The organism is Rhodococcus sp. FH8, from assembly GCF_019266085.1.
Taxonomy (GTDB): Bacteria; Actinomycetota; Actinomycetes; order Mycobacteriales; family Mycobacteriaceae; genus Rhodococcus_F; species Rhodococcus_F qingshengii.
This window is the reverse complement of sequence record NZ_LPNQ01000057.1, coordinates 573,022-629,860: the sequence shown is the minus strand read 5'-3', so window position 1 is coordinate 629,860 and position 56,839 is coordinate 573,022. Positions and strand designations below refer to the sequence as shown.

Below are 56,839 nucleotides of genomic sequence, written 5' to 3'. Positions count from 1 at the left end.
AGTTGGCTTCCGCGGGTTCACCGATCACCTCGGTCATCGGGTACTACGGCTCGGACAAGGAGAGCTTCAACGGGTACTACGTACTCGACGACAGTCCGATCAAATCGGCGAAGGACCTGATCGGCAAGAAGGTCGGGATGAACACCCTCGGTGCGCACCACGAGTTCGTCGTCCGTGAATGGCTTGCGCGGCAGGGACTTACGCCGGACGAGATCAAGCAGGTTGAATTGATCGTCGTTCCGCCGGTCAACACGGAACAAGCGTTGCGGCAGGGACAGATCGACGTCGCCACCCTCGGCTCGGTCTTCCGTGACTCCGCGCTAGAACGTGGTGGCCTTCGTGAGCTGTTCACGGACGAATCGTTGTTCGGCTCGTTCACCTACGGCACGTTGGTGTTCCGTGACGACTACATCGCGCAGAACAAGGAGGCGGTCGCCGATTTCGTGCAGGGAACAGCGAGGGCCATCCGCTGGACGCAGACACACCCACGAGAAGAAGTGGTCGCGAAGCTGACGTCGATCATCAACAGCCGCGGACGCAACGAGGACACCAAGCTCATCAGCTACTGGAAGAGCCCGGGGGTCGCCGGTCCAGGCGGAACGATCACCGATGCCGAGATCAGCACGTGGATCGACTGGCTCACCCGTAACGGCGAACTCGAAGAAGGAAAGTTGAAGCCGTCGGACATCTACACGAACGAATTCAACCCGTACGCCAACGGAACGTATTCACCCGACAGCGGCGCTGACGGACAGGCACTGGAGGCAGCAAAATGAGCACAGAACCGAAACTACGGCTCGAGCACGTCACCAAACAGTTCGACATTCGTGGGACCGACGAAGTTTTCACCGCGGTCGAGGACATCAACATCGACGTGGCGCCGGGGGAGTTCCTGGTCCTCGTCGGGCCGAGTGGTTGCGGCAAGTCGACTCTGCTGGACCTCCTCGGAGGACTCAGTTCGCCCACTTCCGGTCGAATCCTTCTGGACGGCAAGCAGATCACGGGCCCAGGCTTGGATCGGGGAATCGTCTTCCAGCAATACGCGCTACTTCCATGGCGAACTGCACGTCACAACATCGAGTTCGGACTCGAAGCGAAGGGCGTGAAGAAGAGCGAGCGACGCGAGCTCGCCGAGCATTACCTCGAACTGGTCGGTCTGCAAGGTTTCGCGGATCGCTATCCGCACGAGTTGTCCGGTGGAATGAAGCAGCGAGTCGCGATCGCCCGCAGCCTGGCATTCGACCCCGAAGTGTTGCTGATGGACGAACCATTTGCTGCGCTGGACGCACAGACGCGAGAGTCGCTGCAGGACGAGCTTCTGCGCATCTGGAAGGCCACCGGCAAGACCATCTTGTTCATCACCCACGGAATCGACGAGGCCATCTACCTCGGGCAACGTGTTGCAGTACTGACTTCGCGGCCGGGGCGCGTCAAGACGATCGTCGACATCGACATCGACCGGTCCGGCGACGACGTGCGATCAGGTGAGGAGTTCCGAGTGTTCCGGCACCGGATCTGGACGCTGCTGCACGGTGAAGTCGAGCGCGCTCGGGCCGGCGAACTCGATCCTGCCAAGGAGGTTGCACATGTCTAGCGCATTGGCGACGCCGGAGGTGGTCGCCACCCCGAAACCGTTGGCCGACAAAACACCTGACATTGCACAGCGGAGCCAGGCCGGCGGCAAGGCGGCGCGCTACATTCGTTCCACCGCCTGGCGGATTGCCAAGCCGTCGATTGCGATCGCGATCTTCCTCGGGATCTGGGAAGCGGCACCTCGGCTCGGGCTGGTGGACAAGGTCTTCCTCCCGCCCTTCACCGAAGTTGTGTCCGCATTCTTCACTCTCGCCGAGAACGGACAATTGCAAGAGCATGTTTCGGCCAGTCTGACGCGTGCGCTGACCGGATTCTTCGTGGCCATCGCGATCGCGATTCCGTTGGGAATCGCGATCGCCTGGTACCGCCCGGTCTCCGACTTCCTCAACCCGATTCTCGAATTGTTCCGCAACACAGCAGCCTTGGCTCTGCTTCCCGTCTTCGTGCTGATTCTCGGAATCGGTGAGGAATCGAAGATCGCCCTGGTGATCTACGCCTGCACCTTCCCGATTCTGCTCAACACGATCTCCGGTGTGCGAACAGTGGACCCCCTGCTGATCAAGTCCGCTGCCTCGCTGGGGTTCTCCTCGATTCGGCTGTTCCAGAAGGTGGTTCTGCCCGCCGCTGTTCCCACGATCTTCACGGGTATCCGCATGGCAGCCGCGTCGTCGATTCTCGTGCTGATCGCCGCCGAAATGGTCGGGGCCAAAGCCGGTCTCGGGTATCTGATCACCGCTTCACAACTCAACTTCCAGATCCCGAACATGTACGCGGGCATCGTCGCGATCTCGTTGTTGGGTCTGACAATCAACGCGATTCTGGTCCTGATCGAACGTCGGCTCTCGCGCTGGCGCGTCACCACCTGACCACACATTCACGGAAAGATTCTGCGAACTCATGTCCGAACGACAATTTCATCTGAACGCCTTCCTGATGGGCGTCGGCCATCATGAGGCGGCGTGGCGCCACCCACGCACAAATGCGGCCAACCTCCTGGACGTCAAGCACTTCCAGGAATTGGGGAGAATCGCCGAGCGTGGAAAGCTGGACTCGGTGTTCTTCGCCGACGGTCTAGCAGTCGGCCCGCGGGTCAAGTACAACACCCAGGCGATCTTCGAACCCGTCACCTTGCTGTCGGCGATCGCGGCGGCCACCGACAAGGTGGGGCTGATTGCAACCGCGTCGACCAGTTACAGCGATCCGTACACTCTGGCAAGGAAGTTCGCTTCCCTCGATCACATCAGTGGCGGACGAGGCGGGTGGAACATCGTGACGTCGGCCGGCGCCGACGAGGCCGCGAACTTCGGCCTCGATGCGGTACCGACGCACAGCGGTCGTTACGAGCGCGCCGAGGAGTTTCTCGACGTGACGCTCGGTCTCTGGGACAGCTGGGAAGAGGGGGCAGTTGTCCTGGACGAAGAGACCGGAATCTTCGCCGATCCTGATCGTGTCCATCGCATCGACCATGACGGTCAACGATTCACGGTGGCTGGCCCGCTCAATTCGCCGAGGTCTCCACAGGGACGTCCGATGCTTGTACAGGCCGGTTCCTCCGAGAGCGGTAAGGATTTCGCGGCGAGGTATGCCGAGGCCGTGTTCACCGCTCAACGAACACTCGAGCAGGGGCAGGATTTCTACACCGACCTCAAAGCGCGGCTGATCAAGTACGGGCGTAGTCCCGACGAGATCAAGGTGCTGCCAGGCATCGTTCCCTTCATCGCGGATACGGAAGAAGAAGCCAAGGCACTGGAGCAGTCGTTCACGGATCTCATCTCACCTGAGTACTCGCTGCGCCAACTCTCGAACATGGTGGGCGTCGACCTCACCGAGCATTCGCTGGATGCCCCGCTGCCACCGTTGCCGGACATCGATCGCATCCAAGGAAACAAGAGTCGATACCAGCTCGTCAAAGACCTTGCAGAGAGCGAAAACCTCACCGTCCGTGAACTGATCGGCAAACTCGGCGGTGGCCGTGGGCATCGGACATTTGCCGGGACACCGGAGCAGGTCGCGGACGAGTTGACCGAATGGTTCGACAAGGGCGCCGCGGACGGCTTCAACATCATGCCGCCCTATCTGCCTGGAGGGCTCGAGGTGTTCGTCGACCGGGTCGTGCCGATTCTGCAGGCGCGTGGGATCTTCCGGACCGAATACACGGAATCCACCCTGCGGGGTCACTACGGCCTCGATCGTCCGGCGAATCGGTTTTCGCGGGCCGCTGACGCGGCAGAAGTGAGCGCGTGACGGAAACACTGCCCAAGGAACAGCCGGCGATTGCCGGTCTCAAGCCACTCGTCACAACGGTTTTCGTACCGGCGGCCATCTTCGGGATCGGTCAGGGAGCGGCTGCCCCCATCATGGCCGTCACCGCGCGCGACCTGGGTGCATCGGTTGCCGTCGCCGGCCTGATCGTTGCACTCGGTGGTTTGGGCGCCGTACTCGGTGACCTCCCCGCCGGCAGGATCGTGTCGCGTTTCGGTGAGCGCAGGTCGATCATCGGCGGAAGTTCCTTGGGTGCAACAGGAGTGGTGATTTGTCTCCTTGCGCAGACTCCGTGGATGCTCGGTATCGGCGCACTGTTGACCGGATTGGCGAATGCGGTGTGGGGCCTTGCGCGGCAGAGCTACCTCGCCGAGACCGTGCCACTCGGTCTTCGGGCCCGAGCAATGTCGTCGTTCGCCGCGATGTGGCGGTTGGGTTTCTTCCTGGGACCGCTCATCGGGGCCGGCGTGATTCTCCTGGTGGGAGCGCGCGGAGGATTCCTCGTCCAGTTGGTGGGCGTCGTGCTCGCCGGGGCGCTGATGGCCCGCGTTCCCGACCCGCCACGAAAGGTGCAGGCAGGCAACAGCGATCACGGACACGTCACGCTCCCGGAGATCCTTCGCCGTCATCGTGCCGCTCTGTCGACGCTCGGGACAGGCTCCCTTCTGATGGGCGCCGCCCGCGCTTCGCGTGAGGCCGTTCTTCCATTGTGGGCATTGCACCTCGGATTGGATGCAGCCCAGGTGAGTGTGATCTTCGGTATCGGTGCGGCCGTGGACCTGCTGTGCTCGTACCCGGCCGGACACATCATGGACCGATACGGCCGCAGGCTGGTCGCGGTGCCCTCGCTGACGGTGATCGGTGTGTCGTACCTACTGTTGCCGTTCTCGACGGGTGCAGTGGGATTGACCGTGGTCGCTGTCGTGATGGGGATCGGCAACGGGCTGGGCAACGGCGTGATCATGACCCTCGGTGCCGATATCGCCCCGCCCGAAGAACGCGCCGAGTTCCTCGCTGCATGGCGATTGACTCACGACACCGGCATGTTCGGTGGGCCGCTCGCGATCGGTCTACTCGCCGCGGTGCTCCCACTCGGGTGGGCATTCGCCGCTCTGGGCGCGACGTCGTTCGCCGGCGCGGCGATGATGTTCCGCTTCATTCCGGTCTACTCTCCGCGGGTGTCACCCCGGTCGCGCGTCGGGAAACTGTAGGTAGGCTCGCTACATGCGATTCGGACTGTTCGTACCTCAAGGCTGGCGTCTGGACCTGGTCGGCATCGACCCCGCGAAGCAGTGGGAGGTGATGCGAGACTTCACGCTGCGCGCGGAGGCAGGGCCGTGGGAGTCGGTGTGGGTCTACGACCACTTCCACACCGTTCCCCAGCCGACGGAAGAAGCGACTCACGAGGCGTGGACGTTGATGGCCGCACTCGGTGCGTCGACCTCGCGTATCCGACTGGGCCAGATGTGTACCGCCATGAGTTACCGAAACCCGGCGTACCTCGCCAAGGTCGCCGCGACCACCGATCTCATCACGGGTGGACGCGTCGAGATGGGCATCGGCGGCGGTTGGTACGAGCAGGAGTGGCGTGCGTACGGCTACGGTTTCCCCTCTGCCGGTGAGCGTCTGGGCCGCCTCGACGAAGGAATCCAGATCATGCAGCAGGCGTGGTCGACCGGCAGCTCGACGCTCGACGGCAAGTACTACCAGGTCGACGGAGCGCTGTGCCGTCCACTTCCGTTGCAAGAGGGCGGAATTCCCATCTGGGTTGCCGGTGGCGGCGAGAAGGTCACACTCAAGATCGCGGCCAAGTACGCGCAGTACACGAACTTCGACGGCACCCCGGCCGGCTTCGCGCACAAGTCCGAAATCCTGAAGAAGCACTGCGACACCGTCGGCACCGATTTCGACGCCATCGTCCGTTCGGCCAACTACAACGTGGCCATCGGCGCGACGGAATCCGAGGTGGCTCAGCGGTTGGAGACACTGAAGGACAGACTGACGCCGTTGGTCGGCGAAGCTGCCGCCGATGCGTCGCTCGACGCGTTCCGCGGAATGCCTGCCGTGGGTACGCCCGAGCAGATCATCGAGAATCTGTCGGCGCTCGAGGCACAGGGGCTCGAGTACGGAATCTTCTACTTCCCCGAGGCCGCGTACGACACGTCGGGAATCGAGATGTTCGAGAAGGAAGTGCTGCCCGCGCTCGCGTAACCGTTTGGACTAGCGCAGCGAGTCAGGAAGATCGGCCGGGTTGATCAGAACCCGGCGATCGGGGTGGGTGCGAACTTCTTCGGAATCGGGAATCCGGCTCTGCAGGAAGTTCCACTCGCTCGCACTGACAGCAGCGATCGCGCGTGCCAGCACTGCCGAGTCCTTGGTCCCCCACTCGATCGGCATGGGACTGACCATCTGCCACGTGTCAGCCTTGCTGCGGGTGGAACGATCCGAACGCAGTGCGACCGACGGAATGCGGTCGCCGACTCGCCACTTCGGATTGAGTCGAACATTGCGGCTGACGAGCGCGTACTGCGGTGCTCCGGCCGCCGGCTTCGCGATGTCGATCAATGCCGTCAAGGTCGCCGCTCGAGGGTGAACCTCGGTGACGATCGCGGGAACCAGTGGGTTGTCCGCATACAGAGATTCGACGCTTCCCACCTTGCGAGGTGCCCACACGGCAACCCACAGGGAACTGGCCGCACCGATGGCGAGGACCGCGCCGATGATGATGGACCACACCTCGCCCATGCTGATCAACCAGGCCCCGACCGCGGCGAGGACGATCGCGAAGATCACCGCAGAAATCTGCAGGCGGCGTACATCGGCCAGTGTGTCGTTGACCGACTTGGCGTGAGCCTTGTCGACGGTGAACTGGAAGTCAGCCACGAAAAAATCCTTCGGGTGGTGCCGGACGATCTAGGACCGGCCCCCGATCTCCCGGGGACCGTCCACCAGCGTAGCTAGTTTCGCGCGCGCTCCCACATCTGCAGGTAAGCCTCGGCGCCACGGCTCATGTCCTCGATGATCGTGTCGCCGTCGGCGCCCGCAGCAATACGCATGTCCGCGATCCAGTCGGGAATCATCCCGTACTGGGCAACGCCGTCGGTGTTCACGTCGAAAACCCGGGTGCCGGCGCGCTGCTGGTCCATGACGGTGCCGTCGAAGGCGGTGTACGGATATTGCAGCGGATTTTCTGCGGCGTCGCCGCGCGGTGCGGCCTGCGGCCCGAAGCCGTTGGTGTCGGCGCCGTAGCCGAAACCGAAGTAGTAGTTCTCGCTTCGCATCGCCCGTGCGTCCCGCCACTGGTCGATGAACCCACGCTCCTCGGGCTTTTCGTCCGATGCGTCAAGTTGCCCGGCGTACAGGGCGACAAATCCGCCGAGTGCGTAGATCCGCTTGTACAGGCTCGGGTCGCTCCAGCTGTGACTGGAAACGACGCCGGAGTAGTTCGCAGCTTCGAGAATATCGAGAGCCGCTTCGGCGGTCTTGACGCTCATGTGATCGATGTCCACGATCATCCCTCGGTCCATCAAACCTCGGATCGTGTATGCGCCGAGGTCGGTCAGGCCGTGCGAATTGCATTGCGGACCAGAGGGGTACACCGGAAGCGTCACTCCGGGTGGGAGTACCGCGAGAAGATTCTGTGCGCCGTCGACCTTGGTGGGCAGCACATTGTCCTCGGCAACGCCGGTGCATGGTTCCGACTGCCAGAACTCCCCGGTGCCCAGGTAGTTGCCGATATTGACGGCCACTCCGGTGACGCCGCCGTCGAAACGGGCACCGCCGAGGGCGTTGTCGAACTTGTGCGTGACGATCATCTGCCGGACACCGAGGTCGTACAACTCGTCCAGGCCGCGGTCGATGTCGTCCTCGGTGCACTGCGGAATACCGTTGCGCACAGAGCAACCGAAGGGTTCGGACACCTCCACCCCGAGGGAGACGGCCAGCTTTCCGTCGGCGGCCACCTGCCTGGCCTGTTCCGGCGAGCTCACGATGCGGAACCAACCCCGGCCGGGACCGCCGTACTGGGCGTCGATGTAGTCCTGGAGTTCGCGTGTCTGCTGCGCCTGGATCCGGACGGTCTCCATCTCGTCACAGGGATTTCGCTTGCTCGGATACAGCTCGCACAGGACACGATTGGCGACAAAGAGATTGGTGAAGATTCGCAGCCCGCCGCGCCAGGCCCGCTCGACCCACTTGTAGTACGTCTGCTCGTGCGTCAGTGAATCGTGCGCCGGCCAGTCGGCGAAACTCGGCCAGCCGGTGGTGTCGTGAGTTTCGAAGGGATTGCCGTACGACAGAACGTTTTCGAGGAGCGCCGGTATCCCGTCAGGTTGATGGTCCGGGCAGTCGACGAGCGCTGCGGTGACGCCCTGAGGATCGAAAGGTCGGCCGCAGTGCAGGTTTCCGCCCATGAACTCGGAAGCGTTCATGTGCACGTGTGTGTCGATGAATCCGGTGACTTCACCGTTCGGTCCGATTTCTCCCGGAACGCCGTTTGCGCCCACCTCCGCTTCGGGGAAATCGGCGCAGCCATCGCGCGGGATCAGCGTGAACGCAGATTCGGGAACGTCACCGGGATCGGACATCGTGAGCATCAAGTCGCGCGAGATCAGTTGACGGCCGTTCGAGGTCGCGGTCAGAACGAACGATTCACCGGTGGACATCACGGTCCAGTCAGTGGAGGGAGTTGCTTCGGAAGTGGCGAGTACCGAGTCCGCGCCGTCGTGCGAGAGCATCGACCCGTCCGGGCCGTACAGCATGAATCGACCCAACTGGGCCGCATGTAGTCGGAACGGTTCGGCGTCTGCGGCTTTCGTTACGTCGGTGAGGTACGCCGATCCGTCACGACGGACGAAATCACCAGACTCGGTGCGCAGCGCGAAGCAACCGTTCGCAAGTGCGTACACCGAGTTCTGCGCAGTAGGAGCAGGACTCGGTGCCGCGGCGCTGACGCCGGTCGCGGCTACGACGACGGCGGCAGTCAGCAGCGAGATGGTTCCGGCGAGCCGACCCCGTAGACGTGGAACTGAGCGCATGGTGCTGGTGACCCCCGGCCGATGGACACGACTGTGACAGGGGACACTCTACAGATAACTGGACGTATGTCCATTTGATTCTGCAACGTGTTGCAGAAATGCTCAGCCGATGGCAGGTCCGAGCAGGTCATCGGCGTCGGTGATCCGATAGGCGTAGCCCTGTTCGGCGAGGAATCGCTGACGATGTGCCGCGTACTCCGCATCGAGAGTGTCGCGGGAAACCACCGAATAGAAGTGAGCCTGACCGCCGTCGTGCTTGGGTCGCAGTAGGCGTCCGAGTCGCTGCGCTTCTTCCTGTCTCGACCCGAAGGTTCCCGAAACCTGCACGGCGACAGATGCCTCCGGAAGGTCGATCGAGAAGTTCGCGACCTTGCTCACCACCAGCGTCTGGATCTCACCGTTACGGAACTGATCGAACAGGATCTCGCGTTCCTTGTTCTTGGTGGATCCCTTGATCACCGGGGCGTTCAGGGCTTCGCCGAGTTCGTCGAGCTGATCGAGATACGCACCGATCACCAAAGTCGGAGAATCGGGGTGCTTGGCCAGGATCGACTTCACGACCGCAATTTTCGTGTGAGCCGTCGAGCACAGTTTGTAGCGCTCCTCCGGTTCGGCGACGGCATAGGACATGCGCTCGGCGTCCGTCATCGTCACTCGCACCTCGACGCAGTCGGCCGGCGCGATCCAGCCCTGCGCTTCGATGTCCTTCCACGGAGCGTCGTAGCGCTTGGGGCCGATGAGCGAGAAGACGTCGCCTTCGCGGCCGTCCTCGCGAACCAGCGTTGCGGTCAGGCCGAGACGGCGGCGCGACTGCAGATCTGCCGTCATCCGGAAGACGGGCGCGGGCAACAGGTGGACCTCGTCGTAGATCACCAGTCCCCAGTCGCGGGAGTCGAAAAGTTCGAGGTGCTTGTACTCGCCCTTCGTGCGACGTGTGATCACCTGGTAGGTCGCGATCGTGACCGGCCGAATCTCCTTGCGCTCGCCGGAGTATTCGCCGATTTCTTCCTCGGTCAACGATGTACGCGCGATCAACTCACGCTTCCACTGACGACCGGCAACGGTATTGGTGACGAGGATGAGGGTGGTGGCCTTGGCCTTTGCCATCGCCGCGGCGCCCACCATCGTCTTGCCGGCGCCACACGGCAGCACGACGACGCCCGAGCCGCCGGCCCAGAACGAATCCGCTGCCATCTGCTGGTAGTCGCGCAGTTCCCAGTGGCCCTCTTCGAAAGCGAGATCGATCGGGTGCGCTTCGCCGTCCACATAGCCGGCGAGGTCCTCGGCCGGCCAGCCCACCTTGAGCAGCATCTGCTTGAGGCGGCCGCGTTCGCTCGGGTGGACGATCACGGTGTCGTCGTCGACCTTCTCACCGAGCATCGGCGAGATCTTCTTGTGTCGCATCACCTCGGTGAGGACTGCGCGGTCGAGGCTGACCAGGATGAGGCCGTGCACCGGGCTCTTGACCAGCTGTAAGCGTCCGTACCTGGCCATCGTGTCGACGATGTCGACCAGCAGCGGTTGTGGAACCGCGAATCGTGAGTACGACACGAGCGCGTCGACAACCTGCTCGGCGTCGTGTCCGGCGGCGCGGGCATTCCACAAGGCCAGGGGAGTGATGCGATACGTGTGGACGTGTTCGGGGGCCCGTTCGAGTTCCGCGAAGGGGGCGATTGCCTGCCTGGCATCGCCGGCGCGCTCGTGGTCGACCTCCAACAGCAGCGTCTTGTCGGATTGGACGATCAACGGTCCGTCGGTCACGGAATCCTCCTAGTGAAGCAAACGCGGCAGCCACAGAGCGTTGCGCCGCGTTGTCGGCTGACGCCAACCCTGCCATTGTCCTGGTATCGGGGCGCAGACGCCAACAGGCGACGCTCGCACAGCCCGAAGTAGAGGTGCCCGAGTGCGAGCACCCCTACGTCAACAGGGCAGGATCGACCGCTATTCCGGGAGGCCCGCGGGTAGTACGAGGATCTTCACGTGTTCGTCGGGTGCGCGCAGAGCTGCGAAAGCGTCCGAGACTCCATCCAGACCGACCCTGCCGGTGATGATCGCTTCGGCGTCGATCTCGCCGTCGGCGAGCCTCTGCAGGGTGATGTCGTAGGCATTCTCGTAAGGACCGTGACCGAAGTTGATCGAGATCCTCCGGAACTGCCCGACGACGGGAATGATCGTCTCGTCGCCGAACGGCGCAGCCAGAACCTGAATCCGCGAGTTGAACGGCAGAGTGTGCATCAGTTCTCCGATGACTCCCGCCCGACCGCTGCATTCGTAGGCGATCAGAACTCCGTTCGCGGCCTGGCCGACAAGCTGGTTGCCTTCGGCGATCATTCGATTCCACAGTTCGATCGGATCCTGCTCGGCCGGATCGACAACGATGTCCGCGCCCATCTTCGCGGCGAGCTCGCGTCGTTTGGGGGAGGGCTCCGACGCGATGACGATCTGCGCTCCGCGCGCTTTCGCGGCGACGATGGCGCCCAGTCCGATCGTTCCGCAACCGATGACGAGCGCCGAATCGGCCGAGGTGAGGCCGGACTGTTGGAGATGCATCTCGCCGACGTGGAGAGGTTCGGCAAGTGTGGCGTGCTCGAGTGACAGGTGGTCGGGAACTTTGCGGACCCAGAACGCGTCGACGACTATGTGATCGCCGAACGCGCCGTGGTACTCGTTCGAGTAGCCGATGATCGTCGGGATCCCGGTAGCGGTGTCGGTGGCCAAGCCGATGCCGGCCACCCGATCGCCGATCGCGAAATCGTCTACTGCAGAACCGGTCTCGGAGACAATACCCGCGTATTCGTGCCCCAGCACCACTGGCGCGTCCGGATCGAAGGTGGCGAGCGGGTAGCCCCCGTCGTGCGCGACCTCGACGAATCGGCACGGGTCCTTCGACATGCTCAGGTCGCTGCCGCAGATCCCGCAGGCGACGACGTCGATGCGGATCTGATGGGGTGCCAACGGCGGCGGGTCGGCGATCTCGGTGACCGCGAATTCTCCCTGCTGGAAACGGACGGCCCTCATGCGCGCACGGCTCCCGTCTCGGCCGGCTGGCCGTAGTAGTCGGTATGGGCTTTGGTGATCGCTCCGACCAGCCCGCCGATCAGGTATTCGCGATTGTCCTCGGCGAACTGCATGCTCGCCTGACGCCCGACATTTCGCTTCCGGAAGTGCGGGACCACCTCGGAGGCGAACAATTCGTAGCTGCGTTTGGTGTCCTCCCAGCTCGCCATGTCGACGTGAAGGATCAAGAACGTGCCGAACCCTCCCGTCTTCTCGATCAGACGCTCGATCTGTGCGATCGCATCTTCGGGGGTACCGATGATCGCCTGACCGAACTCGCCGAGCGTGTCGTTGCGCCACTGATCGATGATTCCGGCAGGTGTATCTGCCCAGGCCGGGCTCTGGCCGGTCTGTCGATTCACGTAAGAAGCCATCGATCCGATCCGTCGGCTCACGGCGCGCTCGGCCTCGGCTCGGGTCTCGGCGAGGAACATCGGATTGACCACACGCCACGTCGCTCGGTCGGCGCGGTGGCCGTGTTCGGCCGAGACCTTCTCGCACACATCCCAGTTGCGATCCAGTGCGTCGAAGCCGCTGGGTGAACTCGCCGCCAATGAGAGCAGGGAGAGGCCGTTCTTGCCTGCGAGCACCGAACCGTTGGGGGAAATCGTGGACGCTGTCACGGTCTCGATGCCGTCCGCACGGTAGGTGGGCAGCTGTGCGCGTGCGTCACGCAACGTGAACCAGTCGGTTTCCATGTTGACGACCTCGCCGCGAAGCAACGCGAGAATGGCCTCGAGCGCTTCGCCCTGGCGACGACGCTGGTCCGACGGGTTGATGCCCATCATGTGTGCATCGAGGGGGATCTTGCCCGGGCCGGTGCCGAAGATGAGCCGTCCGCGGGTCTGCAGATCGAGCTGAGTGATGCGGTCGGCCGTGATCAACGGGTGGTGATAGGGCAGAGACGTCACGCCTGTGCCGAACTGGATGCGCTCGGTTCGCTCTGCGGCGGCCGCGATGAACATGTCCGGGGCAGGCACGATCTCGGCGCCGGTCGAATGATGCTCACCCATCCACGCTTCTTCGAATCCGAGGTGGTCCAGGTGTGTCATGAGGTCGATATCGCGTCTGAGTTGCAGGGCGGGATCGGCGTCGAGCGGGTGGTACGGGGCGAGGAAGGCTCCGAAGCGGATGGACGATGCGGACCACACGATGACAACTCCTGTCGACAGGGGAGTGATTTGGATCACTCGCTCTGATCGAGATGTCTAACATGGATCAACTGATCCAATAAGTTGAGCCTCCCGCACAGTGGGAGATTTGTAATCACCTGTAGTTCAACGTTATCTGGTGCATTGACGTCGGATATCGTTGTTGCAAGTCGATCGACTGAACCAAGTACTTTCCGAAGGAGTATTGAAGAGGTATGCAACTGGCCGTCACAATCACCCCCGACTCCTCGACCGTCGAACTGAACAGTGTCGACGACTTCACCAGTCTCTCGGTCGTCGTTGGCGGCGACGATCGATCCGAGACTCTGAGTCGGGTACTGGAACCGTGGGGGGAACTCGAGGGGGATCATGTCTGGCTCGACATCGGCCACTTGGAGCAAGCCGTCGCTGCCCGGATCGGAAACACCGAGTGGAGACAGAAGTTCTCCGCGATGGTGGACTACGCACGCGCCCACGGCTGGGTGGATCGCGACAACAGGGTGCGAGCACACCGTGAATCACTCTGACTCCGCGTTCGCCACGGTTGAGACGTTTGTCGAGCCCGTGCGAAGCTCGTTCGTATGACCGACTCCCGGCAGAACCGTCAAGGCGACGCGACGCGTCTGCGTTTGCTCAAAACTGCTGAACGGCTTTTCGCGACAGAGGGATTGGATGCAGTTTCGCTGCGCTCGGTCAACGCCGCGGCCGGTCTCGGGCCGTCATCGGTCCACTACCATTTCGGAACCAAGGACGATCTGGTCGCAGCGGTGCTGTTGGACATGGGAACGTCGGTGCGAGATCAGATCAGCGCGAACGTCGACGCCCTCTCCGCCGACAAGACGCCGCCGACGGTCGAGGCGCTGGTACGGGCCGTCACTGCGCCCTACAAGGCATTGCTCCTTCGCCATCGCACGCGGGGAATGCGATGGATCAGAATCGTCACGCAGATCTCGCAGCCGCAGATGTCACGACCGGGCCATCCAGCCCTCGAGGCGACCGAGCTGCACCTGCGTGAACATCTTCTCGACCAGGTCCGTCGTACTTTTCCTGCTACCGATCCCGAACGGCTCGAGACTCGCTGGGCGATTGCCTTGATGGGCTTCCTTCAGGCGTTGAGCCGGGCGGACGATTGGAGCGGAAGTGGCAAGCCGCTCGCGCCGGAGCGGCTTGCCGACTTCTACGAGGACCAGGTCGTCTTTCTGGTGGGTGGTGTGCGGCAGTTATTGGGGTGAGCGCCTAATCGATGCGTCTCCTATTTCTGCGCGACCATTGACTTCCGCATTTCCATTACATGAGTAATAGCTTCGGAAATTCCGGACCGGTAACCGATATTCTTTTCGGAATCACCCGGAGTGGAATCAAGCTCCGATTCGAGTCTCGTTTGAATGCGGTCCAGGGTATGGATTGTTCTTTTCACGATGGTTGATTCTCTTTCTGCGGTAAATCCGATAGAAGTATTCCGGATTGCCGAGCGTGTTCGTCGAGGACGCAGAGTGAAGCGAGGGTCATGCCCGCTGCGTACCCGCGCGAGCGTGCGTCAGTTCCTCGATTACGTGACTTGAACAGGTTGAACGTTTCGTGCAGGTGCACGAGGGTGTCGGTGGAGGCAGGCATTGGTCAGCTTCGCAATCAGCTCGTCTTCTCTGGACTTTGCTGTCAGCTCCGCTTCCGCTTACGGATGAACTCGGAAGACTCCGCAGTTTTCGCCCGCTTCTCCGCGCGGCGTTCCTTGATCGACTGGGCGGGTTTCTTCATGTTCTTACCCGGCGCCTTGTCAGCCATTGTCGCTCCTCATTTTTCGAAGTGGCAATCACAAACTGACCTCGACCATACTTCATTTACAGAAAAAAGCCAGTTGCTTCTTTTTTGCTACTTTTTTCCGGAGTCGACGGGGCTGACGGAAGTAATTCGGTGCAACGTGAAACGGCGAACCGCGCCGCTCGCGGGGTCGAAGGCGTCCAGCTGTCCGCCGCCCACGCTGACGGGGTCGACGATGCGATGCGTCGCGACCCCCTGGGCGTCGACGTAGCCGATGTTGACGCTCGAATTGTCTCGGGCCGCCGTGGCCAGCAAGGCGATGGTGGCGGCGTTGTTCTCCCGTGAACCGTCCGTTCGCACTCCGCCGCGGCCGGGGGCGGAAGCACGGTCTCCGGCCCGCATCGTGCGGACCAACGACGCCAGCTGATCCGCCGACGGGCTCGCCGGCATCCTCGACGCCGGTCGGCTGCGACGGTTGGGTACACGTGCCCCACGTGGGCGGAGATCGACCAACGTGCCCGAAGAGTCCTCACCTGCCGGCGCGAATCCGGCGGCTCGCAGCTCGGTCAGGACTTCGCGGAGAGGGGCCTGCGAAATCGCGACGGTGGGAGCCAAGGCGCGCAGTGCCAACGGCTCGGCCACTGCGGATGCGAGGACCTCCGCCAGCAGTGACGCGTCCTCACATCGAATGAACGACGCCGCCACTCCGGCACGCAGTCGTCCGTGTCGACGGGCGACATCGTCGATCAAATACGAAAGTGATTGGGGGACAGGAGTCTTCGATTTCGAAGCGAACATCGCATGCAGTTCGGTGGCCGTCAGACCGGCGTCGAGCGCACGACGCACGCTGTCCTCGCTGATGCGGTACATGGACGCCGATCCGGCCGACTCGATGTCTGCGACCAGGCTCACCTGCTCGAGCAGGTCCGGTACCAGCGGGCCGGGCGCAACCAGAGTCAGATCCGCCTGGACCAGGATGTAGTCGATGGGCTCGGGTAGCGCGGACTGCATTTCGGCTTCGGCGTCCCCGCCGTGCAGCAAGGCTCGTCCAGGTGACGACAACGCGCCGCGGGCCACCAGCCCGAGCGCGGCGGCCTCGTCCAGAGTCCGCTCGATCGCGAACGTCCGTAGGCGCCCGCTCCATCGCGGGCGTCGCCACGCCAGTAGTCGACTTACCTCGACGGCCGACGCGGTCTGGCCGCTGTCGAGTTCGGAGAGCAGCCCGAGAATGGCCTGACGATCTCGCGGAGCCGCCGGAGCGCGGCCCTCCTCGGACAACGCCGCGATCGGCTTGTCGGTGGAATCGCGCAGCCCGATCATCCACGGGACTCGAGGTACGTCGACCCAGGCGGACGCCAGGACCTCCCACCGTCGCGCTGTGGATGCGTTCAGCCAGCCGTCGACCGCGAGCGTGGGCGTCCAGTATTCGTCCGCGTTGTCCGAGACCGGCGCCGGATCTGGTGTTCCACTGGCGATGAGTCCGGCTGCCGAGAGCAACTCGACAAGTAGGCTCACGCGCGCTTCGTCGAGATCGGCCGTCTTGGCCACGCGTCGTAGTTCTCGAACACCGAGCCCACCGGCTCGCAGTGCGGGGGCCGGCGCTGCGCCCAGAACAGCGATCACGTTCTCGCATTGGCGTACCAACTCGAGCGCCTCGCCGGCTGCTGCGGCGTTCACGTCCGCCGGCTTGAGTTTGTCGCCCCCGATGACAGGTGCGGTCAGCGTCGTCGGATCGAAAACCGGCTCGCCGCGGATGACCTGACGAACCGTCGCCGGAAGCTCGACGGTCTGCTCGTCGAGCCACCGCAGCAGGCCGGCCGCCAGCAGTCGTTGAACCGGGCGCTCAGGCGGCGTTCCGGGGGCAGCGTCGCGGGTGCGACCGATCGGGCTGGAGTTGGCGAGTGTCTCGAGGAGATCCCGCTCGCGGGTGTCCAGAGCGTTGAGCGCAGCCGAGATCTCGGTCTCGGTCATCGCCTCGGCAGGTTCGAGGGCGCGCCCCACACGCCACGGAATCATCCCGATGACTGCCGGGACGACGCTGATGGGATCGACACCCCAGATGAGGGCGGACGCGCGCATCTTCGACAGAGACTTGTCGACGGCCTTCTTGGTGACCTTGCCCTTGCCGGTCAGCGCTCGTTCGGCGATCGCACTGTTGAGCTCCGCCCGCGTCATCGGAGTTTCCTCGGCGCCGCCCAGCGCCAACAATTCGAGAAGACCGAAATCGAGGGTGTCGAGTTCGTCTGCGGCTCGGCTGACCGACGCGCGTTGCTGTGCCCGACCGCTGAGAACCACCATCGTGCTCGGCGGCGGTACGGCCAGATCGGGGCGCAGACGCAGCAACTCCGTCAACTCGGCGTCACTGCGCGCCGAGAGCCAATCGGTCAGACTTTCGGCTGCGGAACTGCCCGCCGGGGTGCCACGTGTTTCGGTCATCAGGTATCAGATTAGAGACCTGGTCTGTACGGCGTAACGGCGTCCTGTCAAAATGACTTCGTGGCCAACAATTCGAAGCAACACTATGTAGATCCAGGATGGCCGGAAACTGCAGACGGAGATCACGCAGTGACCGAATTGTCATCGACCCGCGCAGGTGGACTTTCACCCTTCGGCGAGGACACCACCTTTCCGGTTCCGGTGGAGTCACTTCCTTACGTACACCCGCACACCGTCATCAACCGATAACAACTCGACACGAAGAAGGCCCGCACCGAATCGGTGCGGGCCTTCTTGATGTTCGAGCGTCCGAGCGGACAGTCTTGCCGGTGTTACTTGAGGAACGACTTCGCGGTGTCGGCGACTGCGAGGATCTGCGGGTCGACCGGGATGCCGTTGGCCTCGGCGAATGCGATTGCCTGATCGATGGCGTCGGCGACCGGGTGTGCAACGGTCTGTGCGACCTGCTGCGCCGGAGCCGGAGCTGCCTGAGGAGCCGTCGTGGCCGGAGCGGAACGCTCGGTGGCGCCGCTGCTCAGCCCGAGGCTGGAGGAGCAGGACGGCCATGCGCCCCAACCCTGGTTTGCGAGAACACGCTCGGCAACAACGATCTGCTGCTCGCGAGTGGCCTGGTTTGCGGTGGCTGCGTACTGTCCGCCGCCGTGTGCGTTCCACGTGCTGGGGGAGAACTGCAGTCCGCCCTGGTAACCGTTGCCTGTGTTGATGGCCCAGTTTCCGCCGGCCTCACACTGGGCGAGACGATCCCAGTCGGAGTCGGGGGCAGCGTTTGCGGTTCCGGTGGCTGCAATTCCTGCTACGCCCATGATGGCGCCGGTGACGGCGACCTTGGCGACAGTGCGGCCGGTGGTGGTGGGCTTGCGATGGCGTCCGCTCATGATGGTCGAAATCCTCTCCACACGCGCCTGCGAGGTCAGCTGTCGGGTTCGGGCTGAGAGGTCGCCCGGCCTCGCCTTTCCTGGCTGGAAAGGGTCTGGCTTCACCCCAAGATTCGGTCTTGCGATCGAACCGGTGTCCACTGGAGAACTTTTCTGTTCTCACAGAGGACTTTGGGTCCCCCGTCCTCGTCCCTGGAATGCTCTGTCGGAAGTCCGGTACCCGCGGGACAAGGCTTGGCGCGGCGGGCCGGAGGTGGCCGAGTTTCCCGGCCGAAAACGACGGTAACGGCTCGAGTCGCTCGTGTCACCATTTGATAACGCGGCGTGGCGAAAGACGTACAACGCGTCACACAAAGCGCAGGAGACTCTTCCCAGGTAGGTGGGGGTGCCCGAGTGAATGTCCGGTTGTGTCCGTTCCGTTATCCATCCGTAATGTGAGCAAGGTCACACGTTATGTGGAAATACAATTTCGGGCGATTGAGAGGTGTGTTGATCCGGGCCCAAGGTGTGGCCCGTGTCTCAACATCGAGATCGGAACTTAGGTTAGGTTTGCCTGACTTGCCTCGATTGGGCAGGTTTCGCAGAGTCTTCCAAAGAAGTAGGGCACCCCTCATGAAACTGCAATACCGTCGGCGTGCGGTCACCGCATCACTCGCCGTCGCCGCTGCTGCTGTCGGCCTGGCCGTCACTGCTCCCGCGGCACACGCCTCACCCGAGGATCCGACACACGGTGTTGTCGGAAGCTATTCCGCAACCCAGCCCGGCGACATCGTCGTCGACTCGGCAACCCACCGCGGATACATCACGCAGTACGGCGGACCGACCAGCTCGTTGTCCGTCGTCGACACGAACACCGGCAAGTCCGTCGGCACCATCGACGGCGTCGTCGGTTACCCGTCGGCACTTGCCGTCGACTCAGGCCTCGGACGCGCATACGTGTCCTCCTCCTACGGCGGCGCGATCTCGATTGTCGACACGAAGACCGGGAAGGTCGAAAAGACGGTCACGCTGAGCGAGAAGAACCCCGACGGCTCGCGTCCGCAGATCAACGATGTCGTCGTCGATCCCACAACACACCGCGCGTACTTCTCGGACTACAAGTCCGGCAACATCCGAGTCGTCGACCCCAACGCCGCCGACGCCGTGTCGAGCATTCTGGTCCACAAGTCGGCAACGCCGACCAAGCTCGCCTTCGACAGTGTCCGCGGCTTCCTCTACATCGCGGACACCAACTTCTTCGACGAGAATTACGGCCGCACGCTGTGGCAGGCGGACGTACGCAAGGGCGGAGCACTCAAGTCGATCGTGCGTGCCGACAACCTCTACCCGGTCGACGTCGATGTCGACACGAACACCGGCAACATCTACATGACCGACACCCGGGCAACCAACCTGTGGGCGATCACCCCGGCCGGCGCGGTTCTGTCGAAGACCACGCTGTCTCCGACCGCGATTCCCAACGGCGTGGTCGTCGACGCTGCGGCAGGCATTGCATATGTCGCGGACGTCATGAACGGACACCTGTGGTCGGTCGATCTGACGACCCGCGCCACCACCGCTCTGACCGATACCAAGGTTCCGGCACTGGAGAAGGTCAAAAACCTCGCGCTCGACACCTCGACCGGCGCCATCGCGTCGACGACCAACGGGGGCAAGGTGACAGTCGTTGCTGCGTACCCGCTACCCGCGACCGTCGAATTGCCTGCCGCTCAGGTCGGTAAGGCATATTCGCACAAGCTCGCTGCCGCCGACGCGCGCGCAACCTTTGCACTCACCAGTGGCACTCTGCCCGGCGGACTGTCCCTCGCACAGGACGGCACCATCTCGGGTACCCCCACCGCTGTCGGCAGCGTCACCGTCGAGATCACTGCGAAGAGCGTGCTTTCGCGTGCTTCGAGCGTGACCATCGTGGTCTCCGAGGGGCCGGTCGGCCCCGTCGATCCGGGCAACCCGGGAACTGGTACCGGTTCGCTCGGTAACCTCCCCGGACTCGGTAGCCTCGGGCGCTGATCCGACCTGATACAAGAGAACCCGACCACGGCACCTGCTGTGGTCGGGTTCTTCGGTCTGCGAGGCCGCTTTTCGCGTAACGCGATCGACGACTTATGCGTAATTCACCCGGTCCACGTCGACGATCTCCTTGCCGAGCGGCATCAGCGAGATCGGAATCATCTTCAGGTTCGCGACCGCGAGCGGAATTCCGATGATCGTGATCGCCATCGCGACGGCGGTGACGATGTGTCCGATCGCCAACCAGATACCGGCGATGATCACCCAGATGACATTGCCGATCATCGAACCGACACCAGCGGTCGGCTTGTCGACGACGGTCTTACCGAACGGCCACAGTGCGTAGATGCCGATGCGGAATGCCGCGATTCCGAAGGGAATCGTGATGATGAGGATGCAGCAGATGATGCCTGCGGCGAAGTAACCCAACGCCAGCCAGAAGCCGCCGAAGACCAGCCAGATCACGTTCAGGAGGATTCTCATGGTCAGTGACCTTTCGGTTGGAGGCGGGAGTGATCAGCGCACGCGTCGACCGGATCTGAGCGTGTAGACGATGGCCAGAAGGAAGCCGATCGGGCACGCGAGTGCTACCAGGTACAACGCCAGGCCGGGTGGGGTGTCGCTGAAGATATGGACTGCGAAGATGGCCACGATCGCCAGGAATCCGACGATGAACAGTGCCATCGCCGTACGGAACAGACCGTTTCCGGTGCCGGAAGTGCGCGGGTTCGGTTGAGGGTCCACACCTACGAGGATAGTGCCTGTAAACCTGGGTGCCGACCCGGGTTCGTCACAGGTAGACTGTTAACAGACTGCGCGCCCCGCTGAAGCAAGTGTGGGGCGCGTTCTTTTGCATTCTTCCACCGGAAGCGATGCGAGCAAGGCCATGAGGCTCTTCCGAGAGCCTCCCGAGCACATTGGGGCAGACGCCCCAGTCGAGTGATGAGCAGGTGAACGCGGTGCCGACCGGCAAGGTGAAGTGGTACGACGTCGAAAAGGGTTTCGGCTTTCTGTCGCAGGAAGAGGGCGAGGACGTCTACGTCCGTGCTTCCGCTCTCCCCGAGGGCGTCGAAGGCTTGAAGGCCGGCCAGCGCGTCGAGTTCGGAATGGCTGCGGGCCGCCGCGGTCCGCAGGCACTGAGCCTGAAGGTACTCGAGCCGGCGCCGTCGTTGCGCGGCGCGACGGCGACGCGTCGTGAGCCCGTCGAGCGTAAGCACACCCCTGATCAGTTGCACGGCATGGTCGAGGACATGATCACGTTGCTCGAGGCGAAGGTCCAGCCGGATCTGCGCAACGGCAAGTACCCGGACCGTAAGACCGCTCAGCGGATCTCCGAGGTCGTCCGGGCCGTCGCTCGCGAGCTCGACACCTGATCGCTCGATAGGAGCTGCCGTACACGGCTTCGAAACAAAATGCCCTGCACACCAATCGGTGTGCAGGGCATTTTCGACGTTCCGGGGATCAGGCGGTCTTGATCGACCAGATCAGCAGTCCCTGTTCGCTTCCCTCACCGACGGCGAGGTGGATTTCGACGCCGACGAGTTGCTTGACGGGATCGCTCGAAGACTCGACCGTCACTGCCAGGGCCTCGCCGGGCTCGAAGACTCGGGGCTCACCGGTCTGGTTGCCGTCGGCATCCTCGTAGACGGCGAGCAGTGCCCACTGCGCATCCGAGACGTCCGTCGACAACGACAGCTGCAGCGGGTAGCCCGCTGGAACGTCGAGTGCGTAGATGTCGCCCACCTGGGCGCACTGGGACAGGTCGATGGTGCAGAAACCGGCAGGGTTCGTTTCGATCGTCTTGCCGTGTGCGTATGCAGTGATGACCGGTAGCTTTTCGGGGTCGTCGTTGATGTTCTTGATGATCACGAAAAGAACGGAGACGTAAGCAACCAGTGCCACCACCATCAGGACACTGATCGCTGCCACGATCTTCTTTGTTCTCGAGCGCATCATCACTGCGGAGTACTTCCTTGTCCTCGGTTGGATTTACCGGTGTAAATCACTTCGGTCACTTCTTGTTCGGCCAGATCGGGTCGCTTCCCGCCGAGGCCGGGCAGGAGGCTGCTTCCTCGGTAGCTCAGGAAGGTCTGCAGAAGCCCGATCGTCAGGAACACCGATACAACAGTGAACCCGATCCAGTATTCGGTCGGAAGCAGAACCCCCAATGCGCCGCCGAGTACCCAGCTCAGCTGCAGAACCGTCTCGGATCTACCGAATCCGGACGCGATCGATTCCTCGGGCAGGTCGTGCTGGAGTGACGCGTCGAGTGAGACCTTGGCGAGTGCGCTGGCGGCCGATGCGATGAGCGTGGCAAGCGCGGCCGTCATGAGGTTGTCCGTCAGCGCTGCGATCACCGCGATGATCCACACCGACGCAGTGCACCGGAGCACGATCAAGGCAGGCCGGCCGAGCTTGAGGCGCGCACCCGTGGCATTTCCGGCGAAGTTACCCAGACCGGCTGCTGCGCCGACCAGGCCGAGCATCATGGCCTGCTGGAGCGGCTCGTGATCGGTGCGTGATTTGGCGACGAACGCGATGTAGAGCGTCAGGAAGCCGGTGAGCACGCGAATGGTGCCGTTGCCCCAGAGTCCGATGATCACGGCGCGTCCGAGAGGCTGACGGACCTTGGCAGGTTTGGCGTCCGGCTGCGGTGGGGCGCTGCCGGCGTGATGCGCTTCGTCCGGGTGGTAGGTGATGGTCGCGGGTACCTCACCCTCGGTGACCTCGACCCACGACGGGATTCGCATGCTCAGATATGCGCCGAACACGGTGACGGCGACCGCGAACCACAAGGCGCCGGTGGAACCGAAAGCGAGCGCGAGCGCACCTGCGACCGCGCCGGCCCCGATCGTTCCACCGATCAGCCCGAAGACCGTCAGACGCGAATTCACGCGCACCAGGTCTATTTCCGGTGGTAGGACGCGTGGTGTCACTGCGCTCTTGAGCACCGAGAACGATTTACTGAGCACCATCATGCCGAGCGCGGCCGGATAGAGGATCCAACTGTCGAAGTTGAAGACCAGGATCACCGCGAGGAGCGTCCGGATTCCGAACGACGACGCGAGTGCGATGCGGCGTCCGCGCTGCAACCGGTCGAGCATGGGGCCGATGAGCGGTGCGATGACCGCGAACGGTGCGATCGTGATCAGGAGATAGAGCGCGACCTTGGTCTTGTCCTCGCCCGTCGCGGCCGAGAAGAACAGCGTGTTGGCCAGAGCGACGGAGATCGCCGCGTCGGTCGCGTTGTTCGTCATCACCGCGTAGGTGAGAGCGGTCAGACCGGACTTGTCCGCGCCGTCGGCCTTCGCCGCGCGCTGGAAGGTCGCGATGCCCTTGTTCGTCAGTTCGCGGCTGCGCATCGCTGCGACGCGAGTGACGGTGAGCTTGCGAGGCATCGGTGGAGCCTTGGGAGCGTCCGCCCCCGGCGTCTTCGAACCGGCCGCGGATTCGGAGTCTCCCCGCGATTCGGGAATCGGATGCAGCGGTGGCAAAGGCGTGCGACGGGCAGCGGGACGGGCCGAAGGTGGGTAATTGTCCGGGCGGGCCGCGGGTGGGTAATTGTCGTAACCGGGGTGCACCTGTTGCCCCTCCGGCTCGTCGTGGATTCGCCGAGTTTCGGGGTCGTAGGGTTCGCGCGGTCCGGTCACCACTCAATTCTGTCCTAGTGTCGGCGCGGCTACCACGCACACCCCTGCGAGTCCTGTGTCATGTCGGACTCAGTTAACAAAACGGACTTCGAACATCTGCGGCCAATACTTGCCGGTGAGCAGGAATCGATCGGTACCGGGAATCTGCGCGATGCCGTTGAGAACGTCGACGGTGCTGGTCGATCCGTCCGCGACGAGTTCTTCGCGTAGCGGCGAAGCGTCGTACACGTTCGTGACGCTGCCGTCCGACGGGTCGATTCGGACGACGGTGTCCGTGGTCCAGACATTGGCGTAGACGGAGCCGTCTTCGGCGCATTCCAATTCGTTCAGCTTGCCGACGGACTCCGAAGATCTGGTGACGTCGACGGTCGAGATCGGCGCAAAGGTTTCGGGATCGCGAAAGGTCAACGTGGCCGAACCGTCGCTCGAGACAATCCGATCCCCGAGCGAACAGATTCCCCATCCCTCGGTGTCGAGTGGGAACCGCCCCCGTTCGGTCAAGGTGTCCTTGTCACGGGCGATGGCAACGCCGTCTTTCCAGGTGAGTTGCCACAGTGTGTCTCCGGCGACCGTGATGCCCTCACCGAACAACGGCGGGTCGAGATCGGCACGCGCAACTTCCGGTCCCGAAGCGGGGGACTGCTCGTCGGAGATCTCGCTCGAGCGCACCCAGGACTGCCCGACGCGTCCGGTGCTTTCGTACAACCGGTTTCCGTCGATCTCGAGGCCCTGCGTGAACGCGTCGGGATCGTGCGCGGACACTCGAACGATCTCGACGGAGCCGGTTTCGGACGTGAGGTTGTCGGGAGCGCCGGGGGAATCGGAGCACCCCGCCAAGGCCGAGGCGATCACGGCGACCACTGCAAAAGTGCGCACGGAATTGGCGTGTGACCTACTCATCTGCCCAGCATGGCAGCCCAGTGCGTTGCGGACTTGCGGTGGTGCGGCAAACTGGAGGAGTGAGTGTTGCTACTTCTCCAGAGCGTGCAGTGCCGCGCCCAGTACTGGCCGATGCGGTCGAGCTTGCCCGAAAGGCAGTCGTCGACCTGCATGAAGGCGGTGTGGGGGCATACCTCGGCGTGACGTCGGAGGACGAATTTGCCGCCACCCATCGATTTGCAGCAGACATTCCGGGATACCGCGGTTGGCAGTGGGCGGTTGTCGTCGCTGCCGGACCGGAGGACACCCACGCCACGATCAGTGAGTTGGCGCTGTTGCCGGGTCCCGACGCGTTGGTTGCGCCGGAATGGCTGCCATGGGATCAGCGGATTCGTCCCGGCGATCTGTCCGTCGGTGACCTACTCGCCCCGCCGGCCGAGGATCCTCGCCTCGTTCCCGGCTACGTCGCCACCGGTGACCCGGAAGTCGACGAGGTAGCTCTCGAAATCGGGCTCGGCCGCAAACAGGTCATGAGCCGCGAGGGCCGACTCGATGCCGCGCAGCGTTGGTTCGACGGTGACTTCGGCCCGGAGTCGGAGATGGCGAAGGCCGCGCCGTCGACGTGTGGACTGTGTGGATTCTTCCTTCCACTCGCCGGTTCGCTGCACGCAGCGTTCGGTGTGTGCGGAAACGAACTCTCCGCAGACGGCCGTGTGGTCAGCGTGTCCTACGGTTGTGGCGCGCACTCGGACACCAGCCTGCCGCTCGGTGCGGGCTCGCCGCAGTTCGACGCATTCGACGACGGGGCCGTCGAGCTGATTGCGGTGCCCGCTCGCCCGTCGAGCGCTGTTGCAGTTGAGGATTCGGTATCCACCGAGTAGAAGATCCGTTCGGTACGGACGCACTCCGCGAGGCGACGCTGCGCGCGTGGTCGGAATCTCCGACGCGATTGCGTGAAGACGCGGCTGCGGAATCCGACCTCGCAAAGGCCGGGTACCGCGACCGTCTGCTCACCGAACTGGCGCAGAACGCTGCCGATGCAGCTGCACGCGAGGGCGTCCAGGGCTCTTTGTGGGTGGACGTGGACGGTCGGACGATGACGGTGGCGAACACGGGCCGTCCACTGGACGAATCCGGTGTACATGCGCTGACCGCGCTGCGCGCGTCGAACAAGGTCGACGCCGACGAAGGTGTGACGGGACGGTTCGGCGTCGGATTCTCGGCAGTTCTCTCGGTCAGTGACGAGGTGGAACTGCGCTCGTCGACGGGATCGATTCGATTCTCTGCCTCGCACACTCTGCGCGAGATCGAGTCTCGCGAACTCCCGGTGCCGGAAACCGGTGTCCCCGTACTTCGTTTGGTGTGGCCGTTTGGCGAATTGCCGAGCGATGGTGCTGATTCGGAAGTGGTGCTGACGCTTCGGCCGGACGTCGATGCCGCAGCGCTGCTTTCGCAGATGGCACGTGAGGCCGTCGACCTGCTCCTCGAACTCCCAGCTCTCGGATCAATTCGTCTGGGTGAGAAGACTTTTCGGCGATCGGAACGGGTGCTGGATTCCGGCCTCGTCGAGATCGCGATCGGTGATCGCACGTGGTGGCAGTACACCGCGCCGAACGCGCGATGGTTGGTGCCGGTCCGCGACGGGGTCGTCGAGCCGGTCGCAGACGACGTCCTGCGGGCGCCGACGCGATCCGACGAGGAACTGTCGATCCCCGCGATCATCATTGCCGACATTGCAATGCAACCCGATCGGCGACGCCTCATGCCCGCTGCACCGATCGCTCCGCTTGCCGAGGGGTACGCGAAGTTCCTTGCTGCACTACCTCCTCGGCAGCGAACGGCACTCGTCCCGATCCCTGCCTTTGCCCGCAGCGAAACCGATTCGCTTCTGCGCGAAGCGCTTCTGAAGGAGCTGCAGGAAAACGAGTGGCTTCCGGTGGTCGGTGAACCCGACCGCGCGCCGCAGCGAGCATCCGTGGTGCCCGGGCTCGGTGATGACCTTGCCGAGTTGCTCACCGACATCATCGGCGGCCTGGTTGTCCCCGAGCTCTCCGGCCCCAAGCACGAGCGAGCACTCGCGGCAGTGTCGACGCACCGCATCGGGCTCGCGCGCATCGCGGAACTGCTCAGCGGTTCGGAACGTGAACCGAAGTGGTGGAATCGACTCTATTCGGCTCTCGAGCCCTTGGTGATCGACACTCTTGCGGTGGAAGAGCTTGGAACACTGCCGGTTCCGCTCTCCGACGGACGGACGGTGACCGGGCCGCGGACCGTCGTCGTCGGCGTCGAACTGGGCGAAGACGCGCCGTCGGTGCAGTGGACGAGGTTGGTTCATCCCGTCGCGGTTCACCCGTTGCTGTCTCGATTGGGAGCGCAGACCGCGAGTGCCACCGACCTGCTGTCCGATCCGGCGCTGCGCGCATTGATCGAAGATGCTGCGGACCAAGATGATTCGGTAGCGACGGAGTTGGCGCAAGTTGTACTCGGATTGGCGGCCCACGTGGCGCCAGGGGCGCTGCCGTCGTGGATCGGTGAAGTGCTGCTTCCTGATTCGGAAGGCGAATTGCGGTCCGCCGACCAACTTCTGCTTCCGGGAGCTCCCCTTGCAAGCGTCCTGGTCGAGGATTCTCCCTTCGGCATCGTCGACGCTGATTTTGTTCAGCGGGTGGGGGAGCAGGCGCTACGGGTAGTCGGTGTCGGGTGGGGTTTCACGGTGGTCCGTGAGGAATTGCCTTCCGGCCCCGATCACGATCTCGACGCCGAAGACGCATGGTGGGACACCCTCGACGAGGACCCCGAATACATCGAAGCCGTGCGCGATCTCGACCTCGTGGACGAAGACCGCTGGCCGCAGGCGTTGTCGCTGCTGGTCGAGTCGCCGGCGACGCGGGCGCTGCTCACCGACCGTCGTGGATACACGGCGTGGTGGTTGCGTTCGAATGCCGAACTCGGCGGTGAGGTGCTGGGCTTGCTGCGCGCTCCGGGCGATCGCACCTTCGAGGGATTGCTCGATGCTGCCGAACACCCCGACGCCGGATTCTTCTCCGGATTGCTGGCATCGGATACCGTCGACGATCCGGAACTGGCTCAGCTGCTGCTCGATCGGCTTGCCGACCCACTACGGATGCCGGCCTCCGCCGTCGTCGCGCGGACGCACCGACTGCTGGGTGAGGCAGCGCAGCGACGGGTTCTCGACCTGGAGGAACTGCACCTGCCTCCGTTCGTGCGAGGCCTTTCCGGCGATCTGGTCGATCCCGGCGACGCCCTTGTTCTCGACCGACCGTGGCTGGGAGCAGCACTACCTGCGCAACGAGTGGTGCTCGGCAGCTTCGAGACGGCCGACGCACTGGCAGATCTGCTCGACGTCGCGACGGCGTCTGCATCCGTTCACGGACGAGTGAGCAGCACCGGCGTCGTGACGACTTGGGCGAACGAACCGCAGGCAGTTCTCGGCTTCGCAGCCCTCGGCCGTGAGGTACCCAGCGGCGAGGTAGTGATCCATCACGAACTGACGGTGGAACTGACGGGGGCGGTCGAGACGACGGTGATCGTGCCGTGGTGGGTGGACTCGGACGGCGTTCATCACGTGATGCGTACGTGGACTCTGCCGCAAGGAATGTGAGGGCAGATGTCTTTTGATCAGTGGGTACTCGACAGCGCAGTGAGTCAGCGGACGGCGTGGCTCGTAGACGTCGTCGACGTCATCACCGACAGCGGCGGAACCCTCGCGTCGTGGCTGATCGCGACGCTGCTCACGATCGTGCTTCTGGTTCGGGGACTGCGTACCGAAGCTCTGCTGATCGCCGGATCGATGTTGACCGGTCTGCTCGTGATGAGCGGATTGAAGCGCATCTTCACGCGAACCCGCCCACCCGTTCCGGAGCGATTGATCGAAATCGATTCGTATTCGTTCCCGTCGGGCCACGCGATGATGAGCGCGATACTCGCGACTTCGGTTGCCGCCGTGATCCTTCGTCTTGCCTTGCCGAGGCTCGCGAAGACGGCAATGCTCGCGAGCCTCGGCCTGTACACGATCGCCGTCGGATTCTCCCGCGTCTACCTGGCTGCCCATTGGATGACCGATGTACTGGCAGGTTGGGCGTTCGGGATGATGTGGGCCGGCGTGTGGATCTGGGGAACCGCGCAGATCAGAAAGCGCCGGGCGCTGGTTACTTCGTGAGCTCGGCGAGTAGTTGGCTCGTGGCCCACGGCAAGCTCAGTGCCGAGCTTGCGGTCAAGGCCGCACCGACCTGCGGAGCCTGATCGTCGTTGACGTAGACGACGCGATTGTCCTTGACCACGTCGAGTTGCTGGAAGCCAGGGTTGTTTCGGACCGCCTGTGCGGCATCGGGATTGCCGATGACAACGAGACGGTCCACGTCGAGAAGATCCAGTCGTTCGGTGGAGATCGGCGCGTAGAACTCACCGTTCATCAAGGCCTCGACCGCGGGAGCAGGTTTGAATCCGAGACTGCCGAGAACCCGTCCGCGGGCGTCCTCGGAGGAGAAGGCGTAGAACTCCGGGGTCGCGTCGACGCTGATGATCACCGCGGTCTGGTCTGCAAATTCCGGGTGAGCGCTTCTGGCGTCGGCGAAATGCCTGTCGATATCGGCGACCAACTTCTCGCCGTCGGCTTCGCGACCCACTGCCTTCGCTGCGGTCTTCGTCGTGATCTGCCACGGAGTTGCGTAGTCGCCGTAGGCCGGATCCTTCGCGACGGTCGGGGCGATCGCGGAAAGTGTGCTGTACAGGTCTTTGTCGATGCTCGAGTAGAGCGCGAGGATCAGGTCGGGCTCGAGCGCAGCGATCTTTTCGACGCTGATCGTGGTTTCGGGATTGCTGCCGACGACGGTCGGTTCGGTTCCGCCCCAAGGGCCGGTGACCCATGGCCACGTGCGGTTGACGTCCGGTTCGCCCGGGTACTGGTTGACCATTCCGACGGGCTTGATGCCCAGAGCCAACAGAGCCTGCTCGTCGTTGTAACCGACGGTGACGATCCGTTGTGGTTCGGAATCGATCGTGGTGCTGCCGAAAGCGTGATCGATCGTGACGGGGAAGGCGCCACCACCGGAACTCGACGGACTACTTGCTGCGTCGTCGTTCGAACTGCAGGAGACGAGTGCTGTGCCGACCAGGGCGACCACAGCAACGGATGTCAGTCTCGTCCAACGTCCTCGGCTTTTCCAACGATTTCGGTGGGAGATCTTCACGGCTACGTGGTTCCTTTCAGCATTGACAAGCTAAGACCGACACTGAAGTACAGGGTAGGCTTACCATACTGAAAGGGTGAATCGACCTGCTCAGTCGACCAGACCGGCGCCCTGTTGTGCGCCCTTGTCACCACGCACAGCTGCGCGTCGTTGAATGGAGAACAGAGCGAAGCCGAGGAAACCGACTCCGATACCCGCGTAACAGATCGGGAGTGCATCCGACCAACGATCGCCGCTCACCGCGACCACGATCGTGGCGATCACCCACAACGCGGTGCCGATGATCAGTGCCGGCGCGGGTGCGGACAATTTGCCGATCAGGCCTGTTGTGTTGCGAGTCTCCGTCACAAAATTAACGCTACCCGTACCCCGGTGGCCTACTCTCCCTAGTGCGACCGGCTTCATGTGCGCCGGCACACGGCGACCTACAGCGATGGGGAAAGAACAAACATGGCGGCACCCGGCAAGATCCTCGACACCTATTTCAAGATCAGCGAACGAGGGTCGACGATCTCGACCGAGATTCGCGGCGGTGTCGTCACCTTCGTGGCGATGGCCTACATCGTGGTCCTCAACCCCCTGATCCTCGGCAGTTTCTCGGCTGACGACGCTGCAGCGAAGACCGACGTTCTCGGCAACATCCTTCCGGTCAACCAGGTGGCGGCGGTCACCGCTCTGGTTGCCGGCCTGATGAGCATCGTCTTCGGTGTCGTTGCCAACTACCCGTTTGCCATCGCCGCGGGTCTCGGCATCAACAGCCTGCTCGCCGTCACAATCGCACCTCAGGTCACCTGGCCCGAGGCGATGGGCCTGGTGGTCATCGACGGTGTGATCATCGTTCTGTTGGCACTCACCGGTTTCCGAACTGCGGTGTTCAATGCGATTCCCTCGGCATTGAAGTCCGCGATCGCGGCCGGTATCGGCATGTTCATCGCCTTCATCGGACTGGTCGACGCCGGATTCGTCCGCCGTATCCCCGATGCCGCCGGTACGACGGTTCCCGTCGGACTCGGAATCAACGGCTCCATCGCTTCGTGGCCGACCGTGGTGTTCATCTTCGGTGTGCTGCTCATGGGTGTTCTGGTAGTGCGCAAGGTTCGTGGTGGACTGCTGATCGGCATCGTCGTCACGACGATCCTCGCTGCGATCATCGAGGCAGTTGCCGACGTCGGACCCTCGCTCGGAACCAACCCCAAGGGCTGGAACCTCAGCATCCCCGCGATCCCGGAGATGCTCGGTGGTATGCCTGATCTGAGCCTGGTCGGCGACGTCAGCATCTTCGGCGCATTCACCCGCATCGGTGTTCTGGCCGCCAGCCTGCTTGTCTTCACCCTCGTGCTCGCGAATTTCTTCGACGCCATGGGCACGATGACGGGTCTCGGTAAGGAAGCCGGCCTGACCGACAAGGACGGAAACCTCCCCAACGTCGGTCGCGCGCTTGTCGTCGAAGGCGCGGGCGCGATCGTCGGCGGTGGCGCTTCGGCGTCGTCGAACACCGTGTTCGTGGAATCGGCGTCGGGTATTGCCGAAGGCGCCCGCACGGGCCTGGCAAACGTCGTGACCGGACTGCTCTTCCTCGTCGCGATGTTCCTGACGCCGCTCTACTCCGTCGTGCCGATCGAGGCAGCTGCGCCTGCCCTCGTCGTCGTCGGTGCGCTGATGATCGGGCAGGTCCGAGACATCGATTTCACCAAGTTCTCGGTTGCTCTCCCGGCGTTCCTGACCATGATCGTCATGCCGTTCACCTACTCGATCGCCAACGGCATCGGCGTCGGCTTCATTTCATGGGTGGTCCTGCACGCTGCCAGCGGTGGTATCAAGAAGATCCACCCGTTGCTCTGGATCGTGGCGGCACTTTTTGTGGCCTACTTCACTGTCGGACCCATTACCGACGCCCTTACGTGAAATCAGGGTTGACCGGTATTCGATTACGTGAGCTACCGGCCAGCTCTTGACGTATTGTCTGACGCGTGACCACCGAAACTCGTGCGCTGGCCAGCGATCTTTCCCTGGCTGTAGTGCGTCTCACCAGGCATCTGCGCGGCCGCAGAGTCGACGCTCAGGTATCGCTGACGCAACTGTCCGCCTTGGCGAGCCTGGATCAGTACGGCCCGATGACTCCTGGCGTACTCGCAGCACGTGAGAAAGTGCAGCCGCCGTCGATGACGCGCGTTGTTGCTTCTCTCGCCGAGCTCGGTCTGGTCGAGCGCTCGCCGCATCCCACGGACGGTCGTCAGATCATCGTGAATCTGTCCGACGCCGGGCAGGCGTTGCTCGCGGACGAAACCCATGCGCGTGAGGCGTGGATGAACGAGCAGCTGGCCGGGCTGGGTGGCGAAGAACTCGCGACACTGCGCGGTGCCGTCGAGATCATCACCGAGATGGTCAACAAGACGGAGTAGCTCCGCTACCTAGAGGTCGTTGCCCAAACGAATTACTCGAGGGGCAAGATAGTGGGGTGCCCCGAGACCCCGATTCCGGCATGTTTGCCGCGCTCCACAACCGCAACTACCGCCTTTGGGCTTCCGGACAGATCGTTTCTCTGGTCGGCACGTGGATGCAACGCATCGCCCAGGACTGGCTGGTACTGACGCTCTCGGACGGCAACGCGCTGGCGGTGGGCATCGTCATGGCCTTGCAGTTCGGCCCGACGCTGTTCTTGTCGGTGTGGGGTGGGGTGCTGGCCGATCGGTACGACAAGCGTCGGATCCTGATCTTCACGCAGTGGGCGAGTGCGGTATGCGCGCTGGTGTTGGGTCTGCTGGACGTCGGTGGGCTCGTCGCGTTGTGGCATGTCTTCCTGATTGCCTTTGCCCTCGGCTGTGTCTCGGCGCTCGACGCACCCGTGCGTCAATCGTTCACCATCGAAATGGTGGGCAAGGAACACCTGTCCAACGCCATCGCGCTCAACTCCATGACGTTCAACACGGCCCGCATCGTCGGTCCGGCCATCTCGGGTGTGCTGATCAACCTGATCGGAACAGGGTGGGTGTTCCTGCTCAACGTCGCGACATTCGGTGGGGTGCTCATCGCGCTCTACCTGATGAACAAGAAGGAGTTGATCCCGTCGGAACCGGCCCCGCGCACCAAGGGGCAGGTGCGCGACGGGTTCCGATATGTATGGGGCCGCAAGGACCTTCGCGTGATCATGGTGTCGGTCTTCATGGTCTCGACCTTCGGCCTGAACTTCGCGATCAGCCTGGCGGTGATGGCGCGCAACACGTTCGGCCTCGAGGCCGACGGTTACGGATTGCTGTCCACGACGCTCGCCGTGGGCACCCTTGCCGGCGCTGCGTACGCCGCAAGACGGAAGGAAGCGCCGCGGTTGCGGACGTTCCTCGGTGCCGCCGTGGCTTTCGGTGTGTTCGAGGTCGCGGTGGGATTGATGCCCACCTACGCGTTGGTGGCGCTGATGTTGATCCCCACGGGCGCACTGACGTTGACGTTCACGACGTCCGCGATGAACATCCTGCAGATGTCGGTGCCTTCCGAGATGCGCGGGCGGGTGATGGGTATCTACATGCTCAGTTTCCTCGGTGGCACACCGCTGGGAAGCCCGTTGCTGGGTTGGCTCGCCGACTCCGTGGACCCACGTGCGCCCTTGATCGTGGGCGGAGTGATCTCGCTCGTCTCGGGCACTGTGGCCGGGGTGTACCTGCTACGCAGCGAAGGGCTGAAACTTCGTCTTGCGCGACCGGAAGACGGTGGCAGGCTGCCGGTTTTCGTCCTGCGTCCGGTGATCGTATGCGACGCGACCGAACAGGCAGTCGAGGCTAGCCGCGCGCCGTGACCTTCTCACGCTTGGGAAACACCGTGTAGCTCAGGGCGATTGCTCCCCAGATTGCGAGTACCACTGTCAGCTTGCTGATCCATCCGTCGAGGGCTCCAGTGCGGGTGGGGTCGTCGACGAGGAAGATGGCCGCGCCGAGAAGTCCGCACGCGACGGCCCAGGCGATCGCGGCTTTGCCGAACTCGCGCCATTCGCGCAGTGCTCGCGCACTCCCGTACTTGGGTGGTGCGACGGGAGCCGGGCCGCCGGCGAATCGGTAGGCGAACCTGGCGTCGGCCCAGGAGATGAGGCTGTGTCCGAACGCGACGGAGAATCCGATGTAGGCCGCGGCAAGCCCATGGGTGAAGTTCGCCTCGCCACCGCCACGAAGATCGAGGGCTGTGGCGACGAGCAGTACGACATCCACCAGGGGCGCGCAGATGAGCAGTGCGGCGCCCAGCGTTTTGCGGCGCAGTAGATAGCGGGCCGCGAGACCTGCGGCGATGAACACCCAGAACATGATTTCGCACGCGATGATCAAGTGGACGATCATGACATCAGCTCATTTCTAGTACGACTGTGTTAGTGATCGAAAACTAGCACAGCTGTGTTAGTTTTGTGAAGTGGTGAAACGTAGCAGTCCGGATGAGCGGCGTGAAGAGATCGCCGAGGCCGTGTGGCGTGTGATCCGTCGAGACGGTGTGGCGAGCGCCAGCGTCCGGGCGGTCGCGGACGAGGCGAAGATGTCGACGGGGTCGCTACGGCACTTCTTCGCGACGCAGTCCGAACTCTTGCTGTTCGCGATGACGCTCGTGACCGTCCGGGTGGAGGAAAGGATTGCCGGCATCGACTTCGATCCCGACATCCGCCGCGCGATCCGTCAGTTCACCGATCAGTTCGTTCCCCTCGATCAAGATCGGCGTGAAGAAATGCAGGTTTGGGAGGCCTTTGCTGCTGCCGCCCAGACCGATTCGGCGTTGACGGCCGTGCGTGACGAGACAGACCGGACCTTGTTCGAGCACTTTCGTTCGTTCGTGGAAGCGGCGCATCGAGCGGGTTTTCTACGGCCGGGTGCCTCGGTCGACATCGAGGCGATGAGATTGCATGCGCTCGCCGACGGGCTCGCGTCGCACGGCGTCGACAATCCCGAGCGAACCAATCCAGAGGTGATCAGCCAGGTGCTCGACGCGCATTTTGTCACGCTGTTGCGCTAGGTCGGGAGTAGTGGTGGGGGCTCGCGGTGCGTACGGCACGATAGACCCGTGGTTCACGTCATCGACATCTCAGATCCCGCCGACCCCCGGCTGGATGACTTTCGCGATCTCAACTCTTCGGATCGGCGCCCCGACCTGCCGGAGGGCAAGGGACTGGTCATCGCCGAGGGAGTGTTCGTCACTCAGCGACTGCTGACTTCGCGGTTCGAGCCGATCAGTCTCCTCGGCGTCGAACGACGGCTCCTGGAGCTCGCTGACGATCTCGACGGTGTGGACGTGCCGTTCTACCGTACGAGCGCCGAAGTGATGGCCGAGGTCGTCGGATTTCACCTCAACCGCGGCGTCCTCGCTGCAGCAGCGCGCCCGGCACCGCTCGCGATCTCGGACGTGTTGAAGGACGCGAAGACCGTCGTGGTTCTCGAAGGCGTCAACGATCACGAGAATCTCGGCTCGATGTTCCGCAACGCGGCGGGGCTCGGTGTCGATGCAGTTCTGTTCGGGAAGGGTTGTGCCGACCCGCTGTACCGGCGGTCGGTCCGTGTGTCGATGGGGCACGTGCTGCGAGTGCCCTTCGCGCATGTGGCAAAGTGGCCACACGACTTGGATGAGCTGCGTGGCAACGGTTTTCAGCTCATTTCCTTGACTCCGAATCCGGAAGCGGTCACTTTGGCCGAAGCGATGACCGGGGAGAAGGTAGCGCTACTGCTGGGCGCCGAGGGGCCAGGTTTGACCGAACATGCGATGCGGGCCACCGACATTCGTGCCAAGATACCCATGGCGCCCGGCACCGACTCGCTCAACGTCGCGACCGCAGCGGCGATGGCCTTCTACGAACGTGTCAGGACCGGCCGGTGACTCAGGACCGCACGCCCTGGTTCACCGGAATCGCGGTGTCGGTGTTCGCAGCCATGCTCTCGACCAGTGCCGTCGCGGCGTTCTGTGTCGCGCTGGGCAACGTGAACGTGCTCCTGGCGGTTGTCGTCAATGTCATTGCGGTAGGCGGACTTGCGCCGACCGTCTGGCGCTGGCGAGCCGTCCCCGTCTGGCGATGGGTGGTCTACGGCGCGGTAGCCGGCGTACCGCTCGGGTGGATCGCAGCGATAGCCGCGTGAACCTGTGAGGCTGCTCGGCGCTACTTGAAGCCGAAGTACCGAGCGAGGCGGCCGCGCGGCTTGGCCACCGGTGCGTCGTGGATCGGCGGCATGTTTTCGGGCATGGGTACCTCTGTCGGCGCCTGCTCGGGCATCGGCGCGGGGGCTGGTGGTGCAGGTTTGGGTGCCTCGCCGGGTCGGTGAATCTTGAAGCCCCACAGGAGAATCTGCGTTGTGTCGAGTTCGTGTTCTCGCGGCGCGCCGGTGTATCGAAATCCCAGCCACTCGAGGTTGGCGGACTCCGCGAACTGTTGCGGGTGGAACGGAAGTGACTGCGGATCAGGCAGGATCCCGGGCGGGTAACGCAGGGGATGGTTGCCGGCCCAGAATTCCAGTTCCCAGGTCTGTGGGATCCCCAGATTTTCGACGATGTCGATCGGGATGGCACTGAACGAGCGTCGTAGCTCGCCGTCCTCCCACAGTGCAAACGAACCCTGCGCGGTTTCGGGGACGGAGCTGATCAACAGCGTCGAGCCCCCCTCTGCCGAAAGGTGCCAGGAATCAGGCAGTTTCGAGGGGACGAAGGTGCTGAGTTCGGAGCTGCAGACGACACTCACTCGACCGTACGCGCCGACGAAGACGTAGCCGGGGCTCACCGTCGCGGCCATCGACAGCGGCTGAGGCCCGAGCGACTCGAACTCCTTGTCCGGGTACAGCGACATGGCGATTTTCAGGGCCTCGGTCTGATCCGGCTGTGGGTACCTGCTCAATTCGGTGCGAGCGTCTGCGCCGCCCAGAAACCAGATCGTCGATACCCGTGCAGCCACCGGCAGCCCTCTCTCCTCAGCCTCGCTCGAAAGAAGAATACTTTCCTTCGGGTCAGCGACCGCTGCTGCGGACCCCGAGGAGTACGTCGTCCCACGAGGGAAGAGCAGGCCGTCCGCGCTTGTCCTTGGTCTGCGTCTGCTGCGGAGCGGTTTTCGGGGTCACATCCGGTGAGGGTTCGGGAACCTCTTCGGTGACGACGGTTTCCGGCTCGACAGCAATCGGTTCGGGCGCCACGATCCGTTCCGCCACCACCGTCCGCTCGGGGACTACTGTGCGCTCGGAAACTGCTGTCCGCTCGGAAACTGCTGTCCGCTCGGAAACTGCTGCGGGCTCGGGCTCGATCTCCGCCACCGGTTCGACGTCGAATCGGGACAGTTCGAGCTGCTGCGGCTCGTTCGAGACCACCGGTACCAGGCCGCGGAGTGGGCGACCGAAGTCAGGATCGATCAAGTCGAATGCTGCGTCGTCGAGTGCGACGATCGTTCCGCCGTGCGCGTCGGGCTGGTAGCGCCAGTGCGCGGCGTTGGTGGTGCGGCCGGCTTGCCACTGCAGCTGGGCGACCCACTGATTGTCCTCGTCGCGCCAGGCATCCCAGGTGGCCTCGTCGATACTGTGGCCGCGGGCGCGGAATGCGTGGGTCACGATTTCGGAGAGGGTGGGAACTGTCGGACCGTTGTCGCGCACCGGGTGTCCGCCCTGCGCCATTTCCGCGGCGCGGGAGCGCTCGAGCAGAACGGGGTACGCAAAGCGCTCGACCTTGCTGATGGGGATCTTCGCTTCTTCGGCGACCTGCTCTACGGAAGCACCGGAACGAATGCGCGCCTGAATTTCGCGGGGACGGAGTTGGCTTTCCATTTCGATCTCAATCTGGCCGAGTCGAGCCACGTCTCCGCGGGAAGCTGCACGAAGTTTGTCATCGGCGGGAAGCCGGAATTTCTGGCCGGTTTCAGCATCTACGCACACCACATGCGATCCATCGGGTTCAAGTCCGATCACTCGAAGCTCTCGCACATTGACCTCCTTATCGCGCCGGCTCGCGACTTTGCGCCGCGCTCAACTGTAATTCATTCGTGACCATGGACTCGGCAGGACACGCAGGGCGAGATGACCTCGGATCCGCCCACCGGTGTGGTAGCTCACAAGGCCTGGCGCAAACGACGCTCGGCCCCCGACGTCATGCCGGGGGCCGAGCGGTGAAGCAAATGTGAAAATCAGCCGAGCTGAGAAACGACCCAGTCGATGCTCTTGGTGAGAGCGGTGACGTCATCGGGGTCGATGGCCGGGAACATGCCGACGCGCAGCTGGTTGCGGCCGAGCTTGCGGTACGGCTCGGTATCGACGATTCCGTTGGCGCGCAGGATCTTTGCCACCTCGGCAGCGTCGACGTCGTCGTTGAAGTCGATGGTGCCGACAACCTGCGAGCGGTGTGCCGGATCAGCGACGAACGGCGTTGCGAACTCACTGGCCTCGGCCCAGTTGTACAGGCGCGAGGACGAATCCGCGGTGCGAGCGGTAGTCCAGTCGAGGCCGCCGTTGCTGTTCATCCACTCGATCTGGTTGGCGAAGAGCAAGAGGGTGGCCAGGGCCGGGGTGTTGTACGTCTGATCCTTGGAGCTGTTGTCCACGGCGATGGGCAGCGAGAGGAAGTCAGGCGTCCAGCGTCCCGAATCCTTGATCTCCGCGACGCGTTCGAGGGCGGCCGGGCTCATCAGCGCGATCCACAGTCCGCCGTCTGCAGCGAAGCACTTCTGCGGAGCGAAGTAGTAGACGTCGGAATCGGCGACATTGACCGGAAGTCCGCCGGCGCCCGAGGTGGCGTCGATGGCGATCAGTGCGTTCTCCGAACCCGCGGGACGCGAGACGGGGATCGACACACCGGTGGAGGTCTCGTTGTGCGCCCAGCCGATGAGATCGACGGACGGGTCGGAGACCGGCACCGGTGCGCTGCCCGGATCGGCGGAAACGACGATCGGGTCACCGATGAACGGGTTGGCCTTGGCGACCGAAGCGAACTTGGAGCTGAATTCGCCGTTGGTCAGGTGCAGCGACTTCTCGCGGATGAGGCCGAATGCGGCCGCATCCCAGAACGCAGTGGTTCCGCCGTTGCCGAGGACGACCTCGTAGCCCTCGGGCAGTGAGAACAGATCGGCGAGGCCGGAACGAATGCTGGCCACAACGTTCTTGACCGGCTTCTGGCGATGGCTGGTGCCGAACACCGAAGCGCCCACCTCGACCAGGGACTGCAGCTGCTCGGGGCGAACCTTGGAAGGACCGCAGCCGAAGCGTCCGTCGGCGGGCTTGAGGTCGGCGGGGATGATCGGTGTGGAGGTCATCGCTTCTTTCTGTTCCTTCACTTGTGTTCTGTACTACCGTGATTGGCGAATTCGAGCGGGGTACTACGCGTGGCTGATCTGGTCCCAGCCCTCGACCGACTCCGGAGTACGGGGCGCCGGGCCGGTGTAGATGGCGGCCGGGCGTACCAGTTTACCGAGACGCTTCTGCTCGAGGATGTGTGCACACCAGCCGGCGGTGCGGCCACAGGTGAACATGGCAGGCATCATGTGCGCGGGAACCTCGGCGAAGTCGAGGATGACGGCGGCCCAGAACTCGACGTTGGTCTCGATCGCGCGATCGGGACGACGCTCACGCAGTTCTGCCAGTGCAGCCTGCTCGAGAGCTGCGGCAGCCTCGTAGCGGGGAGCGTTGAGGCGCTTGGCCGTGGCGCGGAGCACGCGTGCACGGGGATCTTCGGCGCGGTAGACGCGGTGTCCGAAGCCCATGAGCTTTTCCTTGCGGTCGAGGATTCCCTTGACCAGTGCGCGGGCGTCGCCGGTCTTCTCGGTCTCTTCGATCATCGGAAGAACTCGGGCCGGTGCGCCGCCGTGCAGCGGGCCGGACATCGCGCCGATGGCGCCGGAAAGCGAAGCCGCGACGTCGGCGCCCGTGGAGGCGATGACGCGGGCCGTGAAGGTGGAGGCGTTCATGCCGTGCTCGGCTGCCGAGACCCAGTACGCGTCGATTGCCTCGACGTGTGCCGGATCGGGCTCACCCTTCCAGCGAACCATGAAGCGTTCGGTGACGGTCTTGGCCTCGTCGATGCGGCTCTGCGGGACTGCCGGCTGGTAGATGCCGCGAGCGGACTGCGCGACGTACGACAGCGCCATGACGGATGCGCGGGCGAGCTGGTCGCGGGCGGTCTCGTCATCGATGTCGAGGAGCGGCTGGTAGCCCCAGATGGGAGCCAGCATCGCCAGTCCGGCCTGAACGTCGACACGGACGTCGCCGGTGTGAATGGGGAGGGGGAACGGCTCGGCCGGCGGGAGGCCGGGGCCGAAGCGGCCGTCGACGAGAAGGGCCCATACGTTGCCGAAGGTGACCCTCTGGCCGACCAGGTCTTCGATGTCGACTCCGCGGTAGCGCAGTGCGCCGCCGTCCTTGTCGGGTTCTGCGATATCGCTGGTGAAGGCGACGACGCCTTCGAGTCCGCTCACAAAATCGTCCGGTATTGCTGCGCTCGCTGCCATTCTCGTGGACTCTCCTCGTTCGAGTGCGCCAGGTCTACAGTCGCACTGCCTCAGCTTCAGTGACTGCGCCTCGGTGCTCGCAGGGATGAGCACGCACCGTGTTTTGTACTGCGCAATCGTCTCGTCCCGATTCGGCGCTGTCGCTGGTGCGGCTCGCGGTCCGGGTCGGGTCTAGCCACGGCAAACTTTAGCGCGTGCCGCGTAGCCGTTGGCCAGTGAGTACCCGGGAGTAGCGTTCTCGGCTGTGTCGAATGAACGTCAGGACCCGCAGGCGGTGGACAACGAACTCGCGGCCATGCGTGTGGGCTATCCGCAAGCAGGCAGCGAATCGGAGTCCGTCGAGGACCGCATGAGTGCGGAATTGGATACTTCGGTTGTCGAAACCGGTTGGCTGCCCCTCATGCGCCAATGGCTCGTGGACGCCGTCGAAGCTGACGCGCCGGAGCCCAACGCCATGACTCTGTCGACGGTGGACGACGGTGGCCGTCCGGCGTCGCGCACCGTGCTCTGCAAAGGGCTCAGCGAGGACGGCGTCCTCTTCTTCACCAACTACGGATCCGACAAGGCTCGTCACCTCGACGCCCACCCGTACGCGTCGGCGAACTTCACGTGGCTGACCCTTGCCAGGCAGGTGATCGTCCGCGGCACCACCGAGCGGGTGAGTGCTCAACTGACGCAGGAGTATTGGCGAACCAGGCCTCGAGGTTCACAGCTCGGCGCGTGGGCGTCGTCGCAGTCTCGTCCGATCGACTCGCGTGCCGATCTCGACGAGCAACTGCGTGAGGTCGCTGCTCGATTCGGCGTGGACGGTGAGATTCCGGTGCCACCGAACTGGGGCGGGATTCTGATTCGGCCCGAGTCCGTCGAGTTCTGGCAAGGACGCGCGAACCGCATGCACAATCGAGTTCGCACGAGCCTGGTCGACGGACAGTGGTCCGCCGTCCGTCTCCAGCCGTGAGCCGGCTACTCGCGGACACGACTCCGCTCGAGAATCGCGACTATCGACGGCTGTGGACGGCCGGCATCGTCACCGTCATCGGCGCTCAGCTCAGCGTGGTCGCCGTACCGCAACAGGTGTACGAGATCACCCGAAGCTCGGCCTACGTCGGTCTGACGGGAATCTTCGGTCTGGTCCCGCTGGTCGTTTTCGGTCTGTGGGGCGGCGCACTGGCCGACGTCATGGATCGACGACGGCTGTTGATGATCACCTCGATCGGACTCGGCGTCACGTCGGTGCTGTTCTGGATCCAGGCTGCCCTGAACGTGAACAACGTGTGGTTGGTGCTCGGATTGTTCTCGGTTCAACAGGCGTTCTTCGCGGTGAACCAGCCGACGCGAGCGGCGATCATCCCTCGGTTGATTCCGGGTAGGCAGTTACCGGCCGCGAACTCGCTGAACATGACTGTCGTGCAGTTCGGTGCGATAGCCGGCCCGCTACTGGCGGGTGTCCTCATACCGTCGGCCGGTCTGCAACTGCTGTACCTGCTCGACTCGATCTTTCTTCTCGCCACACTGTGGGCGGTATGGAAGCTCCCGGCGATTCCGCCGACCGGAACGTCTCGGCGGGCCGGATTGAGCGAGGTCCTCGGCGGTTTCACGTATCTCGCGACGCAGAAGGTTCTGCTCGCGTCGTTTGTGGTGGACATCATCGCGATGGTGTTCGGGATGTCGCGAGCACTGTTCCCGGAGATCGCTCACGAATCCTTCGGTGACCCCGCCAGCGGCGGTTTTGCGCTGGGACTGCTGTTCGCGGCGATGTCGGTGGGAGCCGTTCTGGGCGGAGTCTTCTCGGGTTGGTTGCCACGGGTTCAGTACCAGGGGCAAGCCGTTCTGGTCTGCATCGCGCTGTGGGGGCTGTCCATGGTCGGCTTCGGCGTTGCCGTGTACTTCGCGAGTCCCGGTTCCAGTGTGATTCTGCTCTGGGTGGCGGTCGCATTCCTGGCATTCGGCGGAGCCGTCGACATGGTCTCGGCGGCTTTCCGCAGCACGATGCTCCAGCAAGTGGCAACCGACGACATGCGCGGACGACTGCAGGGCGTGTTCATCGTGGTCGTGGCAGGTGGTCCGCGTATCGGTGACGTGCTGCACGGCGGTGCAGCCTTCCTGTTCGGGACCGGTGTCGCGGCAGCGGGCGGCGGCTTCCTGGTGATTGTCGGTGTTGTCCTTTCTGCCCTCGCATTTCCGGCATTCGTTCGCTACAAGGTGGGACGCGCCGTCTGACGTCCTGGTTAACCGGTCGCTCGTGGTGGAAACTGGTACGTATGACTGCGCCGCACAGCACGGGTAGGGGAGGGTTCGAGATCCGTGGTGGCGGCTATCGAGCCGAGATCGCCGCGGCCGGTGCCGGGTTGCGGCTACTCGATCACGAAGGACCGAACGGTCAGCGCGCGCTGACCGAGACCTGGGCACTCGGATCGAAGCCACCGCTGTCGGCCGGATTGGTTCTCGCGCCGTGGCCCAACCGAATTCGCGACGGGCACTTCATGTTCGACGGGATCGAACATCAACTCGAGATCACCGAACCTGCGCTGGGGAACGCGAGCCACGGGTTCGTCCGGCGTCGCAATTGGAGCCTCGTGGACCACACGTACGAGCGCGTCGAGCTGTCGGTCGACGTGGGACTTCACAAGGGTTGGCCCTATCCGTTGCAGCTGACGGTCGCCTACGAGGTCGGTGCCGACGGACTGACCGTCACGCACACGGCCACGAACAAGGGTGCGACCTCGTCGCCGTTCGGGCTCGGAATGCACACCTTCATTCGCGCCGGCGACTTTCCGCTCGACGAATGTACTCTGCATCTGGCAGCAGGCACGCGGTTGCCGATCGATCCGGCGAGGATGCTGCCGAACGCGTATTCGCAGGCAGTCGCCGGTACGGACTACGACTTCCGGACACCGAGACTGCTTGCCGGGGTGCAGTTGGACACTCCGTACAGCGCATTGGACGTCGTCGACGGCAGTGGTCGCACGCAACACGAGCTGCTGGCTCCGGATGGAACGGGCACTGCCCTGTGGACCAACCGCGAGTTCCCGTGGATTCAGGCCTTCATCGCAGATCCCGCCAACGACAAGGGGTATCCCGACCGTGGGCGCGCATTGGCTTTGGAGCCGATGACCTGCCCGCCTGACGCCTTCAACTCGGGCATCGATCTCCTGGTGCTTCATCCGGGTCAGACGTGGACGGGTAGCTGGGGCATCAAGGCGCTGTGATCCGGCTCTCATACCGTGGGATCGTGTAACACCAAGTAGGCATCAGCCGATAACGATCGGTTTCCGGTACCCCGTGTCAGTGGTCCGGAAGGTCCGACGTTGCTCCCATTTGCGAATTGCAGCCGAGATTTGCAGATCAGTGTGGGTAAATGCGCGATTCCGTAGACTGGAGTACCGGTCACGCGAGTGGGAAAGCCCAGACTGGAACATGTTTCAGTTTCGGTGGGTATGTCGGGTTCGTGAGTACCCGAAAAATAGCCGTGGAGCGACCCTCCTTCGGCACGATCTCTCCCGTGCGACTAGTTTCTAGTTGATCGCATGTAGTTACTCGTTGGTTCGAGCTTGAGAGGGATCCTTCGTGCCCGCTGACAATGACACAAAGCCCACGCTTACTTACCCCGGTGGTGAGTACACGATGTCCATTGCCAGGGCAACAGAGGGCAATGACGGCATCGAGCTGGGAAAGCTGCTGGCCACAACGGGGTACACCACCCTTGACCCCGGTTTTGTGAACACTGCATCCACCAGTTCTGCAATCACCTACATCGACGGTGAGAAGGGAATCCTGCGTTACCGCGGATATCCCATCGAGCAGTTGGCAGGTAAGTCGACGTTCATCGAGGTCAGCTACCTGCTGATCTACGGCGAACTGCCGACCGACGCCCAGCTCGAGTCCTTCACGGACCGCATCCGTCGACACACCCTGCTTCACGAGGACCTCAAGCGGTTCTTCGACGGATTCCCGCGCAACGCTCACCCGATGCCGGTTCTCTCGTCCGCAGTGAACGCATTGTCGGCGTACTACCAGGATTCGCTCGATCCCGAGGATCCGGAGCAGGTGGAACTGTCCACCATCCGTCTTCTCGCGAAGCTGCCGACCATCGCTGCGTACGCGTACAAGAAGTCCGTCGGACAGCCGTTCCTGTACCCGGACAACTCGTTGAACCTGGTCGAGAACTTCATGCGTATGACGTTCGGCTTCCCCGCCGAGCCGTACCAGGGTGATCCCGAGGTCGCCAAGGCACTCGACATGCTGCTGATCCTGCACGCCGACCACGAGCAGAACTGCTCCACGTCGACCGTGCGTATGGTCGGCTCGTCGGACGCCAACCTGTTCACCTCCGTCTCTGCCGGCATCAACGCACTGTGGGGCCCGCTGCACGGCGGCGCCAACCAGGCAGTGCTCGAGATGCTCGACGAGATCAAGGCCAGCGGCAGCACCGCAGCCGAGTTCGTCCGCAAGGTCAAGAACAAGGAAGACGGCGTGAAGCTCATGGGCTTCGGGCACCGCGTCTACCGCAACTACGATCCGCGCGCTGCGCTGGTCCGCGAAACCGCGCACACCATCCTCGCCAAGCTCGGCGGCGACGACGAACTGCTCAACATCGCAATGCAACTCGAAGAGGCCGCCCTCACGGACGACTACTTCATCGAGCGCAAGCTCTACCCGAACGTCGACTTCTACACCGGCCTCATCTACCGCGCGATGGGCTTCCCGCCGCGCATGTTCACGGTGCTGTTCGCCATGGGCCGTCTGCCCGGCTGGATTGCGCACTGGCGTGAAATGCACGAGGATCCGGCTACGAAGATCGGCCGCCCGCGCCAGATCTACACCGGCTACACCGAGCGTGACTACAGAGACATCACGTCCCGCTGACGCGTGACCTAGCGATATCACCACCCGCTAGTCTTCTGTACCCAACATTTCGCCTCAACGAGGAGGACCCATGAGTAGCAAGCCCGTAATCGAGTTCCAGGAAGGCCCCGCGCCGACCGATCTGGTCATCAAGGATCTGGTTGTCGGAGAAGGCGCCGAAGCCGTTCCCGGTGGCACCGTCGACGTTCACTACGTCGGTGTCGAGTTCGAGTCCGGCGAAGAGTTCGACTCTTCCTGGAGCCGTGGCGAGTCCATTCAGTTCCCGCTTCGTGGCCTGATCAAGGGCTGGCAGGACGGCATCCCGGGCATGAAGGTCGGCGGACGCCGTCAGCTCACCATTCCGCCGGAGCTGGCATACGGCCCCGCCGGTGCAGGGCACCAGCTTTCCGGCAAGACCTTGGTCTTCGTGATCGATCTGCTGGACGCCAAGTAATCCACTGTGCGCCTTTATTAACCCCCCGCGGTTAATAAAGGCGCACAGCACAAGCAGCCCCGCACCGTCAGGTGTGGGGCTTTCTTGTGTGGTCAGCTCGCGGTCTTTCGTCGGTAGAGCCAGTTCGACCACACGAATCCCACGGCGGCGATGCCCAGGCACCACGCGAGGGCGATGGCCGCGCTGTTCCCGATCGGCGTGCCCATCAGGAGTCCGCGCACAGTCTCGATGATCGGAGTCACCGGTTGGTGCCGGGCAAACCCCTGCAGCCAGGACGGCATGGTCTCAGCCGGTACGAAAGCAGTGCTGACGTAGGGCAGGAACATGATGGCGAAGGTGAATCCGCTTGCAGCCTCCGGGTTCTTGGCCAAGAGTCCCAAAGCTGTCGAGAGGTACGACATGGCAAAGACGAAGGCGACGATCACAGCGGCGACGCCGAGCCAGCGCAACGGATCGCTGGTCGGGCGAAATCCCATGATCAGCGCAATCACGACCACGATCGCCGTAGTCAGGACGTTGCGGACGACGCTGGCCAGTACATGACCGGTCAGGACCGACGGCGGAGATATCGCCAAGGTCCGGAAACGGTCGATGATCCCGTCCTTCATGTCGCTCGAGACGCTGACCGCGGTGGTCGAGGCGCCGAAACCGGCGCACAGAAGGATGATTCCGGGCACTACGTAGTCGATGTATTCGCTACCGGTGTTGATGGCTCCGCCGAAGACGTAGACGAACAGCAGCATGAGCATGACCGGAAGGGCTATCGCGGTGATCATCGAATCCGGACTGCGCAGAACGTGTTTGAGATTCCGGCGGAGCATCACCGCGGAATCGATTGCAACGGTGGAGGTCATCGAACGCTCGCAATCTCGGGTTGGCCTGATCCGGTGAGCGCGAAGAACACGTCGTCCAGATCCGGAGTGTGAACGGAGAACTTCTCGACGGTGATCGACGGATCGTCGATCGAGTCGAGGATCGCTTTGATCGACGGAACTGCCCCGTCGGAAGGGATGTGCAGGGTCAAGGTCTCGGCATTCGAATGCGCCTGCGGTAGTGATGCCGCGGCGAGTTCGAGTTGGGCCAGGTTCTCGAATTGCAGTGCGACGTGGCCGCCGGGAACAAGGCGTTTGAGTTCGTCCGGTGTTCCCTCGGCGACGATGCGGCCGCCGCTCAGCACGCCGACCGTATCGGCCAATTCGTCTGCCTCGTCGAGGTATTGGGTGGTGAGGAAGATGGTGACGCCTGACGCTGTGAGTCCTCGAACGATCGACCACATGTCGTGGCGGCTTCGCGGGTCCAGGCCGGTGGTGGGTTCGTCGAGAAAGACGACGTCCGGTCGGGCGACGAGGCTCATTGCGATGTCGAGTCGTCTGAGCATGCCGCCCGAGTAGTTGCCGGCGCGTTTGTCGCCGAAGTCCGTCAAAACGAACTGGTCGAGCAATTCCTCGGCACGGCGACGGGAGTTCTTCCGGCCCAGGTGATTCAGTTCGCCCAGTAGGGTGAGGTTCTCGAATCCGGTCAGCAAGGTGTCGACGGCTGCGTACTGCCCGGTCACGCTGATGCGTCGCCGAACGTTCTGTGGATCTCCGGGCAGTGAATGCCCCGCGACCATGACCTCGCCTCCGTCGAAGGGGATGAGGGTGGTGAGAATTCTTACGGCCGTGGTCTTTCCGGCGCCGTTCGCGCCGAGGAGGGCGTACACCGATCCGGCCGGGACCGACAGGTCGAGTCCAGCCAGTACCTGTTGATCGCCGTAGCGCTTACGGAGTCCGCGGACCGAGATTGCGGGGATCGTTCCTGACATCGAGACCTCCAAGTAAGAACTGTGTATGTCATAAACTCGTGTTTATAGCGTACACAGTTCTAGGATGATGGCAAGAGTGAAGAGTGGGAGCTTATGGATCGCGGAGCGCTACCGAGAGCAGTTGAACTGGCCTGGGGACTGGACCAGCCGGGAACGCGGGGTCCGAAGAAGGGGCTCAGTCTCGAGCAAATTCTCGACACCGCGATCGAATTGGCCGACGCAGAAGGCGTCACCGCTCTGTCGATGGGCCGCGTGGCCAAAGCGCTCGGGTTCACGACCATGTCGCTCTACCGCTACGTGGCAAGCAAAGACGAACTGATCGAACTGATTTCGGATCGGGTGATCGGGCCGCCGCCGGTGATTCCCGACGGCGTGACCTGGCGCGTCAAGCTCGAGGCGTGGGCGAATCAGGAGTATGCCACGATGCTGAGTCGACCGTGGTGGCTCAAGCTGCCCATCACGGCTCCACCGACCGGGCCCAACAACATGGCGTGGCTCGACGCGGGTCTGAGCGCCCTCGACGGGGTCGCCCTGAGCGCCGCGTCGAAGTTCCAGGTGGTGACCAACGTGTCGTTGTTCGTCATCGGCCGCGCTCGATTCTCGGCTGACCTGGCGTCTCGTTCAGCGCAGTCGGCAGACGACGACGTCGCATACGGCGCTCTCATTGCTCGTGTCATCAATCGGGAGGGATTCCCCTACCTGAGTGCCGCAATCGAGGAAGGCGGCTTCGAGGACGGCAGCCCGGAGGGTGAGGCCGCCGGCGACGATGCCTTCGATTTCAGTTTCTCGCTCGGCTTACTTCTCGACGGAATCGAGAAGCTGGTGCAGCGGTCAGGACACCAGCGCGGTGGCGCTGACGTCGTCGATGATCAGATCGGTGATCAGCCCGCCCCGTAGTGCTCCCTCCAGGGCCGGCAGTTTTGCTGTTCCGGCGACGATGCACACGCGCCTGGCGACCTTCTCGAAAAGGTCCAGTCGCGGGCCGCTCGCGCGCTCGTTGAGTTCGATTCCGCGGTAGCTCCCGTCCGACCGGAAGAAGACGGTTGCGATGTCGCCGACCACTCCGTCGCGTCGAAGTGCTTCTGCTTCATCGGGTTCGAGGTATCCGGCGGTGTAGACGTGACTCGGTACGTTGCCGCCCGGTACGCCGATGCTGAAGACTGCCAGGTCCATTCGCTTCTGCATGTCCAAGACGCGTTTGATGCTTCGTTCGCGCCACAGTTGCTCCCGAGTTTCCGGGTAGTCGAAGAAGGCAGGCACCGGAAATCCTTGTGGCAGAGCACCGTAGGCGTCGGCGATGGTTCTGATGATGTCGCTGGCGTAAGAGATCCCGGTGGTGCGAGTATTCGCGGCGCCGTTGAGTTGCACGACGTACGAGTTGTACGTGCGTTTGGGGGCAAGGTGCTTGCTGACTTCACTGAGTGTGGTTCCCCAGGCGATCCCCATCACCATGTCGCTGTCGAAGAACGACGCCAGCAGGCGTCCGGCAAAGGTTGCGACCTTTTCGAGTCGCTCGAGATCTCCCACCAGTTCCGGCACGGTCACCACGTGGGCGCGCACTCCGTACCGTTCCGAGAACTCGCGTTCGATTCGAGGAGCCTGGCCGTGCGGGGTGCTGATCTTGATCTCGACGAGACCCGAGGTGCGCGCGTAGGTGATCAATCGGGAGACGGTGGATCGGGACACCCCCATGTCGCGGCCGATGGCAGCCATGGTCTGGTCCTGGAAGTAGTAGAGGCGTGCGGCCTGAACTGCGTCGGCGATGCGCGGGTCCGCCGGATCGGAGGTAGCGGAGTCCGAAGTGGGAGTTTCCATGGGTTCGTCCTGTCTGCACGTACGTGCAAGAGCATTGAACCGAATCTTATCCGAGTAGGCCCAGGCCGAGGCGCTCGATCACGCAAAGTCCCAGAAGTGTGTCTGTTACCCGCGTTACGGTGCGCAAATGGGGCATTTGCACATATGTGCACGAGCTATGCGTGAATGTGCAAACGGCCTTACGCTACGGGTGCAGCAATCCAAACTATGACATGCATCACAACGAAGTGAGGGTGGGGATGGAGAAAGCCAAGCGATTAGGGCTTCCAGGCGAGTTGGCAGCCGAGTTCGCCGGAACGATGATCTTGATCTTGTTCGGCGTCGGAGTTGTGGCGCAGGTTGTGTCCGGCGGGAGCGGTGGGGGTCTCGGCGGACACGACAGTATCGCGTGGGCCTGGGGACTCGGCGTCATGTTCGGCATCTATGTCGCAGGCCGGGTGACGGGTGCTCATCTGAACCCCGCAGTGACCTTCGCCTTTGCGATCTTCCGGGGATTCTCCTGGCGCAAGGTCCTGCCCTACACGCTGGCGCAGACCGCTGGAGCCTTTGTCGCGGCCCTGATCGTCCGGTGGAATTACAACGACATGCTCAATGCCATCGATCCCGGACACACAACGGCGACTCAGACGATGTTCTCGACGATGCCCGGAAACGGAACGCTCCCGGTCAGTCTGGGATCAGCGCTGATAGATCAGATCATCGGCACGGCGATCCTGTTGTTCCTCATCGTTGCGGTGACCGATACTCGGGGAACTCCGCCGCTCGCGAATCTTGCGCCCTTCGTCGTCGGTTTGATCGTGGTGGCAATCGGATTCGCATGGGCGACCAACGCGGGTTACGCCATCAATCCGGCCCGTGACTTCGGTCCGCGGCTGGCGTCGTATCTCACCGGTTACGGCAGCGCCTGGCGAGATCAGTACGGGAGCCTGTATTTCTGGGTGCCCATCGTGGGGCCGCTGATCGGCGCTCCGATCGGGGTGTTCCTCTACGACAAGCTGATTGGTCGATTCCTGCCTGACGAGTCGGTGGAGAAGGCAGCCGAGGAGCCGGCCACGATACCGGCCTGATGGCGAATCATCATCTCTGACAGTAAATCTTTCGCACTTTCTTCGACACCAAAGGAGTAGCACGATGGCGCAGTTCGTAGCCGCGATAGACCAGGGAACCACCTCCACGCGATGCATGATCTTCGATCACAGTGGGCACGTAGTCGCTGTCGAACAGCACGAGCACACACAGATCTTTCCGCAGGCAGGCTGGGTCGAACACGATCCGATCGAAATTTGGGACAACGTCCGCAACGTCACCGCGGGCGCCTTGGCCAACGCAGATCTGACCGCGGCCGACATCGCATCCGTCGGCATCACCAATCAGCGTGAGACGGCAGTGGTCTGGGAACGAGCAACCGGAAAGCCCGTTTACAACGCCATCGTCTGGCAGGACACACGCACCGATCGAATCTGTACTGCACTCGCCGGCGAAGACGGCCCCAGGAAGTACACCGAAGTCACCGGATTGCCGTTGGCCACGTACTTTTCGGGCCCCAAGGTCAAGTGGATTCTCGACAACGTCGAGGGCGCGCGCGAGAAGGCCGAAGCAGGCGAATTGTGCTTCGGCACGATGGACACCTGGGTGCTGTGGAACATGACCGGCGGCGTCGACGGCGGAGTGCACGCTACCGACCCCACCAACGCGTCGCGCACCCTGTTAATGGATCTCGACACTCTCGCTTGGGATTCGGCGATCTGCGCCGACATGGGCATCCCCGAATCGATGCTCCCCGAGATTCGCAGCTCGTCCGAAACTTTCGGATTCGTGCGCGAACGCGGAACGTTGTCCGGCGTGCCGATCGCCGGAATCCTCGGCGATCAGCAAGCAGCGACTTTCGGTCAGGCCTGCCTCTCGCCCGGAGAAGCGAAGAACACCTACGGAACCGGCAACTTCGTGCTCCTCAACACCGGCACCGAAAAGGTGATGAGCAAGAACGGCTTGTTGACGACGGTCTGTTACAAGATCGGTGAGCAGCCAACGGTTTACGCACTGGAAGGATCGATCGCCGTGACCGGTTCGCTGGTCCAGTGGCTTCGAGACAACCTCGGCATGATCGACAACGCGGCCGACATCGAGGTGAACGCGCGCTCTGTGGACGACAACGGTGGCGCGTACTTCGTGCCTGCGTTCTCAGGCCTGTTTGCACCGCATTGGCGCGCGGATGCACGCGGTGCGATCGTCGGTCTGACAAGGTTCGTGAACAAGGGGCACCTTGCCCGGGCGGTGCTCGAAGCGACTGCGTACCAGAGTCGTGAGGTGATCGAGGCGATGAACCTCGACTCGGGTGTCGACTTGAAGGTTCTCAAGGTCGACGGCGGAATGGTCGCGAACGAACTCCTCATGCAATTCCAGGCCGATCTGCTCGACGTCGAGGTGATCCGCCCTGTCGTTGCGGAGACCACGGCATTGGGCGCTGCGTACGCCGCTGGTCTCGCGGTCGGGTACTGGGAGAGCGAGGACGACATTCGCAGCAACTGGGCGAAGGACAAGAGCTGGACGCCGTCGATGGATTCGGCCGAGCGTGAGCGCCTGTATGCAGGCTGGCAGAAAGCCGTCACTCGGACACTCGACTGGGTCGACGCAGACTGATCGCGGCGCCCCCATTTCTACCTATTTTCAAGTGAAGGAACAGTTTTCATGAGCACAGCACAAGCATTGAGTCCGTCCTCGCGGGCGGAGTCGCTGAAGAAGTTGGAAGAAACCGAACTCGACGTCCTCGTTATCGGCGGTGGCGTGGTCGGAGCGGGTAGCGCGCTCGACGCCGCAACTCGCGGTCTGAAGGTGGGCTTGGTGGAGGCTCGTGACTTCGCGTCCGGAACCTCGAGCAGGTCGAGCAAGCTGTTCCACGGCGGACTGCGTTACCTCGAGCAGTTCAATTTTGCGCTCGTGTTCGAGGCACTGCGTGAGCGGTCGCTGGTTCTGAATTCGCTGTGCCCGCATCTCGCGAAGCCGGTGCCGTTCATCTACCCACTCGAGAAGTTGATCGACCGGCCGTACGTCGGTCTGGGCATCGGCGTCTACGACGTGATGGGCGCAGGCCGCGGGGTTCCCTCACACCACAAGCATGTGGGCAAGAAGAAGACTCTCGAATCGTTCCCTTCCGGAAAGCGCTCTGCTATCCGGGGTTCGGTCAAGTTCTACGAGGGTCAGGTAGATGACGCCCGCCACACGATGATGCTGGCGCGCACGGCGGCCGAGTACGGCGCGCTGTGCGTCAACAGCACCCGCGTAATCGGCTTTCTCCGTGAGGAGGACCGCGTAGTCGGGGTGAAGGCCGTGGATCTGGAAACAGGTCGCGCGTTCGAGATCCGTGCTCGTCAGGTCATCAACGCCGCCGGTGTGTGGACCGACGAGATTCAGGAAATGGTCGGTGGGCGAGGGCAATTCCAGGTTCGCGCTTCGAAAGGTGTGCATTTGGTCGTCCCGCGAAACCGCATCAACTCTGCGACCGGAATCATCACGCGGACCGAGAAGAGTCTGCTGTTCGTGATTCCGTGGGGAAGCCACTGGATCATCGGCACGACGGACACCGACTGGAACCTCGACCTCGCCCATCCGGCAGCGAGCCGAAGCGATATCGACTACATCCTCGGACATGTCAACAAGCTCCTTCAGGACGAGTTGACGCACGAGGACGTCGTCGGTGTGTACGCGGGGTTGCGTCCGTTGCTGTTCGGCGAATCGGATTCGACCAGCACTCTCTCGCGTGAGCATGCGGTGTCGAGTCCGGTCCGAGGTTTGACGGTGGTCGCCGGTGGCAAGTACACCACTTACCGCGTGATGGCCAAGGACGCTGTCGATTCCGCGGTGCACGGATTGGAACAGAAGGTGCCGAAGTCCTGCACCGAGCGTATCCAACTTGTGGGTGCCGACGGCTACTTTGCCGCGCACAACAATCGGCATCTCACCGCTGAGCGCACGGGACTGCACGTTTCGACCATCGAGCACCTACTGGGTCGGTACGGCACTCTGGCTGACGAGTTGTTCGAACTCGTCGAGGCGCGACCGGAACTGGGGCAGCCGTTGGACTCCGCCCCCGAGTACCTCAAGGCGGAGATCCACTACGCTGCGAGCCATGAGGGTGCGCAGCATCTCGACGACATCCTTACGCGTCGTACCCGCATCTCCATCGAGGTGACCGACCGCGGCGACGCGGCAGCAGCGGAAGTAGCCGAACTGGTTGCGCCGGTGCTGGGTTGGACTCCCGAGCACATTGCCGAGGAGATCGAACACTACCGGTTGCGTGTTGCAGCCGAGCGGGAATCTCAGGAGCAGCCCGATGACCTGACCGCTGATGCGGCGCGCCTTGGTGCACCGGACGTTCGCACCGGAGTCGCTGTCGGACAGGTTTGAGTCCGAGACACCACCAATGATCGGCCGGGACCCTGTGTCCCGGCCGATCGACCGAACTGCCTCGGTGTCAATCGAACTCGTCTGCCGAACATTCGGGGAGGTCGATCGTCACCACCGCGCCCCCGTTCGGATGGTTCGCGAAGTCGATACGAGCGCCGATGACCGCCGCTTGTCCCACTACGATCGTCAAGCCGAGGCCCAGGCCCGAGTTCGGGCCGCGTTCGACGGAGTTGGTCTGAAATCTCCTCGGCCCCTGGCGAAGCCACTCTTCAGTGAACCCGACGCCCCGATCCCGGACCGTGATGCGGGAGTGGTCGACGTGGACATTGATCGGCGACTTTCCGTGATTGCGAGCATTCAAGATCAGGTTGGCGATGATCCGCTCGAGCCGACGTGCGTCGGTGTGCGACACAGGCGTCCCGTGAACTCTCACTTCGCATTCCACCCCGGTGGTGGAAATCGCGTGACGCACCACCGGTGCCAGTTCCACCGATTGGATGTCAGCCTGCTCGGAGGTTGTGTCGAGGCGTGCCACTTCGATGACGTCCTCGGCGAGCCTCCTGAGTTTATGGACGCCGTCGCGCACCAATTCGGTTGGCCTACCGGGTGGCAGGAGTTCTGCGGCGCCGACCAGTCCGGAGATGGGTGTCCTGAGATCGTGCGCGATGTTGGCTGTCACGCGCTTCTCGGCGTCCAATTGTCCCCGTAGAGCATCGGACATCGCGTCGACTGCATCCGCCAGTTCGGTGATCTCGTCGTCGAAGAGTGACCAGGTGACCGAGCGGACGCGGATGTTCGCTCCGGTAGACACTTTGCGGGCCGCACGGGCGGCCGAGCGCAATCGATACGACATCGCGAGTCCAAGCAGCACACCCAGGACAGCACCCGCCGCGATCACTGCGACGGTGGCGTTGCGAAGTGTCCGATCGACGCTGGCGATCGATTCCCGCTGCGCGGTGTACGGGACGCGAATCGCCACCACCTGAGTGTTGACGTCGGCAGCAGCCCAGACGAATGGCTGGTCCCCGCTGTCGACAAGGTAGGTGGCACGTTTGCCGCCCGCCACGGCCTCGCGCAACTCTTCCGGAACGTCGAGACCATCTGTGGTGGCGCGGAACAGCGCACGCATGCTGCCCGTTTCGTCCTGCAGCACCAGTTGGAGATTGCGATCAGCTGCCGCCCGCGCTGCATCCTCTTGGTTGTGTGAAAAGGTTTGATGCATCACGGTACTGAGCGTGATCGAGGCGACGGCAATCACGAACGTGATGGCCGCCGCGATCTTCCACTGAAACGACAACCGCCTGCCGGTGGACGGGAGCTTGGCGGCGAGATCCCGCGATCTCACCGATGGTTGTCCATCGTGTAGCCGAACCCCCGGACGGTCCGGATCTGTTCGGAGCCGATCTTCGTGCGCAATCGCTGAACGTGAACGTCGACGATGCGCGTATCGCCGCCCCAGTCGTAATCCCAGACGTCCGAGAGCAGTTCGGAGCGAGACCAGACTTTGCGCGGCACACTCACCATGACCAGGAGCAGCTTCATTTCGGTGGGCGTGAGAGCCACTTCGGCGCCCGAACGCGTGACGGTCACCAACTCGCGATCGATCTCCAGATCGCCGAGAGTCACGATGTCTTTCTCCGTACCGGAATGGGATTCGACCCGCCGGAGCACACTTCGGATACGGGCCACCAGGACACCGCTGTCGAAGGGCTTGGTGACGTAGTCGTCGGCACCGGCTTCCAATCCGAGAACGATGTCGACCGGGTCGTCGCGCGCGGACAGCATGATGACCGGCACCGACAGTTCCTCACGAATGCGTCGGCACAGGCTGATTCCGTTCAGGTCGGGAAGCATCACGTCGAGGACGGCGATATCCGGCTTGGTGTCGACCGCCATATCCATTCCGGTCAACCCACCCGATGCGGTGATCACCCGAAACCCGTTGCGTTCGAGATTCAATTGCGTTGCTTCGCGTATGACAGCGTCGTCTTCGACCAGCAAAATCAACGGATCGGTCATCGGCCTTCGCTTTCATGGGAACGGAACACTCTCAAACCCTTCGCCGGTCCACTTGTATGCAGTCGACGATTGACAGAACTCCGGAATGCCGGGGTCTTTGCACAGGTCGACCATGACCGACAATCCTCCGGTTGAGCCGACGACGTAGCGTCCTGGGTCTTGCACTCCGAAGACTTTGTGAGCGCCCGATTCGTCGATCTGGTAGACGAATCCGGCGACCATGAAGCTGACCGGTGGGGCCGGTCGTCCCCAGATGCCGACAGACTCGCAGGTGAAGACATTGACGACGGCATCTTGCCAAACGGCGCCTGTCACGGGGGAGTACCGGATTTCGTAGGGGAAGTTCGCATCACCGCACAGTCGGAGACTGTCCTTGACCGCATCGGACACTTCCGGGTCTGCTCTGAGGAGGGCAACAGGATCGATGCTCAAGCCCTGTGAGAGATCCGAGGGGTCGAGTGATGCTGCGATATTCGGAGTGGGTTCTGATTCAGGCTCGGTGGAACAGGAGGCGAGAGCAAACGCGACCGGCAGGCAAACACCGGCGAGCATTGCGCGGCGACGGCGATCAATCACGGATGAACTCCATTCCATCCCAGTGGAACTCGGTCCGAAGCGGTGGACGGGGGCAACATTCGAACTCCGGTGGCCGCGGATCCGTTTCCAGGACAGACAAACTCGCGGCGCGTTGACCGCTGACGATGAACTTTCCGCGCTCTTCGACGGAGAACAGGCGCTCACCCAGTTCGGGATCGTCTTCACTCGAACCGGCCTTGCCGCTGCGGTAGACGTAGCCGGCAAGGTTGACCGAAATCGACACTCCGGTCCCGGGTTGGTGGGCCGGTTGGCACGGATACACATTCATGACGACGAGTTCGGTCTCCGGCACGATACGCGGTGCGCCTGGATCGAGAAGGATGGACCCGACCGAGATCGGATACCAGTCAGGGCACGACCGAAGTTCTGTCTTCACTCCCTCGGACACCCCAGGATCGTCGAGGAGCGCCCGGCCCAACCTCGAGTTTTCGGCAACCCGTCTGGCCAGGTCTGCAGGTTGTGTGACGGGCAACCCGGTGGAAGCGACATCGCCTTCGATCACAACGCCCTGGGTGGACGCGCAGCCGGTGATCACGG

Annotated in this window: 56 protein-coding genes and 1 riboswitch (2 of these 57 running past the window's edge); of the genes, 29 read left to right on the top strand and 27 right to left on the bottom strand. The window is 63.1% G+C overall.

Features of this window, described 5'->3' with window-relative positions:
* The 6 genes in view from ATN38_RS05645 to ATN38_RS05620 are tightly spaced (at most 31 nt apart) and all read left to right on the top strand, a layout consistent with a single transcriptional unit that may run on beyond the window.
* Nucleotides 1-776 carry the 3' portion of an ABC transporter substrate-binding protein gene (locus ATN38_RS05645; RefSeq protein ID WP_050654732.1) on the top strand. It extends 304 nt beyond the left edge of the window, so the window shows 776 of its 1,080 coding nt (coding positions 305-1,080); its start codon lies off the left edge, out of view; the stop codon is at nt 774-776.
* Nucleotides 773-1,594, top strand: a complete 822-nt coding sequence (locus tag ATN38_RS05640) for an ABC transporter ATP-binding protein (protein ID WP_003940477.1) — start codon at nt 773-775, stop codon at nt 1,592-1,594. Before ATN38_RS05645 ends, ATN38_RS05640 begins: the two co-directional genes overlap by 4 nt.
* The gene (locus ATN38_RS05635) at nt 1,587-2,459 is read left to right on the top strand and encodes an ABC transporter permease (protein WP_007733521.1); all 873 of its coding nucleotides are present in this window, start codon (nt 1,587-1,589) and stop codon (nt 2,457-2,459) included. The genes ATN38_RS05640 and ATN38_RS05635 overlap by 8 nt, the downstream gene beginning before the upstream one ends.
* A 31-nt stretch (nt 2,460-2,490) precedes the next feature.
* Nucleotides 2,491-3,837, top strand: a complete 1,347-nt coding sequence (locus ATN38_RS05630; protein WP_064114454.1) for an LLM class flavin-dependent oxidoreductase — start codon at nt 2,491-2,493, stop codon at nt 3,835-3,837.
* Complete coding sequence (locus tag ATN38_RS05625) at nt 3,834-5,066, top strand: MFS transporter (protein WP_042451237.1); 1,233 nt, start codon at nt 3,834-3,836, stop codon at nt 5,064-5,066. Before ATN38_RS05630 ends, ATN38_RS05625 begins: the two co-directional genes overlap by 4 nt.
* A gap of 13 nt (nt 5,067-5,079) precedes the next feature.
* Entirely contained in the window at nt 5,080-6,066 is a 987-nt protein-coding gene (locus ATN38_RS05620) for an LLM class F420-dependent oxidoreductase (RefSeq protein ID WP_003940565.1), read from the top strand.
* Nucleotides 6,067-6,075: 9 nt separating this feature from the next.
* Here the strand turns inward: ATN38_RS05620 and ATN38_RS05615 are convergent, their stop codons facing one another.
* The 5 genes from ATN38_RS05615 to ATN38_RS05595 form a co-directional block, all read right to left on the bottom strand.
* Nucleotides 6,076-6,738, bottom strand: a complete 663-nt coding sequence (locus ATN38_RS05615) for a DUF3239 domain-containing protein (RefSeq protein ID WP_007733514.1) — start codon at nt 6,736-6,738, stop codon at nt 6,076-6,078.
* A gap of 74 nt (nt 6,739-6,812) precedes the next feature.
* A complete protein-coding gene (locus tag ATN38_RS05610; protein WP_218747705.1) occupies nt 6,813-8,891 on the bottom strand; it encodes a dipeptidase in 2,079 nt (692 codons plus the stop codon).
* Nucleotides 8,892-8,993: 102 nt separating this feature from the next.
* A complete protein-coding gene (locus ATN38_RS05605; RefSeq protein ID WP_003940219.1) occupies nt 8,994-10,652 on the bottom strand; it encodes a DNA repair helicase XPB in 1,659 nt (552 codons plus the stop codon).
* A 180-nt stretch (nt 10,653-10,832) separates the two neighbouring features.
* Nucleotides 10,833-11,909 carry an alcohol dehydrogenase catalytic domain-containing protein gene (locus ATN38_RS05600; RefSeq protein WP_030535354.1) on the bottom strand — a complete coding sequence of 359 codons (1,077 nt, stop codon included), beginning with the start codon at nt 11,907-11,909 and terminating at the stop codon, nt 10,833-10,835.
* Nucleotides 11,906-13,099, bottom strand: a complete 1,194-nt coding sequence (locus ATN38_RS05595; RefSeq protein WP_218747704.1) for an LLM class flavin-dependent oxidoreductase — start codon at nt 13,097-13,099, stop codon at nt 11,906-11,908. Before ATN38_RS05595 ends, ATN38_RS05600 begins: the two co-directional genes overlap by 4 nt.
* 215 nt (nt 13,100-13,314) lie before the next feature.
* On the opposite strand from ATN38_RS05595, the gene ATN38_RS05590 reads away from it, so the two are divergent.
* A complete protein-coding gene (locus tag ATN38_RS05590; protein WP_030535356.1) occupies nt 13,315-13,626 on the top strand; it encodes a hypothetical protein in 312 nt (103 codons plus the stop codon).
* Nucleotides 13,627-13,680: 54 nt separating this feature from the next.
* Nucleotides 13,681-14,331, top strand: a complete 651-nt coding sequence (locus ATN38_RS05585; RefSeq protein WP_003940633.1) for a TetR/AcrR family transcriptional regulator — start codon at nt 13,681-13,683, stop codon at nt 14,329-14,331.
* A 424-nt stretch (nt 14,332-14,755) separates the two neighbouring features.
* Here ATN38_RS05585 and ATN38_RS32615 read toward each other — a convergent pair whose 3' ends face one another.
* Both ATN38_RS32615 and ATN38_RS05580 read right to left on the bottom strand, forming a co-directional pair.
* Entirely contained in the window at nt 14,756-14,881 is a 126-nt protein-coding gene (locus ATN38_RS32615; protein ID WP_007733507.1) for a hypothetical protein, read from the bottom strand.
* Between the two features lie 87 nt (nt 14,882-14,968).
* Nucleotides 14,969-17,293 (bottom strand): helicase-associated domain-containing protein, encoded by a 2,325-nt coding sequence (locus tag ATN38_RS05580; RefSeq protein ID WP_007733506.1) that lies wholly within the window; start codon nt 17,291-17,293, stop codon nt 14,969-14,971.
* Between the two features lie 60 nt (nt 17,294-17,353).
* Between ATN38_RS05580 and ATN38_RS05575 the strand changes: the two genes are divergently transcribed.
* Nucleotides 17,354-17,542 carry a hypothetical protein gene (locus ATN38_RS05575; protein WP_019744939.1) on the top strand — a complete coding sequence of 63 codons (189 nt, stop codon included), beginning with the start codon at nt 17,354-17,356 and terminating at the stop codon, nt 17,540-17,542.
* A gap of 83 nt (nt 17,543-17,625) precedes the next feature.
* Here the strand turns inward: ATN38_RS05575 and ATN38_RS05570 are convergent, their stop codons facing one another.
* A complete protein-coding gene (locus tag ATN38_RS05570; protein WP_003939675.1) occupies nt 17,626-18,189 on the bottom strand; it encodes a transglycosylase family protein in 564 nt (187 codons plus the stop codon).
* Between the two features lie 8 nt (nt 18,190-18,197).
* Nucleotides 18,198-18,418: riboswitch (cyclic di-AMP (ydaO/yuaA leader) on the bottom strand.
* A gap of 383 nt (nt 18,419-18,801) precedes the next feature.
* Between ATN38_RS05570 and ATN38_RS05565 the strand changes: the two genes are divergently transcribed.
* Nucleotides 18,802-20,199, top strand: a complete 1,398-nt coding sequence (locus ATN38_RS05565; RefSeq protein WP_218747703.1) for a YncE family protein — start codon at nt 18,802-18,804, stop codon at nt 20,197-20,199.
* A gap of 93 nt (nt 20,200-20,292) precedes the next feature.
* Here ATN38_RS05565 and ATN38_RS05560 read toward each other — a convergent pair whose 3' ends face one another.
* The gene (locus ATN38_RS05560) at nt 20,293-20,682 is read right to left on the bottom strand and encodes a YccF domain-containing protein (protein ID WP_003939919.1); all 390 of its coding nucleotides are present in this window, start codon (nt 20,680-20,682) and stop codon (nt 20,293-20,295) included.
* A 33-nt stretch (nt 20,683-20,715) separates the two neighbouring features.
* Entirely contained in the window at nt 20,716-20,943 is a 228-nt protein-coding gene (locus ATN38_RS05555; protein ID WP_003940194.1) for a hypothetical protein, read from the bottom strand.
* Between the two features lie 215 nt (nt 20,944-21,158).
* Here ATN38_RS05555 and ATN38_RS05550 point away from each other — a divergent pair, with 215 nt between their 5' ends.
* Nucleotides 21,159-21,572: a cold-shock protein gene (locus ATN38_RS05550; protein ID WP_007733502.1), complete on the top strand. Its 414-nt coding sequence runs from the start codon at nt 21,159-21,161 to the stop codon at nt 21,570-21,572.
* Between the two features lie 88 nt (nt 21,573-21,660).
* Here ATN38_RS05550 and ATN38_RS05545 read toward each other — a convergent pair whose 3' ends face one another.
* From ATN38_RS05545 to ATN38_RS05535, 3 genes are all read right to left on the bottom strand, one after another.
* The gene (locus ATN38_RS05545; protein ID WP_225989529.1) at nt 21,661-22,128 is read right to left on the bottom strand and encodes a DUF2771 domain-containing protein; all 468 of its coding nucleotides are present in this window, start codon (nt 22,126-22,128) and stop codon (nt 21,661-21,663) included.
* A 26-nt stretch (nt 22,129-22,154) separates the two neighbouring features.
* Entirely contained in the window at nt 22,155-23,849 is a 1,695-nt protein-coding gene (locus tag ATN38_RS05540; protein WP_223304424.1) for an MFS transporter, read from the bottom strand.
* Nucleotides 23,850-23,918: 69 nt separating this feature from the next.
* Nucleotides 23,919-24,749 carry a glutaminyl-peptide cyclotransferase gene (locus tag ATN38_RS05535; protein WP_073512664.1) on the bottom strand — a complete coding sequence of 277 codons (831 nt, stop codon included), beginning with the start codon at nt 24,747-24,749 and terminating at the stop codon, nt 23,919-23,921.
* Between the two features lie 38 nt (nt 24,750-24,787).
* Here ATN38_RS05535 and ATN38_RS05530 point away from each other — a divergent pair, with 38 nt between their 5' ends.
* The 3 genes from ATN38_RS05530 to ATN38_RS05520 all read left to right on the top strand — a co-directional run bounded on the left by ATN38_RS05530 (nt 24,788) and on the right by ATN38_RS05520 (nt 28,908).
* The gene (locus ATN38_RS05530) at nt 24,788-25,609 is read left to right on the top strand and encodes a DUF3027 domain-containing protein (RefSeq protein ID WP_030535360.1); all 822 of its coding nucleotides are present in this window, start codon (nt 24,788-24,790) and stop codon (nt 25,607-25,609) included.
* A gap of 68 nt (nt 25,610-25,677) precedes the next feature.
* Nucleotides 25,678-28,350, top strand: a complete 2,673-nt coding sequence (locus ATN38_RS05525) for a sacsin N-terminal ATP-binding-like domain-containing protein (RefSeq protein ID WP_065351288.1) — start codon at nt 25,678-25,680, stop codon at nt 28,348-28,350.
* A gap of 6 nt (nt 28,351-28,356) precedes the next feature.
* The gene (locus ATN38_RS05520) at nt 28,357-28,908 is read left to right on the top strand and encodes a phosphatase PAP2 family protein (protein ID WP_065351287.1); all 552 of its coding nucleotides are present in this window, start codon (nt 28,357-28,359) and stop codon (nt 28,906-28,908) included.
* Here the strand turns inward: ATN38_RS05520 and ATN38_RS05515 are convergent.
* Together ATN38_RS05515 and ATN38_RS05510 are read right to left on the bottom strand one after the other, a co-directional pair.
* Nucleotides 28,898-29,938: an iron-siderophore ABC transporter substrate-binding protein gene (locus ATN38_RS05515; RefSeq protein WP_218747702.1), complete on the bottom strand. Its 1,041-nt coding sequence runs from the start codon at nt 29,936-29,938 to the stop codon at nt 28,898-28,900. The genes ATN38_RS05520 and ATN38_RS05515 overlap by 11 nt on opposite strands.
* 90 nt (nt 29,939-30,028) lie before the next feature.
* Nucleotides 30,029-30,286, bottom strand: coding sequence for a DUF2530 domain-containing protein (locus ATN38_RS05510; RefSeq protein ID WP_007733492.1), 258 nt, complete (start codon nt 30,284-30,286; stop codon nt 30,029-30,031).
* A 102-nt stretch (nt 30,287-30,388) separates the two neighbouring features.
* Between ATN38_RS05510 and ATN38_RS05505 the strand changes: the two genes are divergently transcribed.
* From ATN38_RS05505 to ATN38_RS05495, 3 genes are all read left to right on the top strand, one after another.
* Nucleotides 30,389-31,843 (top strand): NCS2 family permease, encoded by a 1,455-nt coding sequence (locus ATN38_RS05505; protein WP_003940242.1) that lies wholly within the window; start codon nt 30,389-30,391, stop codon nt 31,841-31,843.
* 65 nt (nt 31,844-31,908) lie between these two features.
* Complete coding sequence (locus ATN38_RS05500) at nt 31,909-32,340, top strand: MarR family winged helix-turn-helix transcriptional regulator (protein WP_003939901.1); 432 nt, start codon at nt 31,909-31,911, stop codon at nt 32,338-32,340.
* An 80-nt stretch (nt 32,341-32,420) separates the two neighbouring features.
* Nucleotides 32,421-33,728 carry an MFS transporter gene (locus tag ATN38_RS05495; RefSeq protein WP_007733487.1) on the top strand — a complete coding sequence of 436 codons (1,308 nt, stop codon included), beginning with the start codon at nt 32,421-32,423 and terminating at the stop codon, nt 33,726-33,728.
* Here the strand turns inward: ATN38_RS05495 and ATN38_RS05490 are convergent.
* Nucleotides 33,712-34,260, bottom strand: a complete 549-nt coding sequence (locus ATN38_RS05490; protein WP_003940103.1) for a hypothetical protein — start codon at nt 34,258-34,260, stop codon at nt 33,712-33,714. The genes ATN38_RS05495 and ATN38_RS05490 overlap by 17 nt on opposite strands.
* Before the next feature lie 70 nt (nt 34,261-34,330).
* Here ATN38_RS05490 and ATN38_RS05485 point away from each other — a divergent pair, with 70 nt between their 5' ends.
* Genes ATN38_RS05485 through ATN38_RS05475 form a run of 3 tightly spaced genes read left to right on the top strand, consistent with a single transcriptional unit; the run spans nt 34,331 to nt 36,033 of the window.
* On the top strand, nt 34,331-34,921 hold the full coding sequence (locus ATN38_RS05485) for a TetR/AcrR family transcriptional regulator (protein WP_037128521.1): 591 nt from the start codon (nt 34,331-34,333) through the stop codon (nt 34,919-34,921).
* A gap of 48 nt (nt 34,922-34,969) precedes the next feature.
* Nucleotides 34,970-35,776 (top strand): RNA methyltransferase, encoded by an 807-nt coding sequence (locus ATN38_RS05480; protein WP_218747701.1) that lies wholly within the window; start codon nt 34,970-34,972, stop codon nt 35,774-35,776.
* Nucleotides 35,773-36,033 (top strand): DUF2537 domain-containing protein, encoded by a 261-nt coding sequence (locus ATN38_RS05475; protein WP_030535366.1) that lies wholly within the window; start codon nt 35,773-35,775, stop codon nt 36,031-36,033. Before ATN38_RS05480 ends, ATN38_RS05475 begins: the two co-directional genes overlap by 4 nt.
* A gap of 20 nt (nt 36,034-36,053) precedes the next feature.
* Here the strand turns inward: ATN38_RS05475 and ATN38_RS05470 are convergent, their stop codons facing one another.
* The 4 genes from ATN38_RS05470 to ATN38_RS05455 all read right to left on the bottom strand — a co-directional run bounded on the left by ATN38_RS05470 (nt 36,054) and on the right by ATN38_RS05455 (nt 40,364).
* The gene (locus ATN38_RS05470) at nt 36,054-36,839 is read right to left on the bottom strand and encodes a hypothetical protein (RefSeq protein WP_042451221.1); all 786 of its coding nucleotides are present in this window, start codon (nt 36,837-36,839) and stop codon (nt 36,054-36,056) included.
* 52 nt (nt 36,840-36,891) lie between these two features.
* Nucleotides 36,892-37,851 (bottom strand): septation protein SepH, encoded by a 960-nt coding sequence (gene sepH / locus ATN38_RS05465; protein ID WP_218747700.1) that lies wholly within the window; start codon nt 37,849-37,851, stop codon nt 36,892-36,894.
* A gap of 200 nt (nt 37,852-38,051) precedes the next feature.
* On the bottom strand, nt 38,052-39,173 hold the full coding sequence (serC, locus tag ATN38_RS05460; protein ID WP_007733484.1) for a phosphoserine transaminase: 1,122 nt from the start codon (nt 39,171-39,173) through the stop codon (nt 38,052-38,054).
* A gap of 63 nt (nt 39,174-39,236) precedes the next feature.
* Entirely contained in the window at nt 39,237-40,364 is a 1,128-nt protein-coding gene (locus ATN38_RS05455; protein ID WP_003940025.1) for a citrate synthase 2, read from the bottom strand.
* A gap of 244 nt (nt 40,365-40,608) precedes the next feature.
* Between ATN38_RS05455 and pdxH the strand changes: the two genes are divergently transcribed.
* The 5 genes from pdxH (at nt 40,609) to ATN38_RS05430 (ending at nt 45,663) form a co-directional block, all read left to right on the top strand.
* Entirely contained in the window at nt 40,609-41,322 is a 714-nt protein-coding gene (pdxH, locus tag ATN38_RS05450) for a pyridoxamine 5'-phosphate oxidase (protein WP_007733483.1), read from the top strand.
* Nucleotides 41,319-42,584 carry an MFS transporter gene (locus tag ATN38_RS05445; protein WP_209447876.1) on the top strand — a complete coding sequence of 422 codons (1,266 nt, stop codon included), beginning with the start codon at nt 41,319-41,321 and terminating at the stop codon, nt 42,582-42,584. Before pdxH ends, ATN38_RS05445 begins: the two co-directional genes overlap by 4 nt.
* A gap of 41 nt (nt 42,585-42,625) precedes the next feature.
* Entirely contained in the window at nt 42,626-43,573 is a 948-nt protein-coding gene (locus ATN38_RS05440; RefSeq protein WP_218747699.1) for an aldose 1-epimerase family protein, read from the top strand.
* A 358-nt stretch (nt 43,574-43,931) separates the two neighbouring features.
* Entirely contained in the window at nt 43,932-45,230 is a 1,299-nt protein-coding gene (locus ATN38_RS05435) for a citrate synthase (protein ID WP_003940509.1), read from the top strand.
* Between the two features lie 70 nt (nt 45,231-45,300).
* The gene (locus ATN38_RS05430) at nt 45,301-45,663 is read left to right on the top strand and encodes an FKBP-type peptidyl-prolyl cis-trans isomerase (protein WP_003940440.1); all 363 of its coding nucleotides are present in this window, start codon (nt 45,301-45,303) and stop codon (nt 45,661-45,663) included.
* 92 nt (nt 45,664-45,755) lie between these two features.
* Here the strand turns inward: ATN38_RS05430 and ATN38_RS05425 are convergent, their stop codons facing one another.
* Nucleotides 45,756-46,517 carry an ABC transporter permease gene (locus tag ATN38_RS05425; RefSeq protein WP_218747698.1) on the bottom strand — a complete coding sequence of 254 codons (762 nt, stop codon included), beginning with the start codon at nt 46,515-46,517 and terminating at the stop codon, nt 45,756-45,758.
* A complete protein-coding gene (locus ATN38_RS05420; RefSeq protein ID WP_030535369.1) occupies nt 46,514-47,467 on the bottom strand; it encodes an ATP-binding cassette domain-containing protein in 954 nt (317 codons plus the stop codon). The genes ATN38_RS05425 and ATN38_RS05420 overlap by 4 nt, the downstream gene beginning before the upstream one ends.
* Before the next feature lie 93 nt (nt 47,468-47,560).
* On the opposite strand from ATN38_RS05420, the gene ATN38_RS05415 reads away from it, so the two are divergent.
* A complete protein-coding gene (locus ATN38_RS05415; protein ID WP_007733476.1) occupies nt 47,561-48,364 on the top strand; it encodes a TetR/AcrR family transcriptional regulator in 804 nt (267 codons plus the stop codon).
* On the opposite strand, the gene ATN38_RS05410 is transcribed toward ATN38_RS05415, so the two are convergent.
* Complete coding sequence (locus ATN38_RS05410; RefSeq protein ID WP_007733475.1) at nt 48,299-49,282, bottom strand: sugar-binding transcriptional regulator; 984 nt, start codon at nt 49,280-49,282, stop codon at nt 48,299-48,301. The two genes, ATN38_RS05415 and ATN38_RS05410, sit on opposite strands and share 66 nt — an antisense overlap.
* 239 nt (nt 49,283-49,521) lie before the next feature.
* Here ATN38_RS05410 and ATN38_RS05405 point away from each other — a divergent pair, with 239 nt between their 5' ends.
* The 3 genes from ATN38_RS05405 to ATN38_RS05395 all read left to right on the top strand — a co-directional run bounded on the left by ATN38_RS05405 (nt 49,522) and on the right by ATN38_RS05395 (nt 53,686).
* Nucleotides 49,522-50,349, top strand: coding sequence for an MIP/aquaporin family protein (locus ATN38_RS05405; protein ID WP_218748005.1), 828 nt, complete (start codon nt 49,522-49,524; stop codon nt 50,347-50,349).
* A 64-nt stretch (nt 50,350-50,413) separates the two neighbouring features.
* Nucleotides 50,414-51,922 carry a glycerol kinase GlpK gene (glpK, locus tag ATN38_RS05400; protein WP_003939742.1) on the top strand — a complete coding sequence of 503 codons (1,509 nt, stop codon included), beginning with the start codon at nt 50,414-50,416 and terminating at the stop codon, nt 51,920-51,922.
* 48 nt (nt 51,923-51,970) lie between these two features.
* Nucleotides 51,971-53,686: a glycerol-3-phosphate dehydrogenase/oxidase gene (locus ATN38_RS05395; RefSeq protein WP_058037824.1), complete on the top strand. Its 1,716-nt coding sequence runs from the start codon at nt 51,971-51,973 to the stop codon at nt 53,684-53,686.
* A 67-nt stretch (nt 53,687-53,753) separates the two neighbouring features.
* Here the strand turns inward: ATN38_RS05395 and ATN38_RS05390 are convergent, their stop codons facing one another.
* The 4 genes in view from ATN38_RS05390 to ATN38_RS05375 are tightly spaced (at most 12 nt apart) and all read right to left on the bottom strand, a layout consistent with a single transcriptional unit that may run on beyond the window.
* Nucleotides 53,754-55,031: a HAMP domain-containing sensor histidine kinase gene (locus tag ATN38_RS05390; RefSeq protein ID WP_218747697.1), complete on the bottom strand. Its 1,278-nt coding sequence runs from the start codon at nt 55,029-55,031 to the stop codon at nt 53,754-53,756.
* A complete protein-coding gene (locus tag ATN38_RS05385) occupies nt 55,028-55,705 on the bottom strand; it encodes a response regulator transcription factor (RefSeq protein ID WP_030535372.1) in 678 nt (225 codons plus the stop codon). Before ATN38_RS05385 ends, ATN38_RS05390 begins: the two co-directional genes overlap by 4 nt.
* Before the next feature lie 12 nt (nt 55,706-55,717).
* Nucleotides 55,718-56,281 carry a hypothetical protein gene (locus tag ATN38_RS05380; RefSeq protein WP_054781865.1) on the bottom strand — a complete coding sequence of 188 codons (564 nt, stop codon included), beginning with the start codon at nt 56,279-56,281 and terminating at the stop codon, nt 55,718-55,720.
* On the bottom strand, nt 56,274-56,839 hold the 3' portion of the coding sequence (locus tag ATN38_RS05375) for a hypothetical protein (RefSeq protein ID WP_003939689.1). The gene runs 91 nt beyond the window's last position; the window shows 566 of its 657 coding nt (coding positions 92-657); its start codon lies off the right edge, out of view — the gene reads right to left on this strand; the stop codon is at nt 56,274-56,276. The genes ATN38_RS05380 and ATN38_RS05375 overlap by 8 nt, the downstream gene beginning before the upstream one ends.

Bases quoted from the DNA above. Each gene is read 5' to 3' on its own strand.
- ATN38_RS05640 (WP_003940477.1), top strand. From the start codon at position 773: ATGAGCACAGAACCGAAACTACGGCTCGAGCACGTCACCAAACAGTTC.
- ATN38_RS05635 (WP_007733521.1), top strand. From the start codon at position 1,587: ATGTCTAGCGCATTGGCGACGCCGGAGGTGGTCGCCACCCCGAAACCG.
- ATN38_RS05630 (WP_064114454.1), top strand. From the start codon at position 2,491: ATGTCCGAACGACAATTTCATCTGAACGCCTTCCTGATGGGCGTCGGC.
- ATN38_RS05620 (WP_003940565.1), top strand. From the start codon at position 5,080: ATGCGATTCGGACTGTTCGTACCTCAAGGCTGGCGTCTGGACCTGGTC.
- ATN38_RS05610 (WP_218747705.1), bottom strand. From the start codon at position 8,891: ATGCGCTCAGTTCCACGTCTACGGGGTCGGCTCGCCGGAACCATCTCG.
- ATN38_RS05600 (WP_030535354.1), bottom strand. From the start codon at position 11,909: ATGAGGGCCGTCCGTTTCCAGCAGGGAGAATTCGCGGTCACCGAGATC.
- ATN38_RS05590 (WP_030535356.1), top strand. From the start codon at position 13,315: ATGCAACTGGCCGTCACAATCACCCCCGACTCCTCGACCGTCGAACTG.
- ATN38_RS05585 (WP_003940633.1), top strand. From the start codon at position 13,681: ATGACCGACTCCCGGCAGAACCGTCAAGGCGACGCGACGCGTCTGCGT.
- ATN38_RS32615 (WP_007733507.1), bottom strand. From the start codon at position 14,881: ATGGCTGACAAGGCGCCGGGTAAGAACATGAAGAAACCCGCCCAGTCG.
- ATN38_RS05580 (WP_007733506.1), bottom strand. From the start codon at position 17,293: ATGACCGAAACACGTGGCACCCCGGCGGGCAGTTCCGCAGCCGAAAGT.
- ATN38_RS05570 (WP_003939675.1), bottom strand. From the start codon at position 18,189: ATGAGCGGACGCCATCGCAAGCCCACCACCACCGGCCGCACTGTCGCC.
- ATN38_RS05565 (WP_218747703.1), top strand. From the start codon at position 18,802: ATGAAACTGCAATACCGTCGGCGTGCGGTCACCGCATCACTCGCCGTC.
- ATN38_RS05560 (WP_003939919.1), bottom strand. From the start codon at position 20,682: ATGAGAATCCTCCTGAACGTGATCTGGCTGGTCTTCGGCGGCTTCTGG.
- ATN38_RS05535 (WP_073512664.1), bottom strand. From the start codon at position 24,749: ATGAGTAGGTCACACGCCAATTCCGTGCGCACTTTTGCAGTGGTCGCC.
- ATN38_RS05520 (WP_065351287.1), top strand. From the start codon at position 28,357: ATGTCTTTTGATCAGTGGGTACTCGACAGCGCAGTGAGTCAGCGGACG.
- ATN38_RS05505 (WP_003940242.1), top strand. From the start codon at position 30,389: ATGGCGGCACCCGGCAAGATCCTCGACACCTATTTCAAGATCAGCGAA.
- ATN38_RS05495 (WP_007733487.1), top strand. From the start codon at position 32,421: ATGTTTGCCGCGCTCCACAACCGCAACTACCGCCTTTGGGCTTCCGGA.
- ATN38_RS05490 (WP_003940103.1), bottom strand. From the start codon at position 34,260: ATGATCGTCCACTTGATCATCGCGTGCGAAATCATGTTCTGGGTGTTC.
- serC (WP_007733484.1), bottom strand. From the start codon at position 39,173: ATGACCTCCACACCGATCATCCCCGCCGACCTCAAGCCCGCCGACGGA.
- ATN38_RS05455 (WP_003940025.1), bottom strand. From the start codon at position 40,364: ATGGCAGCGAGCGCAGCAATACCGGACGATTTTGTGAGCGGACTCGAA.
- ATN38_RS05440 (WP_218747699.1), top strand. From the start codon at position 42,626: ATGACTGCGCCGCACAGCACGGGTAGGGGAGGGTTCGAGATCCGTGGT.
- ATN38_RS05430 (WP_003940440.1), top strand. From the start codon at position 45,301: ATGAGTAGCAAGCCCGTAATCGAGTTCCAGGAAGGCCCCGCGCCGACC.
- ATN38_RS05425 (WP_218747698.1), bottom strand. From the start codon at position 46,517: ATGACCTCCACCGTTGCAATCGATTCCGCGGTGATGCTCCGCCGGAAT.
- ATN38_RS05420 (WP_030535369.1), bottom strand. From the start codon at position 47,467: ATGTCAGGAACGATCCCCGCAATCTCGGTCCGCGGACTCCGTAAGCGC.
- ATN38_RS05415 (WP_007733476.1), top strand. From the start codon at position 47,561: ATGGATCGCGGAGCGCTACCGAGAGCAGTTGAACTGGCCTGGGGACTG.
- ATN38_RS05410 (WP_007733475.1), bottom strand. From the start codon at position 49,282: ATGGAAACTCCCACTTCGGACTCCGCTACCTCCGATCCGGCGGACCCG.
- ATN38_RS05405 (WP_218748005.1), top strand. From the start codon at position 49,522: ATGGAGAAAGCCAAGCGATTAGGGCTTCCAGGCGAGTTGGCAGCCGAG.
- glpK (WP_003939742.1), top strand. From the start codon at position 50,414: ATGGCGCAGTTCGTAGCCGCGATAGACCAGGGAACCACCTCCACGCGA.
- ATN38_RS05395 (WP_058037824.1), top strand. From the start codon at position 51,971: ATGAGCACAGCACAAGCATTGAGTCCGTCCTCGCGGGCGGAGTCGCTG.
- ATN38_RS05385 (WP_030535372.1), bottom strand. From the start codon at position 55,705: ATGACCGATCCGTTGATTTTGCTGGTCGAAGACGACGCTGTCATACGC.